This window comes from Klebsiella sp. HMSC09D12, assembly GCF_001808475.1.
Lineage (GTDB): Bacteria > Pseudomonadota > Gammaproteobacteria > Enterobacterales > Enterobacteriaceae > Klebsiella > Klebsiella oxytoca.
Map to the genome: position 1 here is coordinate 1 of NZ_KV793438.1, position 50,206 is coordinate 50,206.

At 53.8% G+C, this 50,206-nt stretch carries 55 protein-coding genes, 1 pseudogene and 1 riboswitch; of the genes and pseudogenes, 6 read left to right on the plus strand and 50 right to left on the minus strand.

The window, feature by feature from the left end; genetic code table 11:
• Window positions 1–265 precede the first annotated feature (265 nt).
• Window positions 266–823 carry a recombinase family protein gene (locus tag HMPREF3178_RS07725; protein WP_004118540.1) on the plus strand — a complete coding sequence of 186 codons (558 nt, stop codon included), beginning with the start codon at window positions 266–268 and terminating at the stop codon, window positions 821–823.
• Between the two features lie 131 nt (window positions 824–954).
• Complete coding sequence (locus tag HMPREF3178_RS07730; protein ID WP_004118538.1) at window positions 955–1,287, plus strand: DMT family transporter; 333 nt, start codon at window positions 955–957, stop codon at window positions 1,285–1,287.
• Window positions 1,288–1,640: 353 nt separating this feature from the next.
• On the opposite strand, the gene nhaA is transcribed toward HMPREF3178_RS07730, so the two are convergent.
• Window positions 1,641–2,789 (minus strand): Na+/H+ antiporter NhaA, encoded by a 1,149-nt coding sequence (gene nhaA / locus HMPREF3178_RS07735; RefSeq protein WP_011977829.1) that lies wholly within the window; start codon window positions 2,787–2,789, stop codon window positions 1,641–1,643.
• 274 nt (window positions 2,790–3,063) lie between these two features.
• Window positions 3,064–3,438: a fluoride efflux transporter CrcB gene (gene crcB / locus HMPREF3178_RS07740; RefSeq protein ID WP_004118534.1), complete on the minus strand. Its 375-nt coding sequence runs from the start codon at window positions 3,436–3,438 to the stop codon at window positions 3,064–3,066.
• A 77-nt stretch (window positions 3,439–3,515) separates the two neighbouring features.
• Window positions 3,516–3,586, minus strand: a riboswitch (Fluoride riboswitch).
• A gap of 380 nt (window positions 3,587–3,966) precedes the next feature.
• Between crcB and HMPREF3178_RS07745 the strand changes: the two genes are divergently transcribed.
• Window positions 3,967–5,163 carry an MFS transporter gene (locus HMPREF3178_RS07745; RefSeq protein WP_001549953.1) on the plus strand — a complete coding sequence of 399 codons (1,197 nt, stop codon included), beginning with the start codon at window positions 3,967–3,969 and terminating at the stop codon, window positions 5,161–5,163.
• 71 nt (window positions 5,164–5,234) lie between these two features.
• Here the strand turns inward: HMPREF3178_RS07745 and HMPREF3178_RS07750 are convergent, their stop codons facing one another.
• Window positions 5,235–6,062, minus strand: coding sequence for a universal stress protein (locus HMPREF3178_RS07750; RefSeq protein WP_070585106.1), 828 nt, complete (start codon window positions 6,060–6,062; stop codon window positions 5,235–5,237).
• 18 nt (window positions 6,063–6,080) lie between these two features.
• Window positions 6,081–7,559, minus strand: coding sequence for a SulP family inorganic anion transporter (locus HMPREF3178_RS07755; protein ID WP_001549885.1), 1,479 nt, complete (start codon window positions 7,557–7,559; stop codon window positions 6,081–6,083).
• 483 nt (window positions 7,560–8,042) lie between these two features.
• Here HMPREF3178_RS07755 and HMPREF3178_RS07760 point away from each other — a divergent pair, with 483 nt between their 5' ends.
• The 3 genes from HMPREF3178_RS07760 (at window position 8,043) to arsC (ending at window position 10,253) form a co-directional block, all read left to right on the plus strand.
• Window positions 8,043–8,396: a metalloregulator ArsR/SmtB family transcription factor gene (locus HMPREF3178_RS07760; RefSeq protein ID WP_001549886.1), complete on the plus strand. Its 354-nt coding sequence runs from the start codon at window positions 8,043–8,045 to the stop codon at window positions 8,394–8,396.
• Between the two features lie 95 nt (window positions 8,397–8,491).
• Window positions 8,492–9,775, plus strand: coding sequence for an arsenic transporter (locus HMPREF3178_RS07765; RefSeq protein ID WP_001549887.1), 1,284 nt, complete (start codon window positions 8,492–8,494; stop codon window positions 9,773–9,775).
• A 49-nt stretch (window positions 9,776–9,824) separates the two neighbouring features.
• Window positions 9,825–10,253, plus strand: a complete 429-nt coding sequence (gene arsC / locus HMPREF3178_RS07770) for a glutaredoxin-dependent arsenate reductase (protein WP_001549888.1) — start codon at window positions 9,825–9,827, stop codon at window positions 10,251–10,253.
• A 57-nt stretch (window positions 10,254–10,310) separates the two neighbouring features.
• Here the strand turns inward: arsC and arsH are convergent, their stop codons facing one another.
• From arsH to traM, 46 genes and pseudogenes are all read right to left on the minus strand, one after another.
• A complete protein-coding gene (arsH, locus tag HMPREF3178_RS07775) occupies window positions 10,311–11,024 on the minus strand; it encodes an arsenical resistance protein ArsH (RefSeq protein WP_025801347.1) in 714 nt (237 codons plus the stop codon).
• Window positions 11,025–11,029: 5 nt separating this feature from the next.
• A complete protein-coding gene (locus tag HMPREF3178_RS07780) occupies window positions 11,030–11,362 on the minus strand; it encodes an ArsR/SmtB family transcription factor (RefSeq protein ID WP_001549890.1) in 333 nt (110 codons plus the stop codon).
• Window positions 11,363–11,612: 250 nt separating this feature from the next.
• Window positions 11,613–11,753: pseudogene (locus HMPREF3178_RS31625) on the minus strand (phospholipase D family protein); the annotation flags it as partial.
• A 105-nt stretch (window positions 11,754–11,858) separates the two neighbouring features.
• Window positions 11,859–12,170 (minus strand): hypothetical protein, encoded by a 312-nt coding sequence (locus HMPREF3178_RS07785; RefSeq protein ID WP_009309887.1) that lies wholly within the window; start codon window positions 12,168–12,170, stop codon window positions 11,859–11,861.
• On the minus strand, window positions 12,167–12,817 hold the full coding sequence (locus tag HMPREF3178_RS07790; protein ID WP_009309886.1) for a DUF2726 domain-containing protein: 651 nt from the start codon (window positions 12,815–12,817) through the stop codon (window positions 12,167–12,169). Before HMPREF3178_RS07790 ends, HMPREF3178_RS07785 begins: the two co-directional genes overlap by 4 nt.
• Before the next feature lie 55 nt (window positions 12,818–12,872).
• The gene (locus HMPREF3178_RS07795; protein WP_009309885.1) at window positions 12,873–13,517 is read right to left on the minus strand and encodes a hypothetical protein; all 645 of its coding nucleotides are present in this window, start codon (window positions 13,515–13,517) and stop codon (window positions 12,873–12,875) included.
• Window positions 13,518–13,987: 470 nt separating this feature from the next.
• The gene (locus tag HMPREF3178_RS07800; protein WP_009309884.1) at window positions 13,988–14,335 is read right to left on the minus strand and encodes a DUF6404 family protein; all 348 of its coding nucleotides are present in this window, start codon (window positions 14,333–14,335) and stop codon (window positions 13,988–13,990) included.
• Window positions 14,336–14,354: 19 nt separating this feature from the next.
• A complete protein-coding gene (locus HMPREF3178_RS07805) occupies window positions 14,355–14,951 on the minus strand; it encodes a fertility inhibition protein FinO (RefSeq protein ID WP_009309883.1) in 597 nt (198 codons plus the stop codon).
• 154 nt (window positions 14,952–15,105) lie between these two features.
• A complete protein-coding gene (gene traX / locus HMPREF3178_RS07810; protein ID WP_009309882.1) occupies window positions 15,106–15,831 on the minus strand; it encodes a type-F conjugative transfer system pilin acetylase TraX in 726 nt (241 codons plus the stop codon).
• Between the two features lie 89 nt (window positions 15,832–15,920).
• A complete protein-coding gene (gene traI / locus HMPREF3178_RS07815) occupies window positions 15,921–21,179 on the minus strand; it encodes a conjugative transfer relaxase/helicase TraI (RefSeq protein WP_023287123.1) in 5,259 nt (1,752 codons plus the stop codon).
• Window positions 21,179–23,488, minus strand: a complete 2,310-nt coding sequence (gene traD / locus HMPREF3178_RS07820) for a type IV conjugative transfer system coupling protein TraD (RefSeq protein ID WP_023313941.1) — start codon at window positions 23,486–23,488, stop codon at window positions 21,179–21,181. The genes traI and traD overlap by 1 nt, the downstream gene beginning before the upstream one ends.
• A gap of 128 nt (window positions 23,489–23,616) precedes the next feature.
• Window positions 23,617–24,306: a hypothetical protein gene (locus HMPREF3178_RS31250; RefSeq protein WP_023316411.1), complete on the minus strand. Its 690-nt coding sequence runs from the start codon at window positions 24,304–24,306 to the stop codon at window positions 23,617–23,619.
• Window positions 24,307–24,498: 192 nt separating this feature from the next.
• Window positions 24,499–25,230 (minus strand): conjugal transfer complement resistance protein TraT, encoded by a 732-nt coding sequence (traT, locus tag HMPREF3178_RS07830; RefSeq protein WP_004152629.1) that lies wholly within the window; start codon window positions 25,228–25,230, stop codon window positions 24,499–24,501.
• A gap of 309 nt (window positions 25,231–25,539) precedes the next feature.
• Window positions 25,540–26,064 carry a hypothetical protein gene (locus HMPREF3178_RS07835; protein WP_023316410.1) on the minus strand — a complete coding sequence of 175 codons (525 nt, stop codon included), beginning with the start codon at window positions 26,062–26,064 and terminating at the stop codon, window positions 25,540–25,542.
• A 10-nt stretch (window positions 26,065–26,074) separates the two neighbouring features.
• Entirely contained in the window at window positions 26,075–28,918 is a 2,844-nt protein-coding gene (traG, locus tag HMPREF3178_RS07840; RefSeq protein ID WP_023316409.1) for a conjugal transfer mating-pair stabilization protein TraG, read from the minus strand.
• Window positions 28,918–30,297 (minus strand): conjugal transfer pilus assembly protein TraH, encoded by a 1,380-nt coding sequence (traH, locus tag HMPREF3178_RS07845; RefSeq protein WP_072198238.1) that lies wholly within the window; start codon window positions 30,295–30,297, stop codon window positions 28,918–28,920. The genes traG and traH overlap by 1 nt, the downstream gene beginning before the upstream one ends.
• Window positions 30,275–30,718, minus strand: coding sequence for an F-type conjugal transfer protein TrbF (gene trbF / locus HMPREF3178_RS07850; RefSeq protein WP_020805759.1), 444 nt, complete (start codon window positions 30,716–30,718; stop codon window positions 30,275–30,277). The genes traH and trbF overlap by 23 nt, the downstream gene beginning before the upstream one ends.
• Window positions 30,719–30,763: 45 nt before the next feature.
• Entirely contained in the window at window positions 30,764–31,321 is a 558-nt protein-coding gene (gene trbB / locus HMPREF3178_RS07855; RefSeq protein ID WP_020804677.1) for a type-F conjugative transfer system pilin assembly thiol-disulfide isomerase TrbB, read from the minus strand.
• Window positions 31,293–31,532, minus strand: coding sequence for a type-F conjugative transfer system pilin chaperone TraQ (gene traQ, locus HMPREF3178_RS07860; RefSeq protein WP_023316407.1), 240 nt, complete (start codon window positions 31,530–31,532; stop codon window positions 31,293–31,295). Before traQ ends, trbB begins: the two co-directional genes overlap by 29 nt.
• 454 nt (window positions 31,533–31,986) lie before the next feature.
• Window positions 31,987–32,739: a type-F conjugative transfer system pilin assembly protein TraF gene (gene traF / locus HMPREF3178_RS07870; protein ID WP_023316406.1), complete on the minus strand. Its 753-nt coding sequence runs from the start codon at window positions 32,737–32,739 to the stop codon at window positions 31,987–31,989.
• A 20-nt stretch (window positions 32,740–32,759) separates the two neighbouring features.
• Complete coding sequence (locus HMPREF3178_RS07875; protein WP_020323521.1) at window positions 32,760–33,086, minus strand: hypothetical protein; 327 nt, start codon at window positions 33,084–33,086, stop codon at window positions 32,760–32,762.
• Window positions 33,087–33,096: 10 nt separating this feature from the next.
• Complete coding sequence (locus tag HMPREF3178_RS07880; RefSeq protein ID WP_012540032.1) at window positions 33,097–33,324, minus strand: conjugal transfer protein TrbE; 228 nt, start codon at window positions 33,322–33,324, stop codon at window positions 33,097–33,099.
• Complete coding sequence (locus HMPREF3178_RS07885) at window positions 33,314–33,595, minus strand: hypothetical protein (RefSeq protein WP_022644736.1); 282 nt, start codon at window positions 33,593–33,595, stop codon at window positions 33,314–33,316. Before HMPREF3178_RS07885 ends, HMPREF3178_RS07880 begins: the two co-directional genes overlap by 11 nt.
• 32 nt (window positions 33,596–33,627) lie before the next feature.
• Window positions 33,628–35,583 (minus strand): type-F conjugative transfer system mating-pair stabilization protein TraN, encoded by a 1,956-nt coding sequence (gene traN / locus HMPREF3178_RS07890; protein WP_020803160.1) that lies wholly within the window; start codon window positions 35,581–35,583, stop codon window positions 33,628–33,630.
• Window positions 35,584–35,641: 58 nt separating this feature from the next.
• Window positions 35,642–36,280, minus strand: a complete 639-nt coding sequence (gene trbC, locus HMPREF3178_RS07895; RefSeq protein WP_020321224.1) for a type-F conjugative transfer system pilin assembly protein TrbC — start codon at window positions 36,278–36,280, stop codon at window positions 35,642–35,644.
• A gap of 12 nt (window positions 36,281–36,292) precedes the next feature.
• On the minus strand, window positions 36,293–37,252 hold the full coding sequence (gene traU / locus HMPREF3178_RS07900) for a conjugal transfer pilus assembly protein TraU (RefSeq protein ID WP_029497356.1): 960 nt from the start codon (window positions 37,250–37,252) through the stop codon (window positions 36,293–36,295).
• 43 nt (window positions 37,253–37,295) lie between these two features.
• The gene (gene traW / locus HMPREF3178_RS07905) at window positions 37,296–37,922 is read right to left on the minus strand and encodes a type-F conjugative transfer system protein TraW (protein WP_020314628.1); all 627 of its coding nucleotides are present in this window, start codon (window positions 37,920–37,922) and stop codon (window positions 37,296–37,298) included.
• Window positions 37,922–38,311: a type-F conjugative transfer system protein TrbI gene (gene trbI / locus HMPREF3178_RS07910; RefSeq protein WP_020314627.1), complete on the minus strand. Its 390-nt coding sequence runs from the start codon at window positions 38,309–38,311 to the stop codon at window positions 37,922–37,924. The genes traW and trbI overlap by 1 nt, the downstream gene beginning before the upstream one ends.
• Window positions 38,311–40,950, minus strand: a complete 2,640-nt coding sequence (gene traC / locus HMPREF3178_RS07915) for a type IV secretion system protein TraC (protein WP_020323518.1) — start codon at window positions 40,948–40,950, stop codon at window positions 38,311–38,313. Before traC ends, trbI begins: the two co-directional genes overlap by 1 nt.
• Before the next feature lie 71 nt (window positions 40,951–41,021).
• Window positions 41,022–41,420: a hypothetical protein gene (locus HMPREF3178_RS07920; RefSeq protein WP_072156904.1), complete on the minus strand. Its 399-nt coding sequence runs from the start codon at window positions 41,418–41,420 to the stop codon at window positions 41,022–41,024.
• 7 nt (window positions 41,421–41,427) lie between these two features.
• A complete protein-coding gene (locus HMPREF3178_RS07925; protein WP_020323516.1) occupies window positions 41,428–41,718 on the minus strand; it encodes a hypothetical protein in 291 nt (96 codons plus the stop codon).
• A complete protein-coding gene (locus tag HMPREF3178_RS07930) occupies window positions 41,715–42,119 on the minus strand; it encodes a hypothetical protein (RefSeq protein ID WP_023316404.1) in 405 nt (134 codons plus the stop codon). The genes HMPREF3178_RS07925 and HMPREF3178_RS07930 overlap by 4 nt, the downstream gene beginning before the upstream one ends.
• 66 nt (window positions 42,120–42,185) lie before the next feature.
• A complete protein-coding gene (locus tag HMPREF3178_RS07935; RefSeq protein WP_070585109.1) occupies window positions 42,186–42,497 on the minus strand; it encodes a hypothetical protein in 312 nt (103 codons plus the stop codon).
• Window positions 42,498–42,716, minus strand: a complete 219-nt coding sequence (locus HMPREF3178_RS07940) for a hypothetical protein (RefSeq protein WP_023316402.1) — start codon at window positions 42,714–42,716, stop codon at window positions 42,498–42,500.
• 23 nt (window positions 42,717–42,739) lie between these two features.
• Window positions 42,740–43,024: a hypothetical protein gene (locus HMPREF3178_RS07945; RefSeq protein WP_023316401.1), complete on the minus strand. Its 285-nt coding sequence runs from the start codon at window positions 43,022–43,024 to the stop codon at window positions 42,740–42,742.
• 4 nt (window positions 43,025–43,028) lie between these two features.
• The gene (locus tag HMPREF3178_RS07950) at window positions 43,029–43,439 is read right to left on the minus strand and encodes a hypothetical protein (RefSeq protein ID WP_023316400.1); all 411 of its coding nucleotides are present in this window, start codon (window positions 43,437–43,439) and stop codon (window positions 43,029–43,031) included.
• A gap of 131 nt (window positions 43,440–43,570) precedes the next feature.
• Entirely contained in the window at window positions 43,571–44,140 is a 570-nt protein-coding gene (traV, locus tag HMPREF3178_RS29705; RefSeq protein WP_023316399.1) for a type IV conjugative transfer system lipoprotein TraV, read from the minus strand.
• A gap of 22 nt (window positions 44,141–44,162) precedes the next feature.
• Window positions 44,163–44,759, minus strand: coding sequence for a conjugal transfer pilus-stabilizing protein TraP (traP, locus tag HMPREF3178_RS07955; protein ID WP_023316398.1), 597 nt, complete (start codon window positions 44,757–44,759; stop codon window positions 44,163–44,165).
• Window positions 44,752–46,176: an F-type conjugal transfer pilus assembly protein TraB gene (gene traB, locus HMPREF3178_RS07960; RefSeq protein WP_023316397.1), complete on the minus strand. Its 1,425-nt coding sequence runs from the start codon at window positions 46,174–46,176 to the stop codon at window positions 44,752–44,754. Before traB ends, traP begins: the two co-directional genes overlap by 8 nt.
• Window positions 46,176–46,916, minus strand: a complete 741-nt coding sequence (gene traK / locus HMPREF3178_RS07965; RefSeq protein WP_020804840.1) for a type-F conjugative transfer system secretin TraK — start codon at window positions 46,914–46,916, stop codon at window positions 46,176–46,178. The genes traB and traK overlap by 1 nt, the downstream gene beginning before the upstream one ends.
• Entirely contained in the window at window positions 46,903–47,469 is a 567-nt protein-coding gene (traE, locus tag HMPREF3178_RS07970; protein ID WP_020316627.1) for a type IV conjugative transfer system protein TraE, read from the minus strand. Before traE ends, traK begins: the two co-directional genes overlap by 14 nt.
• A 19-nt stretch (window positions 47,470–47,488) precedes the next feature.
• Window positions 47,489–47,794, minus strand: a complete 306-nt coding sequence (gene traL / locus HMPREF3178_RS07975) for a type IV conjugative transfer system protein TraL (RefSeq protein WP_070585110.1) — start codon at window positions 47,792–47,794, stop codon at window positions 47,489–47,491.
• A gap of 13 nt (window positions 47,795–47,807) precedes the next feature.
• Window positions 47,808–48,176, minus strand: coding sequence for a type IV conjugative transfer system pilin TraA (gene traA / locus HMPREF3178_RS07980; RefSeq protein ID WP_020316649.1), 369 nt, complete (start codon window positions 48,174–48,176; stop codon window positions 47,808–47,810).
• Between the two features lie 68 nt (window positions 48,177–48,244).
• Window positions 48,245–48,445 (minus strand): TraY domain-containing protein, encoded by a 201-nt coding sequence (locus tag HMPREF3178_RS29710; protein WP_048289787.1) that lies wholly within the window; start codon window positions 48,443–48,445, stop codon window positions 48,245–48,247.
• Between the two features lie 85 nt (window positions 48,446–48,530).
• On the minus strand, window positions 48,531–49,232 hold the full coding sequence (locus HMPREF3178_RS31630; RefSeq protein ID WP_023316396.1) for a hypothetical protein: 702 nt from the start codon (window positions 49,230–49,232) through the stop codon (window positions 48,531–48,533).
• Between the two features lie 237 nt (window positions 49,233–49,469).
• A complete protein-coding gene (traM, locus tag HMPREF3178_RS07990) occupies window positions 49,470–49,862 on the minus strand; it encodes a conjugal transfer relaxosome DNA-binding protein TraM (protein ID WP_020805752.1) in 393 nt (130 codons plus the stop codon).
• Window positions 49,863–50,206: the final 344 nt, after the last annotated feature.

Below are 50,206 nucleotides of genomic sequence, written 5' to 3' on the forward strand. Positions count from 1 at the left end.
CGTGCTTTATTTTCCGTTTTCTGAGACGACCCCAACCTCGTTAGGCTCGGCGGCATACCGTCCGTAGTTTTCGGTCTGTTCACTGGTCAGAAAACCGTCACTCATCCCGCATCCTTTCGTAAGGGTATCGCTCTGCTCAAATTTTGATAGTCTCAGATATTATAAGTTTTGAGACCTTTTAAAGTGCGTGCTTACATGAGTATCAAAAATCGTGTTTTATGCTTTATGATACTACGCAGTATCAGTATCGATTTGTGAGACCAATATGGCATTACTGGGATATGCAAGGGTATCAACGAGCCATCAGAAACTGACGGCGCAGATCATGGAGCTGAAATCTTCAGGCGTCAGAGATGACCGGATTTTTACTGACATGATGTCGGGCGCCACGGACGAACGTGAAGGGTTACAACGGCTGCTTGCCCGTGCCGAAAAAGATGACATTATCATGTGTACCAAAATGGACCGGCTTGGCCGCAACACAGCGGATATGATCCACATTGTTGATGCCTGCTATAAAAAGGGAATAGCCATCCGGTTTCTGGAGAATGGACTGAGTACTGAAGGCACGATGGGTAAAATGGTCATTCAGATCCTTGCTGCCGTTGCTGAAGCTGAGCGGGAGCGGATCCTGGAGCGCACAAACGAAGGCCGGGTCATCGCCATGGCGGCAGGCGTCAGGTTTGGACGGAAACCTCATCACAAATCGGCCGCCGCACTGGAGCTTATCCGGCACGAAACGCCCATTAAACTGGTGATGGAGAAAACCGGCATATCCAGGGCCACCTATTTCAGGTTAAAAAAACTGGGCCCAGGCAGTTAACCCGACGCAGGCAGCGATTTTTTCCTGTGCCGGAAAGGGTTTCGCGGTTGATGCTGATGATCCCCTGCTTAAAAACAGAGTTAACATTGCCCACAATATTGCTGGTTTTGATGAGCCGTTAAAGGAGTTTTATGAATGGATGGATGTATCTGGTGATTGCCGGCATAGCCGAAGTCTTTTATGCCGCGTCAATGCTCCGGACTGAGGGATTTACCCGGATCTACCCCAGTATTTTTTGCCTGACATTTATCGGTGTGAGCATGTACTTTTTGTCCCTGGCAACACGGACTATTCCTGTAGGAACCGCTTATGCGGTCTGGGTCGGGATTGGTGCTTTAGGGACAGCAGCGTACGGAATAATTTACTTAAATGAAGATAAGGGCCTGTTACGCATTGCCTGTTTCGGACTGATTCTGGCGGGTATCATTGGCCTGAAAATTCTGGCAGGACACAAGCAGCTGTAGGTTCTCATCCATAAACAGAACTCCGGGGGCATTCTGATTTTAGACATCAGCATGCCTCTCCCTTTCCCCTTTTTGAAATGGGACATTACCCGCTACATTAATAACAGGCGAGAGAACCGACATAACCGGGGGCGGCCAGGAAAAGTTGCCATGATTGACAAAAAGACTGCTTTTTGTTTGTACCTGCATGATTAACGGTGCGAATTTTTTCGGCAAACTATAAATGCGGGCACCAGTGTGATGATAAGCACCTGAATAAATGCCGACGGTAATGAAGGTGGCCCTGTTGATTAATAAGTTTGCAGGGAAATAAAAATCCCCGTCATCACGGGGATTTTCCGGACCCGAATGCGTTACCGGGAAGGATGCGAAGGAGAAAAGCGCAGTATCAGCATACCCGCCAGTGCTGCCAGTACAGAGCCGGCAAGTACCCCCACCTTGACCTCGTCCACCAACAGGGGGCTTTCTGCAAACGCCAGGTTGCCGATAAACAGGCTCATGGTAAACCCTATTCCGCACAGGACCGATACGCCGTAAACCTGCAGCCAGGTACTTTTTTCAGGCCGTTTTGCCAGGCCCAGGCTGACGGCCAGCAGCGACAGGCCGAAAATGCCCGCCTGCTTGCCAACAAACAGGCCCAGCGCAACGCCGACCGGTACCGGCGACATCAGGTCATCAGCCGTCATACCGGAGAGCGCGACCCCCGCATTTGCGAAGCCAAACAGCGGCAGTATCAGAAACGTCACCCACGGATTGATGCCGTGCTCCAGCCGGGCAAGAGGGGATTGTTTATCCGGATCGGTTACCCGCAGCGGGATAAAGAGCGCCAGCAGGATACCCGCGATGGTGGCGTGCACCCCGGACTGAAGCATGAAAAACCACAGCACGCCCCCCGCCAGCAGATAGGGAAACAGCCGGGTAATCCCGGCACGGTTCATGATAAACAGCAGAGCAACCGTGACCGCCGCACCGGCCAGCATCAGAAACGAAATATTACTGGTATAGAAGAGCGCAATAATAGCCACTGCGCCCATGTCGTCCAGAATAGCCAGCGCCGACAGGAAAATTTTCAGCGAGGCAGGTACGCGACTGCCCAGCAGTGCCAGTACCCCGAGCGCAAAGGCAATGTCCGTGGCGGCAGGAATTGCCCAGCCAGCGAGGGTTTCATCGCTGCCCGCATTAAACCATACGTAAATGGCCGCAGGCACGGCCATCCCGCCCAGCGCGGCAAATCCCGGCAGCGCGCGCTGGCCCCAGGTGGCAAGCTGACCGGTGAGAAGCTCGCGCTTGATTTCCAGGCCGACCATCATGAAGAACACGGCCATCAGGGCGTCGTTTATCCAGTGCTCAACGGAGAGGCCGGCGGCGTTGTATTTCAGGAATACCTCATATCCCTCCCTGAGCGGAGAGTTAGCCACGATGATAGCGGCTGCTGAGGCGATGATGAGCACGATGCCGCCGGCTGCGGGCGAGCTGAAAAATGCAGATGGCACTTCTGACATCCTCTTTTTATTTCTGTCTGGGATTTCTGACACACTCCCTCCCTTTATTCAAAAAAAACAGGCCTTCCCCTGATATACAACCGCTGGTTATCAGAGGATAAGCCGGCTGAGCTACGCTGAAGATATAAAAAATACGATAATTAATTGCTGATAAATTAACGAATTAGCGTGACGTTAATTTTATCATAACGTCCGGCCCGCTTCAGGCGGAAGAGGTAAAGCCCTGTAAAGCTGCCGCAGGCAGGGGCATTTTTATCCGTCATCAGCCACACGCTCACAGCAGCCATGTGACGACAAAAAAACCCAGGGCAGTCATCAGAATGGAGCCGGTTACGTGTACCAGCAGTGAAGTAAACGCCCAGAAATAATTACCGGACTGCAGCTGTGAGAATATTTCCAGGGAAAACGTGGAAAACGTGGTCAGCCCACCGCACAGCCCGGTGATAACAAGTAATCGCCAGGCCGGATCCAGGTCAGGATGGCGCATGAACCAGGCCAGCGACGCACCAATGATAAATCCGCCCGCAAGGTTCACTACCAGCGTGCCCGGTGGCAGGTCAGGAAACAGGCTGTTCAGGCGTGCGCCAAGCAGCCAGCGGATCAGGCAGCCAGCGGATCCACCAATGATAATGGCCAGATAAGATTTCACGGGGTTTACCTCTGTGTCAGAGGGAGTATGCAGGCTGATGATACGGGGCGGCCTGACATACTCCCGGTTAAAGGGGAGTAATATCAGGCGTCATCAGCTTCTCAGGGGAAGCGGTTGGGTAAGGTGGAACGCCATCACCTCGCCGCAATTCTGGCCCGGTCACGGGCGTTAATCAAGCGGCTATCCACTGTTTTTGTGCGACTCCCCCTGCGGCGGGCATGAGGAGCCCGTTTTCAGGCTTGACCTGAAGAGCATTAAAAATTATCGTTTCGGCAGCATTTTATATCTGACTGTGAGTCATGCACATTACGCCACCCTGAGTTTCTCTTCGCCCGTCCTTTATCAGAGAGCCTGCCGCGACAGCCAGTCCGCGCCGGGTACCGTTCTCTCATATCCGTTACGGGACTGCCACCTTTCACGGTGAACCCGCGTGTACCTGCTTCAGGGACGCAGGCGCCGTGTCCGCAGCAGCCGGTACGGACACGTCGTGATTAATCGGCGGGCTGCAGCCCGCCTTCAGGGATATTCATGCGTCAGCTTTTTCGGTTTATGTTTCATCACGCCTCTCACCTTACGTTCGGTGCGATGCTGATGGCCATGTCCAGCTTTGGACAGACCTATTTTGTCTCACTTTACGGGCAGGATTTTCGTGAGGCCTTTGGGCTCACCGACGGCGGACTGGGCGGCCTGTACGCAATCGGAACGGTGATGAGCGCCATCACGCTGACCTGGGCCGGACGGCTGATTGACTACACCACGACCCGCCGCTTCACGCTGGCGGTCACCCTTTTGCTGCTCACGGCCTGCCTGCTGGTTTCCGGCGCACAGGCGGCGTGGATGCTGTGCATCGGGTTTTACTTTCTGCGCCTCGGCGGCCAGGGACTGATGGTGCATACTGCGCTGACCGCAACGGCGCGCCAGTTCCCCCTTGATGCAGGCAAGGCGCTCGGCGCCATCGCGCTGGGGCTCTCGCTGGCGCAGGCCGTTTTTCCTGTGATTGCGGTGCAGATAAGCGCGCTGACGGGATGGCGCGCTGCCTGGGGCATCAATGCCGGAATGCTTGTTGCCGGCGTGGGGGTCGCGCTGATGTTTTTGCCCCGCGGGAAAGAGAAGCCGCTGCGTACGTTCAGAAAGCGGGGTGAGGAGAAAGAAAAAGAGGCGCCGGTATGGCGAAACCGCAACCTGCTGCTGGCGCTGCCTGTCGTGCTGGCCTCCCCCTTTATCACCACCGGCTTCTTCTTCCACCAGGCGAGGCTGGCACAGGAGAAAGGCTGGGAGCTGTCGTGGGTGGCGGTATGGTTTATTGCCTATGCCATTACCCAGGCGGTATCGCTGCTGTCGTTTGGCCCGCTGATTGACCGGCTCTCACCACGCAGGCTGCTGCCGTGGTTTCTGATGCCACAGGCCCTGGCCATGCTGGCGCTATGGCTCAGCAACGGTCAGTGGGTGACGCCTTTTTACCTGATTATGACCGGCGTATCGTCGGCCATTGCCTCAACGCTTGCCACCGCGCTCTGGGTACAGCTGTTTGGTCCGGCGCAGCTGGCCAGGGTGCGCTCGGCGGTTGAGGCAGGGACGGTGATTGCCAGCGGGGCATCCCCGGTAATCATGGGCGTGCTGATAGATAACCATGTCACCCTGCATCTTCAGGCCCTGTTCTGCCTGGTCTACATTCTTGGCGCCAGCCTGCTGGCCACCGGTATCAGGACGGATGCGCCGCAATAACGCGCCTTTACCTTCATACCCGTCATCCTCTTTCCCCTGTGAAGGCGGGCCTGATATCAGGCCCGCCTGTTTCATCGCAGCATCAGCAGGGGCTGACGGCTTTCAGACAGCATTTCCGTGGTGTGGCTGCCAATAAAGAATCGCCGTAACCGGGAGTGCCCGCAGGCCCCCATTACCGTGAGGTCGATATCATGGGCGTCCGCGTAGCGGCACAGCGCCCCGGTTACGGACTCGTCTTCCAGCAGGCGTGTCTCGGTCGTGATACCGGCTTCCTGAAGAACAGCCTGCGCATCCTGCAGGGCTGACATGTCACCGTTGACCATCACGATATGACAGCTCAGGCCGTGCAGCAGCGGGCTGACCGTCAGGCGCGTCAGGTTTTTACGGCTCTCACTGCTGCCGTCGTACGCAAACATCACCCGCGCCGGCGGCGTAAACGTCTCCGGCACAATCAGCACCGGGTTTTTCTGCAGGCGAATGACGCTTTCCAGATGGCTGCCTACCTGATTCTGCGTCCCGCGGCGCCCCAGCACCATCAGCCGGACTTCGCCCAGCTCCGCCAGGATTTCGTCCAGTGCGCCGTGCTTTTGCAGCAGCTGTGCGTCCGGCTGTCCGGTCTGCTTCAGGAGCTCCGCACAGCCGGCCAGCACGGCCTTGCCCTGCGCCATCAGCAGCCGGCTGCGCTCACCCTCGACGCGGACCAGCGCTTCGGTCAGCTGCTCCCGGCTGTCAATACCAATGCTCCCGGTCAGGTCAGACACGGCGGGAGTCTCACTCTTTTCGAGCACGTGCAGCAGCGCCAGCGGCGCGCCAAGTTTACCGGCTGCCCAGGCAGCATACTCACAGACCGGCCGGGTTGACGGCGAGCGGTCAACGCAGGCAATAACGGTGTTATTCATGATGCTTTCTCCAGTAAATTAATGGCCACCCATCAGCTTTTCCACTTCTTCAGGCTTGTCATGCACTCCGAAGCGGTCAACGAGGGTGCGGGTCGCGTCATTCATACCCTTGATCTCCACTTCCGTGCCTTCGCGACGGAACTTGATAACCACCCGGTCCAGCGCGCTCACGGAGGTGATATCCCAGAAGTGGGCGTGCGTTACGTCAATCACCACGCGCTCCACCGCTTCACGGAAGTCGAAGTGGCTCATAAAGCGATCGGATGAGGCAAAGAATACCTGGCCGGCTACGGTATAGGTGCGGGTGTCGTCCTTCAGCTCAGAGGAGACCGCCATAAAGCGGGCGACCTTGGTGGCGAAGTTCAGCGAGGCAATCAGCACGCCGGTGAGCACGCCAAACGCCAGGTTATCGGTCGCCACCACCACCACCACGGTGGCCAGCATCACCACGCTGGTTGACAGCGGATGGCTGCGCAGGTTGCTGATGGAGCGCCAGGAGAAGGTGCCGATGGAGACCATGATCATCACCGCCACCAGAGCCGCCATGGGTATCCGGGACACCCAGTCGCGCAGGAACACCACCATCAGCAGCAGCACCACGCCGGCGGTGAGCGTGGAAAGCCGCCCGCGCCCGCCCGATTTGACGTTGATCACCGACTGGCCAATCATCGCGCAGCCCGCCATGCCGCCGATAAAGGAGGTGCAGATGTTGGCCACGCCCTGCGCCTTGCACTCGCGGTTTTTATCGCTCGGCGTGTCGGTCATGTCGTCCACGATGGTGGCGGTCATCATCGACTCCAGCAGCCCCACCACGGCAAGTCCTGCCGAGTACGGCAGAATAATCATCAGCGTGTCGAGGTTAAGCGGGATATCCGGGATCAGAAACACCGGCAGGCTGTCCGGCAGTTTGCCCATGTCACCCACGGTGCGCACGTCCAGGTGCAGCCACATGGAAATGGCGGTCAGCACGATGATGCAGACCAGCGGCGAGGGAATGGTTTTGTTCAGATACGGGAAGAGATAAATGATGCCCAGGCCCGCAGCGGTCAGGGCATAAACGTGCCAGGTGACGTTGGTCAGCTCCGGCAGCTGCGCCATAAATATCAGGATGGCCAGCGCGTTCACGAAACCGGTGACCACCGAGCGGGAGACGTAGCGCATCAGGCTGCCCAGCTTCAGGTAGCCGGCCGCCAGCTGCAGTACGCCGGTCAGCGCCGAGGCCGCCAGCAGATACTGCAGGCCGTGGTCTTTTACAAGCGTGATCAGCAGCAGCGCCATCGCACCGGTGGCGGACGATATCATTGCCGGACGGCCGCCGAGGAAGGCCATAACCAGGGGAATACAGAACGCAGAGTAGAGCCCGACCTGCGGGTCGACTCCGGCGATGATGGAAAAGGCGATCGCTTCGGGAATAAGCGCGAGCGCGACCACAATACCGGCAAGGACGTCACCACGGACGTTACCCAGCCAGTCCTTACGCGTCGAGGACAGCAGCATAGTCATTTCTCAGTTTTTGATTACGGTCAGCCCGTGAGGGCAAAAATTTTACGTACGAAAAAGCACATCCGCAGACGGGATGTTTTTGAGTGCGCGCCGAAGTTTATTCAGTGCGACAGAGGAGGGGTACGACTCAGGGTGGCGTAAGACGCATGGTGGTGTTTATCACTCCTTCACGGCTGACAGAGCAGCGCGGGTAATCAGAAAGACCGGATGAACAGACGTTCAGTACCGGCCACAAATGCCCGCCGGGCAGATGAACCACGGCAAAAAGCGCTTTTTACTCTACACGAATTGTTAACGGGGTCAACGCGCAGGGCAAAAACGCTGTTCATGGAATGCCGGTCAGGCGCATCCGGACGGAAAGTCCTTCTGCATGCTCAGGCTCGTCCGGCGTTCGCACATACATATGATTAAGTGAATATAAATTTGACGGAGAAAGTTTCACAGGTACACTCAGGTCAGTCACAATAAGGAGTCACCATGCCACCCGTGTCCCCCCTGCAGCTTTTTAAAAGCCTTTCCGACGAAACCCGACTCAGCCTCGTGCTGCTGCTACGCGAAAAAGGGGAGCTCTGCGTCTGTGAACTTACGTCCGTGCTGAAAGAAACTCAGCCCAAAATCTCACGGCATCTGGCTCTGCTGAGAGAAAACGGGCTGCTTACCGACCGGCGGGACGGAAAATGGATCCACTATCGTCTGTCGCCTCATATGCCGGCGTGGGCAGCGGCGGTTATCGAACAGGCTTATCTCTGCCAGCGGGATGATATCCGCCAGCTCAGCCGGCAGGCTGAACGCGATAACGCCACCACCAACGGCAAGCCTGTCTGCATTTAAAAATTTACCGGTATATATCTGGATTATCGAATATATTACGCATCGAAAATTTATCAGTCCGGTTTAACAGGCATTTGTATTCAATAGGAGCGGGTATGTTTCTGGCAGGTGCGATTTTCATCCTGACGCTGGTACTGGTCATCTGGCAGCCGAAGGGGCTGAGCATTGGCTGGAGTGCCGTCATCGGTGCGGCGCTGGCGCTGCTGACCGGCGTGGTGCACATCGGTGATATTCCGGTGGTCTGGCAGATTGTCTGGAACGCCACGGGCACGTTCATTGCGGTCATCATTATCAGCCTGCTGCTCGATGAGTCCGGCTTTTTTGAGTGGGCCGCGCTGCACGTTTCCCGCTGGGGAGGCGGCAGGGGCCGGCTGCTGTTCACGTATATCGTTCTGCTGGGTGCCGCAGTGGCGGCGCTGTTTGCCAATGACGGAGCCGCGCTAATTCTGACGCCGATCGTTATTGCCATGCTGCTGGCGCTGGGATTCACTCCCGGCTCCACGCTGGCGTTTGTGATGGCAGCGGGCTTTATCGCTGACACCTCCAGCCTGCCGCTCATCGTATCGAACCTGGTGAACATCGTAACGGCTGACTTCTTTACGCTGGGCTTCAGCGAGTACGCATCCGTCATGGTGCCGGTGAACATTGCCTCCATTGCGGCCACGCTGGTGATGCTTCATCTCTTTTTCCGCAGGGACATCCCGGTCACCTATGACCTGGCGAAGCTGAAGGCACCGCGGGAAGCCATCCGGGATGCACGAACCTTTAAGGCTGGCTGGGTGGTTTTGGTTCTTCTGCTGGTTGGCTTTTTTGCTCTGGAGCCGCTCGGCGTGCCGGTCAGCCTGGTGGCGGCGGTGGCGGCGTTTATTCTCTGGCTGGTTGCCCGCAAAGGACACGTGATTGACGCCGGCAGGGTGCTGAAAGGCGCGCCCTGGCAGATCGTTATCTTTTCGCTGGGCATGTATCTGGTGGTATACGGACTGCGTAACGCCGGACTGACTGATTACCTTTCCGCCGCCCTGAACCGGTTTGCAGAGCACGGCGTATGGGGCGCAACGCTCGGCACCGGCTTCCTGACGGCGGCACTCTCGTCCGTCATGAACAACATGCCCACCGTGCTGGTTGGCGCGTTGTCGATTGACGGTAGTAGCGCACAGGGCGTGGTGAAGCAGGCGATGATTTACGCCAACGTCATCGGCTGTGACCTCGGCCCGAAAATAACCCCTATCGGCAGCCTCGCAACCCTGCTGTGGCTGCACGTGCTGGCACAGAAAAACATCACCATCAGCTGGGGCTATTACTTCCGCGTGGGCATCGTGATGACCCTGCCGGTGCTTTTTGTCACGCTGGCCGCGCTGGCCCTGCGCCTGTCTGTTTAACTTTAACCCCGGGGCTGCGCCCGTGCAGCCCCTTTACGGAGTACCGCTTATGACTGACATTACCATTTACCACAACCCGGCCTGCGGGACATCCCGCAATACCCTGGCGCTTATCCGTAACAGCGGCGCCGAACCCACGGTTATTCTGTATCTGGAAACGCCGCCGTCACGCGATGAGCTGAAGAAGCTGATTGCGGATATGGGCATCGGCGTGCGCGACCTGCTGCGCAAAAATACCGAACCGTACGAACAGCTCGGCCTGGCAGAAGACCGCTTCAGCAATGACGAACTGCTCGATGCCATGCTGGCTCATCCGATCCTCATTAATCGCCCGGTGGTAGTGACACCGCTCGGCACGAAGCTGTGCCGTCCCTCCGAAGTGGTTCTGGACATACTGCCGGACCCGCAGCAGGGCGCGTTTACCAAAGAGGACGGCGAAGCCGTCATTGATGAGCACGGGAACCGCGTCAGCCACTGATTTTTTACCAGGCTGCGGGCATAACAGTGTGGAAAAAGCCGGCATCTGCCGGCTTTTTTATATGCTGCGCTGGTTGACCCGCTCAGAAAGCTGCGCGGCACTCTCTTTCCTTTCGCTGTAGCGGTCGGTGAGATAATCACTGCGACCGCGCGTCAGCAGGGTGAACTTCATCAGTTCCTCCATGACGTCCACTATGCGGTCATAATACGAAGAAGGCTTCATGCGGCCATCCTCATCAAACTCGGCCCAGGCTTTTGCCACGGATGACTGATTCGGGATGGTGATCATCCGCATCCAGCGTCCAAGAATACGCATCTGATTTACAGCGTTGAACGACTGTGAGCCGCCGCTGACCTGCATGACGGCCAGGGTTTTTCCCTGTGACGGGCGGACCGCGCCTGACGTCAGCGGTATCCAGTCAATCTGGGCCTTCATGATGCCGGTCATGGCCCCGTGACGCTCCGGAGAGCACCAGACCATGCCTTCCGACCAGAGAACCAGCTCCCGCAGCTCAGCCACTTTCGGGTGCGTCTCCGGCGCATCATCGGGCAGTGGCAGGCCGGACGGGTTGAAAATTTTCACCTCCGCGCCCATGGCCGTCAGCAGCCGGGCACCTTCTTCCGTTGTCAGCCGGCTGTAAGAGCGCGCCCGCAGCGAGCCGTAGAGCATCAGGATGCGGGGCGGATGCGTTATCTCTCTGGCCTTCAGCTTATCTTCCGTCAGCGGCGCGTCCAGGAGGGCCGGATCGATATTTTTCAGGGCATCAGTCAGGTTGTTCACAATGGGGTCTCTTCGGGAGTCTTTGCGGGTGACAGACTGCAGCTGCCGCCTGCGCAGCATTCTTCTGTCAGAAAGGCCATCAATTGCTCAAGCTGCGCATAGCAGGGCCTGCAGAACAGGGTACGACTCTGCCGTTCCTGGCTTATGAGTCCAGCGGATATCAGCGCTGAAAGATGATGGCTGAGCGTGGAGGCAGGAATCTCAAGGTGCTTCTGCAGTTCGCCAACCGGCAGGCCTTCATGACCCGCCCTGACCAGCTCCCGGTATATGCTGAGACGTGTCGGGTGGCCCAGTTCTCGAAGTGCGTTTGCAGCAGTGTTTAAATCCATAATACCTCCTTTATCTATATTTCCAGAATAATAGAAATATAGCCTGCGTCAATCGTTTCTGCCGTGAGGGTACCGCTTTCCCAATCATGCTCTGTCCGCCAGGTTATGGGGGGCAGAGCCAGAGCACTACCGAAATCCTTGCGAATACCCGTGCAGGGAATAATTTCCGCCCCCTTTATGGCCGGAAAAAAAACTGATAAACGTCGCCTTTTCAGAAGGTTGCTTTCTTAACGTGGTTTTTCGCATGGTTGGACCTCAGACCCCGCTGCAGAGCCGTTCCTTCCGGTGAATATCCCGTCTCGATGCTGGCGGCATACACGGCCGGAACAGGTGCAAACAAAGTCAGACTAATAAGCCCCGACAGACAACATCTGCGGAGTGTACGGTTAATTTTTTTCACAGTATTTCCTTAACGGGTGTTTTAAGAAACGCCGGGAACGGGGGAAACTGGCTTTTCCCCGTTCCCGGGGTTGGACAACGACGCCATGCGGAGGCGTCAGGATTTTGTGGTATGCCGAAACCAGTAGCAGACGGGTCCGTCGCCGGTATCGTGGACAGAGCCCAGGAACCAGCCATCATCATCATTCGGCGGTTCCGGTATCCAGCCACGGGCATCCGGGGCTTCATCCGTAAATCCGGCAGCAAAGGCTTCAGGCGCTTCATCGCGCATTGTCATCACAAAGCACTGAAGTTTATGAGTTCTGAGCCAGTAGCTTAATTCTGCGGAAGTTTCACAACCACTGCGTGCCAGCACAGGATGTGTCCAGTACCCCTGTTCATCACGTTTCACTTCGGCGGCGATAATCATTTTTCTTTCTCCTTGCGTTCAGTATGCTCTGTCGTTGAATTCATACCGGTTATGGATTTTTCGGCAGCATCGGCTCCGCGGTATTTCAGAAACTCTCTGACCCTTCTTACCAGCCTCTCTGAATCCCGATCGCGTAGTAGTGGAATACCGGCCTGCCTCAGAACCTCTTCCAGCAGAATATCGCGCCGGATACGGTGTTTTTTCTGGTGTGAGGCATCATCCAGTTCAACTGCGCCGATGATAGCGAAGGTATGGATGTCAACGATGACCACATCGCAGTGCCACTGTGATGCCATCCGGAAGAGTTGCCACCAGGTCCGGGATCGTGGCCGGATATGGGGAGAGAGTGTGGCAATATCTGCCACCCGGACCTGAGGACACAACAGCCAGCGCTTTCGGCTGGTATGCCTCAGTAATGCCCGGAAAAAATGTTGTTCCCGTGGCGTCATCAGTGTGTCATTACCCACCCAGACCCGCTGGCGACACAACCGTTGCTCAGCCTCTGAGGGGCGAATACCCAGGGCTTTCAGTGACATCAGAACCGGGGAAGTCTTCGTTACTGCGCGTCCTTTCAGAAGCAGCACCAGAAACCCCAGCAAACTCAGCACAACAACGGTACTGCCCGCCATCATTAATATCTTTGCCATGTATTTTATTCCCTGATGTTCCTTTCTTTCCCGATGCGTTTTCCTGTCGTCGTCCTCATCTTTCTGTCCCTCTTCTGATAAGGCAGAACTCTGCCGGCAGCCTGTCGAGCAACGCGCGGCGAAATACATTCGGCAGTCCTCTCCCGGCTACAACATCAGCGATCAGAACTGATATGACGCTAATCTGCAGGACGAGGCACAGGACAAAACCAATCTGGTGCACCAGTTCCGCAGCAGGCATATTACGAAGAGCATTAATCAGGCGGATGGCATCCTGTGGGGAACCCCAGGCGAGAATACCGATACCGACCAGCATCACCGCCGGCGTATACAACAGCCCCCGGCTGATAACCCGTCCGGTCAGGCCTGTAAGCTCCCACCTTTGCTGGCGAAACACCTCATCATCCCGGAGGATTTCCCATTCCAGCCGGGCCTTTTCATGGCGCGGCACCTCGGCCACCACCTGAATACCGTCGCGAATACTGACCAGCGGTGAGACCTCTGGCTTTCTCATCCGGTCGATGTGACGGGTATATAGGGCAAGGCCTGCCCAGAACGGCGCAACAGACGATAAAAGCAGATAAAACCCATTCCCCCGAAAAACGGAAGGGAACAGGAGCATAAGAACCATCGCTAGCACGATACCGCAGAAATAACAGAACAGCTGCTGCTGTTTGCGCAGAATAAAATATTTAAACATAGTATCATTCCTTTTTATTTGATGATTTACGCACGATATGAAAGCCTGTGCATTTCATATATCGCACGTCGTGATGTAATAAAATATTGAAATCAGTTAAATACTGACAGTGGATGACTTAAATTGAAAATTGAGCACTTATAAGCGTCTCATCACCCCGGGACGTGGCAGTCCCGAAGCAGCCATTCACGGCACCGAATGGCTTGTCATTCTTCGCGTCTGCCCATACCCGGGCAACACACATGCCTCAGCCACAATGCCTTTCACCCTTTACCTCTCTTTCGTTTGAATATATTTGTTCTGACTATATACGACAATAATAAACACAACAGTCCCTTCCGGACAGGAGTAATACCAGAACGGACGTAGTCACGTATAATAACCACACCATACAGGGTAAATATTTTTAAGAAAACGAGGGGTCTGTCAGGCCAGGAATATTCACAACCTGACAGCTTATATTTATTTCATTACAGATCTTTCCAGTCAGGTAATTTATTCACCTTTCGCCGCCACAGATGAAAAAGTGCCATCGTCAGGCCAAATAACACGCCCGCGATAAGACTGACTTCGCAGGCGAACAGGAGAGGCATCCCCTGGGCCCGCCACACCGTCCAGTACATCCACAGCCCATATCCAAGGGAGAAATAGCCTGTCATTACGACAAAAACCTGCCAGAGCGGAGCAAACGGCAGCGGGGGAATGTTTATCCCCAGCCGCCACAACAGTCGTATCAGAAGCGGTGCATAATTGCTTTTCCACATCTTACGGCTGGCCATTATCGCCAGCGCCTTTTGTTTCCGCGCTTCAAAATCCATTTCCTCTCCTCGATTGTATTCAGCCAGCTGACTGGCTCCGCATACGCTCAGTTCGCAGGAGTTCTTTCATCATGCGCTCGCTGGCGTACTGCGCTTCCTCTGCAGCGACGGTCGCGACGGCATTCCCCTGCAGATCATAGCGGGAGGCCCCCACCTTCATCCGGGACAGATAGCCCGCAGACCGGGTCAGACTCTTCAGGCACTTAATCACCTGTTTATGCGACAGCGGCAGGTCACGGTTCACAATGTCGGCAAACAGCTGTTCGCGCATGCCTGTTGCCAGCAGACGGGGGGAGTTCCCGTCGAACAGCTGTGGCCAGAACGCCTTCAGGGTCATGATGGCCTGTTCCGGCGGCAGCAGGCGAAGATAACGCACCTGAGGTGGCGTCTTTACCGCTTTAACCGGCGCCGGCGCCGCGTTACGCGCGGCGGCTTCTGCCGCTTGTTTAACCTTCTCAAGTTTCTCTTTCTTTGCCTTCCAGGCCGGCGGGGACGAAACCACCACGACCTTCTTACGGCGCACCACACCAGGGACAGGTGTCGCCTCCGCGGGTGCCGTACTGTTCTCCGCCGGTTTTCGTTTCAGGCTCAGTACAGGGCGTTTTTCTTCACTCATAAGGGGCCATATCAATAAAAGCTACAGGTCTGAGGTATACGATACGCTAACGGTATCATCGTTTCACCTCACAATGCAGTGGACACAACGATGATATCCCCTTGTCACGTTTACGGGCAATGTGCCCTCCCCCGGACCTGTGTCCGGTTTTTTTTTACATCGAGATGACAATACCCAGTACCGCCAGGTGCACTGCATAGAACATCACAAAGAAATGCCGCGGCCAGAAGCGTTTCACACGTTCTCCGGCAGATGAACACACGATCAGCGTCAGCAGCGCAATCGCCAGCCCGGCCGCCGATTCACTCACGTTATGCATATTCATCAGCAACACCATGAGGGCCCACAGCACCCCGTATCCCAGCCGTTCCGGTGCATGCTGTGCGCGACAAAGTAGCCAGCTGGCGGTGAGCATGCCCACTCCGGCCATGCCGTAGCTGCCGGTTGACAGGGGTATCCAGGCGACCAGCAGTCCGACCGCCGGGAGGGTGTAATACCAGGACGGCTGGCTGACCCACCGCAGGACCTGGCCCGTGACGGCAAAGGCAAACAGAATATTCCCGGTATACCACGGGTACCCGATGAGCATAAACGACACCTGGGCAACCAGCGCCCAGCCCCACAGGCTGTTCAGCTGCGACTGGCGTATTTCCGCGTGCCGGGCCAGATTCATTCCCCATGCCAGACCAAACAGCGGAAAACAGCCCCGTCCCAGAAGCCGCATTATCTCGTTATTGTGTGCCAGCAGTAACCCGGCATGGTCGGTGACCATCAGGACCAGGGCCACCGTTTTAATCATATCCGTCTGACCCGGTGTCCAGGTCAGTAATGCCTGCAGCCAGCGGTCAGCGGCTCTGAAACCGATTGTGTGTGCTGTCATCTCTGTATCCTTCTCTCTTTTTACCGCGCCCCGGCAGGGGGTCCGGTGTTAACCGGAGGCCCTGCCGGGGCAGACAAGCCGCAGGCGCGTCAGTCACCCCCGAGGGTTTTCTCGCGGTTCAGGTCGCGCACCATGTCCCGCTCCACAGCCTGCAGACGCTCACGCTGCAGACTTTCTGAGGCCACCTGCTGAATCGCCGCCTCCTGGCGCCGGAACTGAGGATCATCCGGTAGCGTCGTTTTCTCCGGGCCCGGCCGGTCACGCTCCAGTCCGCGGATGACATCCCCGATAACCTCTTTCACCCGGTCCGCCGGCTCACCGGCTTTACGCGCCTCCCCGGCCACTTCCCGGGCAGTCTGTTCCGCCTGTTTTTCCATTTCCCGGCGCTGCTGCTCTTCTGCCGCCCGCTGCGCCAGTACCTCTGGCGGGAGGATAATGTCAGCCCCGGCCTGCGGTACCGGACCCACCGGCGCCGGATCAGCCCATACCCGCCCGCCGGTGATGGCCCCGGGGTTCCAGGGGCGGTCATCACCGGCCAGCCGCACCACCACCCCGGTATCGGGATTGTCGCGGGCCATTCTGACCCCCTCCCCCATATTCCCGGCCAGCAGGCTTTCACCATTGCGGCTGTTCTGCAGCGCCACGAACCGGGCGGCATCATTGCCCATAATCCGTCCCTCTCCGCCGATGGCCTCCAGCCGTCCGTCCCTGTCGGTCAGCGGGCTGAGCCAGATACCGGCGGCTTTCCCGTTCTTATCGAATGCCGGCAGCGCCACATGCGGCTGAGGGTACTTTTTCCCCGGGGAAATGAATTTTCCCGGTGAATTTCCCTGTGCCAGACCGGACTGCTGCAGGGCTGCCCGGCCAGCGGCGGTTTCATCCAGTGGCCTTGCCCGCCCGAACAGCAGATCGGCGCTTTTCACCGCCCGGTCGTTACGGGGTTCCAGAATATCGTGCGCCGTCGCTTTCTCAGGTGAATGCTTGATGGCCTTTATCCAGCCCTCACGGCTGTCGGTGTAAACCTGCACATGCTGTTTCATGCGGGATAAAGCGACATAGGCAGACTCAAAGCTGGCCATCTGTTCCCGACCACCGGCCACCCCTTCCAGCGCGATGGCATACGGTTCGCTGGCCCCCTGGGCGCCGTGGGCGGTGATGGCGTAGGCGAGGTCGATATGCTGCTGCGCCTGATCCGCCTTCGGGGTCAGCGTGCGGGTGGTTTTGCCATCAGACAGCGTGACACTGTCACCCGAAACAGACTGCACCTCCCAGATACTGTTGGCCACATAGCCGCGCTCCAGGTCACTTTTGCTGAAGCGCATTCGGTCCCCCTGAGACACGGTGATCTTTTCCTGGCGATAAAGCGTCACACCTTCAGCAGAGGCTTCACGGGGAGAGATATATCGCTCCTTTCCTTCACTGTCTGTCAGGGTGATCAGCTGATTATCCTTATCCACTTTGCTGATACGGTGGTATACGTTATCAACCAGCGCCACCGCCTCCTTGTGAGCCGTCCAGGTCGACAGTTTGCGCAGTTCACCGTCACGGATGTTGCTCGTGACCAGCACCGGCAGGGTGATTTCCTCTTTGCCGGTTTCCCCGTTCTCCCGCCGTGCGTCATGGATCAGACTGTTCAGCGCCCGCCGGTCCTTATTCAGATGGGTGATAATCAGCGTCTGCGACTGTGCCTCCGGGGTCCGTCCGGTATAGTCCTTCACCAGCGCCTCGTAGAGCGTCGCGGGCTGACCTGCCGGCAGGGTTTCCCCCTCGCTCAGCGCCTTTTGTATCGCCTTTTCCTGCGCCGGCGTGAATTCCACCACAGAACTGCCCGGCGCCCAGACGCCTTCTTTTCTCGGCACCTGCTCCGGCGTGACCTGCTCGATGGTGGTCAGGGCGCGGTGCACATCCCGCTCAATCAGGCTGTAGACCGCCGGTCGCAGCTCAGGCACCTGGCGCACAATCTCTTTCATGATGGCAACGTCGGCGGCGCTGCGCTGCTGCATGAGCCTGAACGGCTGGCCCGGCGCGATGGGCTGCAGCTGGTCGTTATCCCCACTGGACACCGCCCGTCCACCGCCGGCGACGATGAGGGAGTGGGCTTTTGCCATATCGGCCAGCCCCACCATTGAGCTCTCGTCGAGCAGGAACAGGGTGTTGCTGAAATCGGGTGTCTGGCCATTGCGCTGCAGCAGCTGCGTGTCGTGGAGGAACGACGCCGTCGTGCGCGCATCCACGCCAGCACTCTGCATTTCCCCGACCGCGCGATGCGTCGGCGCCAGACCGATGACGCGCGGACGGGTCTCTTCCGGCAGCAGACTGATGGCACTCATGACTGCCCGGAACTGGGTGGTTTTCCCCACCCCGGCATACCCCTGAACCACCGTGAACCGGTCCGTGCTTTCCAGAATCATCCGGGTCGCCGCCCGCTGTCCGGCGGTCAGGTCCGTCATCAGACTGGCCGGTACGCGATCCATCAGGGGGGCCACCGCGTCTTTACCTTCCAGCACGTGGGTCAGGATGCTTTTTTCGGCGTCCCAGGTCTGACGGGAAATCAGCAGGTCATTGCCGTGGCCGTGCGCCACCGGTACATTCAGCAACTGCCCCGACCTGATTTGTGCCTGAATGGTCGTGTCGATGTCCGCCATCGGAACCTTCCCGCCCCCGGTTTCCAGCGCTGTCGCCAGCAGCTGGGGCCGGGAGAAGGTCAGTTTCTCACTTTCAAGCAGCGGGATGGCCAGGTGAATGGCCTGTTCTGCCGGGGTACGCAGTCCGGCCTTCTGCTGCGCAATGGCCGCATCCAGGTCCGTCTCGCCGGATCGGGTCTTCAGCTGCTCTGAGACCACGCTGAAGGCGGTATGCCGCGACAGCTTCTCCGTCGTGCGAGCCGCATCCTGCGCCGAGTACAGACGGAGATGACTTCCGCTCTGCGCCAGCTGGTTGAGGGTGGCGTTATCCAGCTCACGCTGCGTCACCGACGCAAAGACCGTTGCCGTCTCGCTAACCGACCTGCCGGGACTTTCCACCCAGCCGTGGCCGATTTTAATCCCGTCAAACACGCCCGCGCCCACGGCCAGGGTCTGCGTGGTTTTCTGCCCCGGACGCTGTACCGTCAGTTGCCCGTCCTCCACTTTCATCACCGTGATGCTTTCCCCGCCCTTCAGGCGTGTGTCCGGTATCTTCCCGAGCACCGCCAGACGTTCCCCCTCGGCCACCGGCAGTGTCTCTGCCCGGAACAGCGTCCACTGGCTGTCGACCGCGGAAACCTTCAGATCCAGACGGACCCCGTCCCGGTCTTTCAGGGTCAGCATATTGCTGCTCGCGGTCACCCGGTCAATGACAAAGCGATCGTGCGTCCGGGTCTCCGGATCCCAGCGTTCCATCACCATCCCCTCCCGGTAATAATCCCGCACGCCCCGGCTTTTGCTGTCCAGCCACACCGGCGTCAGGGCTGTAATGGTCGTGTCTTTCTCACCCAGCACCCCCTCATGTCTGAGGGAGTCACGGATAAGGCCGTTGAGTACGCTCTGTTCACGCGCCCCGCTGATTTGGGCCACGCTTTCCTGCCCTTCACGCACGCTGACGGCAAACTCCTGTGCCAGCCGGCTGTAGCGTGCGCCTTTATCCGGTTCACTGATGATGTCGGCGGTGGTCTGATGGCCACCCTGCCAGCGATACGTATTCACGCCGCTGTCCTTCAGCACCGTCAGCGCGCTGCCGGTCCCGCTGCGCTTCCCGCTGTCGGAGAGCAGGACCTGCACGTTATGGCGCATCGCGCCATCGAGCAGGGAAATCGTTTCCTTCAGGCTCAGCTTCTCCGCCTGATCCACGATGAGTGTTCCGCCCGGAATAAACGCCGTTCCGTCCTGCAGGGCGGATTTACCGGTCACCGTCTCCCCGGCCAGACGCACATCCCCGGCGAGAAAATCACGTGAACGGTTATCGGCCGCCAGGATATGGACGTCGCGCCCCTGCTCCCGGGCCATCAGGGTTAACTCGGCCACCCGCTCCCGCTGGCCGGTTGCACCGCCCTGACCGGAAACGATACCCATGACCGGGCGATCCTGCGCCAGCACGCTGACGGCATCGCTGAAAGGGACCTGGCGCACCACAGACGCATCGGGCGTGACGGAGACATGATTCTGGCGCTGCACCTCCTGACTCAGGGCTTTGACGGCGAGTTCATCGAGAACGTGGATATTTGAGGTGAACAGGCCTTTCTCGCGATCGAGAGGGATAAGCTGCTCCCGTTCAATGGCGGCATCGATACCGGCTCTGGCCAGCTCAAACACACCGTCCTTCGCCTCCAGCTGGCCGACCGTGCGTGCCAGCAGGTCGGCATACGTGAACTGCACCTTGCGGTCGCTGAGACCGGCAATCGCTTTCGTCACCACATCCGTGATATCCGGACCGTCAGTGTTCACCGGCGCGGCAGGTGCACGTGCCAGCTCTGCGGCTCGCGCATCGGCGGCCTCACGGTACCCCCGGATGTCAAACCCGGTCTCCTTCAGCGTGTTCATCCACTCCACCATCTTCTCTGCCGGATCGATGGCTTCTTTCGACTTGCGGGTATCGAGCGCGGCCACATCCCGGGACTTCAGGGAGGCATCGGGTCCTGCAGCCTCCCGGAGCTCCTGACTGCGCGTGGAAAACGACTCAACCGGCACGCCCTCCATCTCCCACATGCCATTCTTACCCGCATCCACTGTCTTGTAACCCATAGACTCAACATCGGCCCTGAGAGAGTTCTGGTATATCTTTCCCAAAGCGATGCGGTTGGCCAGTATGTTTTCGGAAAACCCGGTTTTACCGACGGTATCGCTGGCCAGCGTCTGCCATTTATCGCCGTTCTGTGTCGTATTGATAACCACGCTGTGCGTGTGTATCTGTGGGTCCTGAGCGCGCGATGTATCGTGGTTAAAGCGGGCAATAATCAGATTCCCGGTCAGGACCGTTTCAGAAACGCCATCTCTCTTTACCCGTGTGGAGGCAAGGGACTCCACCTGGTTAAGAGCGACTGTCACCGCGCGATTATGAGCATCGATAAGACGCTTATCGCCGCCCAGCATAGCCAGCATCGATACACTTTTCGGTGCCGAGAAGGTCAGGTCGTAACCGGGCCGGTGCTTATTCACGCCATCCTGTATCCGGGTCAGGTCGCTGCCATCAGGTAGTTTTCCCTGCAGAAGCTCCGTGAAGACCTGCTTGTCTACCTTTCCTTCAAGACCAAGCGCTTCCGCGCCTTTACCCTGCCAGCGCTCGTCCATACTCCCGATAACGTAGTAATTATCCTTGTCCGTATAGTAATTACCGGCACTGCCAGCTGATTTAACCTGGCTGAAACTAAGCATCAGAAGTTCCCCCCAATCTCGACATCATCCTGCTCATCGTGGCGGTGGCTGTGGTTGATATTGACTTCCTCACGCCGCTGCATATCCCGCAGTGTCTGCTCATCAGCCCAGGCGTCATACGCCTGCATGTCCTCGATGACGCCGTCCTTGTTCATACCGGCCGGCAGCATGTCCTGCCCCTGCTCTGCGGACTGCTGCGCCAGCTCCTGTTCTGTCCCGCCTGCAGCTGCAGCAGGGGTACCGGCAGAGGATGCTGTTGCGGCAGCAGCGGCCGCTGCGGCTGCTTTTGGTTTGATCAACGGTACGGTCGTGACCCGCAGGACGGGAGGCTCAGCTGTCCTGGCGGAGGGTTCCGCTGCCGGCATCTTCGTTGTCGCCGGCGCTTTTACCGGTGCCGGAGATACTGTCACTTCTGCTGGTGCAGGCTGACTGACCGGCTCAGGCTGTTCACCGGCGTGACTGTTTGTATCAGCGGTCCCGGATGCCGGCGCATCCGGCGTGAAAAGTGCCCTGGCAAGACTGCCTTCAGCTTCCCGCGCTTCAAGCAACGCACTGAGCCGCGCATCCACCCGCGCATCGAGAGTGCGAGGAATAAATCCCTCGGCAATTTTCGGACGCGGCTTGTATTTGAGGGCCAGTTTCACGGCCGGATACGGCCCGGGCAGCGTGACATAGCAGGACAGGTCAGGCAGCGTCTGAATATCGGAGTAACTGACCAGCGTTTCCCGCTCTTTTTCTTTCCCGGTCGATACACCATCACGCACCGGGTCAGCACCGTAGGAGTACTGCTCACTGGCCTTGAGGATTTCCTTCTCGCCAATTTCACCGGCAGCAAACTCCGCAATCTCCTTACTCGGGGAGCGGAAGAAGGCCCGGGTGTTCATCACGTCAAAGAGCGTGGCGGCAGGCTTGACGCCATAGATGTCTTCCAGCTGGGCATAGGACTGAATACCAAACACATAACAACCACCAAATTTACGCGCCTCAGGGAGGATTTCGACCAGGTCCGGCAGCTTGTGCAGCGTGGGGAGCTCGTCGGCGAAAATCCACACGCGCCGGTTACGGTTCTCCCCCATCGCCAGCAGGCCGCGGATAGCAATTGACAGCCACATCGAGATAACCGGCTTCAGGGAAGCATGGGTGTCAGCGTTGGAGGAGATAAACAGCCAGCCATTGGGTCGGTCCTCACGGACACCGCGCATCCAGTCCCTGATAGTGAACGGCTCCCCGTTCTTCTCGATGCCCTGCAGGTAGCGAATAGCCTTGACGTAGTTGGTCAGCACGGCACGAATGGAGATGGCCGTTTTCTCAATTTTCTCTTCAACCAGGTTCGCTGCCGGCGTGTTCTGCAGATAGGCGCGCAGCTTGTCGATTTTAATGGACAGCATGGTATCAACCAGCTTCTCGTAGCTGCGATCCTTGTCTTCACGCATCAGGTACGCGCCTTCGGCAAAGATAGTGCGACCGGAGCCCTGCCAGAACGGGTCTTCTTTGGTGCCCATCGGGATAAGGGTGTTGGAGATGTTGTCGAAGTCCGGCAGCGTCAGGCACTCTTTCCACAAATCCCAGGCCGCGCAGCGCGAGTCCAGCGGGTTGAGGATTTTATCCAGTGACGGGTCGTAATAGCTTTTTACGAACTCACAGGAGCGATCGTAAATGATGGCCATATCGCCCCGGGCACGGACATAATTCAGTAGCCGGCGGATCACTTCTGATTTACCGGAACCCACGGTACCGTGGAGGCAGAAGTTCTGGATTTCGGAGTTTTTAAGAATAGGCAGATCGCCAATTTTAATATCAGAGGCCATACCATCACGCTTCATCTGGCGGGCCACTTCTTTAGGCTTATCGGAAAGCTGGCGCCCGCCGGTATTCTCATCCTCACTCTGCTGTTTCCCCTGGCGGCCCAGCACCCAGCTGGCGATGAAGAACGTCACGATACAGATAACAAGAGAAACCACGGCAGCAAAGACGAAACTGGTCCACAGTTGCTCTCCGCACCAGATAGTATATTTATCGGCCAGGATTTGTTCTGAGGTATATTCCAGCGACTGGCCGTAATACTGAATGGTGTATACCGGCTGGGAGCGAATAATATCGCGCATCGGACCCAGCGTCGTACACCACCAGTATACGCAGCCGTTCACAAAGGTCTGCCAGCTGAGCCGGTACATCAGCATCAGTCCGCACAGCACCCAGAATAAAATAAACAGCACATAAAAAATAATATTGGCAATCTGACCAAACATGCGAAAACGCATATTGGCGATCTGACCGCCCTGCGTCATATCTTTGGCATTGAAACTCATGGCACTAATCCGTCAGTAAAGTATTAGGGTCGGAAGGACAAATTAATCAGAGGAAATACACCGGCACAGAAAACAGGATTACAGTCATGCCCGGATCCATTGATGGCCAGGCCGGATACTGGCTGCTATTAAGAGGTTATACAGAAGGTATAGCCCTCTGAGCCAGGGCAATGCCCGCCTTTAATGTACGACTTCGCCACCTGCCGTCCGGCCTCATCGACCAGGGCATGCAGTGTGGATGGCGATGTTTCAGCCGTGTACTGCAGGCAGACGCAGAAGCATTTCACCGGAGATTTAATTATATCCGGACGTTCAAACCAGCCGGTCGACGGGAATATCCGCGTGACGAAGAGCCTGTCAGAAGGAAACTGAGTCTGCACGGACCAGGCAAACACGTCGTCAGTGCTGTCGCGGCGATTGACGCCGGGGATATACAAATCTTCAGCTTCGCGCACAACACGGGAGGCGAGAGAGGACAGGACTGAATCATCCGTGCTGGCCGGGCCTTCCACACATATGGAAAGATGGAAATATTCCGGTTTGCTCTGCGCTTCTGGCTTTGCATCGGGAATAACTGACACCGTGCCTCGCTTACGTCCCGCGGAAGACGTCATTAATTTTCGAAAAAAGACACCTGCGATGAAAACAAGGACGAGAATAACCAACGCGCTGCAAAAATACATGATGTGGTCACTGAAGAGAGAACAGACCTCGCGGTGTGACAGGGAATAAGTCTCCCCCACAGCAGGATGCGGATAAATATCGCCAGGCACCAGTTCATGTGTATCAACAGACCTGACAGGTTCAGATATTGTCATAAATAACCTCTGATAAAATAAAGTCAAAAAGACTCCGCCGAAGGCGGCAACGCCTCACAGATGCACAAATAAATTGCGCAACTGTTCACCGTTTAGATGTGGAATTAACTGATTCTTTGACGAATGAATTTTGACACGCCAGAAAGGTGATGCCAGTCTGGCCCGGAGTGCCCGGGCCGAGGAGTAGAAAACCTACAGAATATTTGCGATCGATTTTGCCAGCTGGTCTTCAAGAACAGGCTGGGCTTCAGGGAACTTGAGGTTAACTTTATTAGCGTTCGAGACGACGCGAGTCTGGTATTTGTGCTGATTACCTGTTTCCGTACTTGTCTGCACTTTTGCACCGGATGTTCCCTGACGCAATACGGCCACGTTATCAGTCTGAACCTGAGTTTTGGTTCTTTCTGCGATCTGAACATCGGTGATCATGGTGTAGTTCACATCTTCCACCATCGCGTCAGCAGCCATCCCGACCAGACCAGCCGCAAGCCCTACCCCCAGGGTTGCTCCCGCAGAACTGGAGTTGTAAGCGGTAATCCCCGCCCCAAGAGCGGCGCCAGTCACTGCCCCCTCATAACCCCGGCTTAACCAGCCCTGAGACTCACGAAGGTCCATTTTATCGGCCTTGAGCACGTTTGCCTGGATCCAGTAGCCCGCCGTATCCGGGTTACTGACGACCTGATATCCCTTTGAAGTGACGGCGCTGGCAATTTTTGCCTGCAGGCCACTCATATCCTTATCAGAGGTATTTTTGATTTGCAGATAAACCGTCTTGTTATTTGAAGGTTCCAGCCAGATTGTTTCGCTCATCTGGGTTTTTACTTCCAGATTTCTCTTTTTAATAGCGGTTCCCATTGCACTACATCCAGATAACACCAGCGCAGAGCTGACGACCATCACAGCCATGACTTTATTAAGCTTCATCCTGAATCCTTGTGACATAATCAATACGAGTGAATACACATTCTCTTATAATGTCGGAATGCGCACTCACTATATACGAATTTTAAGCGAGATGTAAAAACCAATTAAAACCTAGGCAGCCAATAATAACAAAAAGAAACTTTTAGCCTGTTAATAAACCACCATAATTGATAGGTTGAGTATGGATGACCAACTCCCAACTTTGACAGATTCATAAATTCCCATAATTAACCCTGACTTAATGTAAATCAAAAGACTCCACCGAAGGCGGCAACACCTCACAGGTGCACAAGTAAACTGCGCACCTGTTCACCGTTCATGATTTCTAACCGATTCAATAACAGACGTCAGGGTCGCCAACTGATAACGACTAAGGTCAATATTCATAACCATAAGTGTTAATAAAAGACTGAAACCGGTAACAACAATAAAAACAACCGCATTAATTCCGTTATATGCAGAAAAAAACGCCAGGCATGGGAATATAGTAAAAATAACCGCTCCATAAGCTCTGCATTTCTTTGCTAAAAAACCAAAGAACAACGACTTTTTCCTGAAAGACTCAGGTAAAGAAAGGAAGAGTGAGCGGGTATTCGCGGTTGCAATGATAGAGAAAATGCCCACAACTGCCGCAAAAACCATTGATGAAATTCTATCAAGACCCGTAGAAAAATCACTTATCCCATATGAAAAATATGATGAAAGTAAAAACCAAAACATAAAAGTCAAGCCAGGCCAGATACAATTCCAGAATGAGGGGATCGTTAAATCCTTCTCAGTCAGAACTAGTTTTAACTCGTCAATTTCACCTTGTATTATTTGATGGGTTAACATTCTTTCCTCCCTATCCCTTTGGTTTCTCGTTTTCTAATTTTGTTGCCTTATCCAGTAGTTCTTTGGTTGAATCCGCGCCAGGCAGTCTGGTTTGATGCTCTTTCTTATCATTATAAGAATTTTTGAAATCATTTCCTTTTGTTTTGTGGTCATTTTCCAGTTCAGCATTCTCTTTTTTCACTTCAACGCCTTGCTGTTGTATGTTTTCACGGGTTTCCTGATGCTGTTGTTTATTCTCTGCAATCATCCCATCCACTTTCTGACCCACATTATCCATAATACCAGCGTCTTGCGTCATGGCATCGATACGACCAGAATTTTGTCCATAGTCAGCCATTACCGACCCATTGTCCCCACCACCTGACACCCCAGCCATATTCTGTCCGATGCTTTCACGCCCCTGTTGATACGCGGCATCAACCCTGGGTTCAACCTGCTCTTTGACGAATTCACGCGCCAGTGCTTCACGCTGCGCCGAAATTTCAGGAGAACTGGTATTGGTCAGAATAGCCTCGGCATCCTGTGGAGCGCGACGCTGAACAAAGTTAGCAAACTGCTGAGTGAGATTCTCGCTCATCTGGCCAGTCATGCTCTCTGTGCGTGACGCCATCTCACTGTACTCATGGCTGCGTGTCCGGCTGGTTGTATACTGGTCGTAGCTGTTTTTGGCACTGGAGAGTGACGCGGCAAACTGGTCAACACGCGAGCTGGCATTATTATCGGTAATATTACCCGATGTGGTGGTTTTGCGGCTGGTAAAGTAATCGGATGCTTCCTTAAAGTCTTTCGCCGCCTGGCTGCTGGTATCGTGCCTACTGTCATGAGATTCCCTTCCAGATTCGGTTGTCGAGTCAGTAGAGCCACTTGATGCATTCACTCCAGCACTAATTTTAGCCCCCCCTTCAGCAGTGAGTCCTGTAGCCCATTTACCCAGCTTCCCGACCAATTGGTCGCCACTACTCCATTTAGCATTACCATACATCTCACCTGATACCGTTCCCTTCCTAGACTCATCCATCAACTGCTGGAAAGACTCCTCATTACTGATGTTGTTGGCTTTCGCATTAGCAACAACCGCATTCCACATCTTGCTTCTGGCCATCGAATCCTGCGAAGACTCGGTAGTATCGGCCCCGGTCGTTGTTGAGGCGCTGTTCCCTTTATTGGTACCAAATTGCTGCAGACTATTCCAGGCACTTGTCACGCTGCTGTTATAGCCATGCAGCGCGCTTTCGGCCTGGACATCAGCCTCACGGGCCATCTGTTGCTGCGCACTGGCTATCTGACGACTGACGTTGATATCCACCGGCAGTTTTGACATTGCGCCACTACTGTCCAGGACCGTTGAACCATCCCGGGTCTGGGTACTCATCGCCCCATTCCCCAGCTGCCGCGACATCTGTCCGAAACTCGTTGTGCTGTTGGTACCCCAGCTGTAGCCGCTGACGTTCTCCATCTGCATGTTGGCAAACGAGTAATTCCCGTCCACCACGCCGGATGCCGCCTGCGATGTTGCACCAAGCCCGGAAGAAGAAAAATGGCTGTAGGCACTGGAGAAGGCGGCTCCCATGCTCTTCACGATCCCCCACGACAAAGGCGGTATCATCACGGCAATATAACCCGCGGTGGTTGCAATATCCGAGTTTTTGAGCTGAACCTGCGACAACTCCGAGAGAACGACCGGGACGCCATTTTGCTTCGCATAGTAGGCCATTGCGCTGTTCAGGATGGCGAACAGTAATGGCCACGTCTGCAGCCAGATAAGCGCAAACACATACCCCTTTAACACCTGCAGCGTCATCATATTAAACATGGCGGCCATCACCATGATCGGGAACATCCCAATCATTATCCCCATGATAACGGTTTGCATCAGCGGAAGTGTGCGAAGCGCCTGGTGCCCCATTGTGGCCTGTGCCAGCCGCTGCTTTTCAAGAGATGAGGTGTTAGCGATATTGACCAGACTGGCGGTATCACCGCTGCGGGCTGCATAACTCTGGATCCCGCTGCGCAGGGCGTTCATCGTGACGTTCTGGCGGATAATCTGCCCGGCGCTCTGTCCCGAGCTGTAGAAGTAATTGTAGCTGTCGCCAATCATCTGGCTGAACAGCAGATCGGGATTAGGTTTGCCGCCAAACAGCTGACGAACATAGTAGTTCCAGGTTTTACCGCCTGTCTGGGTATCCAGCGCAAGAGCCGATTTCAGATCCCGTGAGGCCTCCTCGCATGTCTGGAACTGGTTGTTTTTATCAAACACGCCGCGCAGTGGACTCGGGTTTGCAAAAATCAGTGTGTACGGGTCAGGTGAATTCAGTAAGTCCTCAAAAGAGTACTTATGATTGAGGAAAATATCGCCCATCACACAGTTTTGTACGTAATCGGAGAACAGCGTGGTGATCTCCGGATTTTGTGATAAAAAATCCGTACTTTTTGCGACCAGATTACTGCCAAATAACATCCCCGTTTTACTGTACGTGACACTGTCCGGCAGCGCGAAGACCATCTCATAACTCTGGATAAGTGCATTTCCCACCCGCGTTGTCAGCGACGCCGGAATGGCCAGACCAATAGGCACATTATCGACTTCATAGACCTGCGCAACGTTACTGTAATCGATGATCTGCACAGGGGTGCGAATGACAATCAGCATAGAAACCAGGGTGAGCGAAAAGACCCAGCCAATCAGCTCCATCACGTTGTGTTTTTTTACCCAGTTCCCCGCCACAATGAGTACCGAGATGGCGATACACATCTTTTCTATGGTCGACCATGTGCCGGTCCCCATAAACGCCGCAATCGCGTTCAGGTTGCCCCGTAACCAGTCGCCGCCTGCAATGGCATATACCTCAAGCATTACTGATTCCCCCCAAAATGATAGTTATTCTGGTAGCGGGTCATCATGCGGGCAGAGACCTGCTGGCGCATGTAACTCATTTGTCTGTCCACCACGAGCAAGGCGTCCTGCTGGACCTGAACACGGGACTGGAAAGCGGCAATCTGCACACTCGCCTGGTTGAGGTTTTCCATGATCATATCCATTGTCGACTGGGGATAATTACCGGTTGAGATCATCGCCCGGGCCTGCTGGATAAGTTCCTGAATGTACTGCAGCAGGATGTCGTAGCCGATATAGTCTGTCAGCTGGTAAATAAGTGAGTTAGACACCCCGAGCATCTGCGGGTCGACCAGGTATTTGAACACCGGGATGGTGGTGCTGGAGATAAACCCTTTCTCCTGATCCGTCAGTTTTTCATCAGCCACTGCTTTATTCTGGATACTGCTTAACAAAGCGGAAATCTGGCTTTTCAGCGCCTTACTGGAGGTGATGGTCACGGTCGCATCAGCAACGACCTTAAGACACTTATCCGAATCATTGCAGTGGTAGATTTTAGCCGTGCCGCCCTCCATCATGGCTTTAATCAGGTCCTGGTCAGTGGTGCGTGCTGGCAGCGGCGTGATCTCACTGTTCTCACCAAAAATCAGCGTCCCGGTCAGGGTCATCACAAACTCCTTCAGCTCCTTATTGCCGTCAAAGAGCCGGTTTTTGGACAGGGCATCCCACATAATGTTGATGTTCTTCATCACACGCTCCTTGTCCTTATCGCTGGCTTTATCCTGCACTTTGTCCATCTGCCCCCCCACCGAACAGCCCTGACGGGAAGCCGCCCAGTCCGCAAAAATGTTGCTCTCGCCGGCAATGTCCTGGCAGACCTTTTGCTGCGCCACCTGGGTCCGTGGAAACAGACCGCCCACAATGCCCTGAGCGGCCTGGCAGGAGCTGAGGTTCATGCTGTTGATGTCGCTGGCCATCTTCTGCAGGAAGTCTTTGGCAGTTTTGATCTCCGGAACCGTGGTCTGCAGGGCAAGGTCAAAGAAGTAGCCCGCGGCGTTGGACATAATTTGTTTGCCGAAGCGCTGCAGCTGCTCGCTGTTGATAAATGAGAACGACCCCAGGTACGCATCGATGCCGCCGCAGCCGGCGTTAATATCCGGCAGGGTCATGCTGACCAGCTGGATCGTTTTCACCTGCGTTCTGGCATACAGCGAACCGCCGGAGGCGTAACCCGCCGCCTGTCCCTGCCAGACCTGCGGCTGGCTGGTATTGGACGCAAAGCCAAGCTTATTGAAGAATTGGTTCATGTCGCCATTCACGTCGGCGGCGGCACTAAATGACAGGCCAAGCGCGGCACCGCAGAAGAGTGACAGAAGTTTAATTCGCATCCTGTCCTCCATTACGCACAGCATTTTTTTTAACTCTGTCATTTCTCAGAATAAAAAGGGTCTTAAGGTGATAACTGAAAAAATTGCGGATCGCTAATGTCACTCCGGTAACAAAGAACCCCACCCCAACAGCCATCAGCGCATAAGGGATGGCGTACATCATAATATTCCACAGGTCTTTTACTCGCAGGTCACCGCTGGCTATCCAGTCAGCCACGCAGAGATTAAATAAAAATCTCATTATCCAAAACAGCAAAGCACCTGCAGTGAGAAACACAATGAATAATTCCAGATAGATTTCCAGACGCCTTTCCCGGTGGATAAATTCCGGCTTCAGTTTTTCTATTTTTTCTGCTGCTGTCTGTCCGGGTGCTTTTAAACTGGCTGGAAATAAAAACGCATACAGTCCCGTCGAACGTATATATTTGTTCATGGCTATTTTCCTTAATCACTTGCTAAGACCGGATATAACAGAGACTCAGTGCATCATCTGAAATACCGTATCCACTCTGGCCATAAAGCCCTGTGCATCCGTGGCGCCCTGCAGGATCGGGTACGCTGCCAGGGTGTTCACGTTGACCAGAAACGTGGTCGGGGTGGCCACCGGGATATTGGGGAAAAAGGTCTGCATCACGTCAGGAGGCGCCGGCAGCGCCTCAGGAAACGCGTCATCACCCTGTCCGTCAATGGTGTAAGAGAACACGGAGAAGCCATACTGTCCGGCCAGCTGCTTCAGTACCGGGTCAAACTTATGACAGTAGGGACAGTGTCCCTGCATGAACAGCACCACTTTCCAGTCGCGCAGGTCCACCTGCTTTCCGTTGCTGAGTCGTAACCAGCGTGGCTGAGATGCCCCGCTCACCGCCTGGGGAGTGTCGCTCTGCGGGGAAGCCGTTTCAGTACCGGAGATTCCCCGCGGATCCCAGAGCGACTTCACCTCATCGAGCGTGCCCGCCTGTGCCAGTCCGGCCAGAGCAAGGGAAAGAGCCAGCGCCGCCAGCGGCGTCTTAGCGATGTTCTTCAGGCTGCTTTTCACAAGCTTTCTCCTCTTTTTCGGCTTCAGCAATCAGGGCGTTAAGAATGCGGTATCCCCCGAACACCACCATTCCCAGCCCGAAGATTTCCCCGGCCTGGACGGCCAGCTCAGGCTGCTTTCTGACAAGCCGGGCTATCAGGTGGAAAAACACGCCCACGGCCAGCACCCACATCCCGGTGATATCTAAATCCGGAAAACGAATCTTTCGCATATATCCTCATCTACTTTCTTAGTTCATATTCATAATATGGTTTTCGTGTGCATGTGAATTTATTAACAAAAGCCCATGAGACATTCACAAAAATAACTTTCACTGAAGCCTCAACACTATCGACAACCACGCAAGCAATGGCATTCCAGCCATAATACAAACTCTGAATATCACCTTACTAGCCTGTCGGGTATAAATGGCCCGATGAATAAACATGGTCTGTACAGGCGCGCAACACTGAATACTGGCAGCCATAAATGATACTACGTCCCAGGCCACACCCTGCTTTGCCACATAACCAATGAAAATACTTTGTATGAGTATGACAACGAATGTGCACCTGAAATACTCTGAAACGTTAATATTACGAGCAAATATATATCCAGTTAACGTGACAAACAGAATAGCCAGGAACGCAGCAATATATACCGTTGTGACATAATGCATAAGCATCTCAAAAGTTTGGTTTAAAGTCGCTGGAGACATAGAGGAACTGTTTCGCCAGGTCGTCCTGACTGATAAAGCCGTAACTGAGAGGCTTCACCTGGCCACTTTTCGGGTTAACCAGCATCATCGCGGGGAAGAACTTCACGCCAAGCTGCTCTGCCTGGCCCTGGTCCGTCCGGCTGTCGGGCAGCATGGGGTTAATCACTCCGTCAACCGACACCGGTATCACGCTCAGGCCATAGGTTTCGCGAAAATTTTTAATCACCTGGACCAGCTGGCCATCGATCGCTTCCCGGCCCCGGTAGAAGAACATCAGGCCAAAATGCTGTGCGAGGGTCGAGATAGCCCGGCGCTGTTCGGCATAGTCGGCAGCGAGCTGGTTTTTTACCGTGCCGTTGTAGTGGCTGTACTGCAGGTTGTAATCGAGTTCGGGGTTTTCCAGCATCGCTTTCTTCGCACTCATCGAGAACAAACCTGCCTGCTGCGTCCAGTAGTTCTGCAGCCGGAAATACTTCACGAAGTTTTCAGACGATGGATACAGAATGGCTTCGTACAACGACCGTTTGGTGGCCGCCTGGAGTGTGGCGAGTTTCTCCAGAATATCCATTTGCGGCGGTGGTGCCGCTGGTACGGCTTTCCTGTCCTCATCACGGGGCTTCAGTTTCTCGTTGTACCACTGCCAGCCCGCGTCTTTGGCGAAAGCCGGCATCAGGGCGCAGCAAAGGCACCCCGCCAGCATGGCGGCATGTATTGTTCGCATGGCAAATACCCTTTTATGAATTATTGCGACTGGCGTGACAGATGCTGATAGACACTGTATTTATCGAGCTGGCGCTGTATCTTTCCTGCATCATCACGGGCTTCAAAGCGGTAACCGCTGCAGTACAGAGGCAGATGATTTATCTGAAGGTCCACCCGCTCCCCGTCCCTGACCACCCACGCGGCCTGAGAAACAGTGTCGCACTGGATCCCCCAGGCCCGGTTGGTGGTCATAAATGCGTTAACCTGTCTGTCCCGCCACAGGCTGTACGACATAATGCTCACCAGAAAAACAACAAACACGCTGACAAACAGCACCACCATTCCATACGATTTTCTCTCTTCCATCCCTGCTCCTTTATTTTCCCTTCTGTAAAAGTCTGGTCAGCGCCGAAAAAAACAGATAATTCATAAGCCCGACACCGCCCATGCAGAGAATAAAGACCACACTCTCAACATAATCACTCCCCGATGTCCCTTTGACGGCATCCCAGGAGAAATAAATCACCGGAGATATGATAATTACCGTCAGCGTCAGTCTCAGAGAAAAATCGACGGCAGGATGTTTGTGAAAATTAACTTTCATTCTTTTCTCTCCCGTTATGAGTATTCTGTTTTACACCGTCAGCCTTGTGCAGCCCGATAACGTAGAAAATGAGTGATGCCGCCCCCATCCCCATCGACTCAGACCAGCCCCGGGCAGACAGTCCTGCAAACGCAACGGCAACAGCCGCCTGGCACGCCACGGCACCCAGGAATATAAGGAGCAGACTGCGGCCTGACATGAACAGGGCGATACAGGCTGGAATGAAAAGAAAGAGCACAAGCAAAACAACGACCATCAAGGACGCAGCCATTTAGTCACCTTTGATATGTTATTAATGGAGAGTTACTTTGCTGAAGACTGCGTGAGAAGTTCTTTAATACGCGCTTTTGTTTTTTCGGTCAGTTCGCTGTTATCCGGGATTTTCTGGTTATTGATTAAATCCTCCATGAAGTTTGTGAAATCCAGCTCGTTAAAATCAATCCCCTGGAGTTCCGCGACGGTAATGCCCCGACAGTCAGGACTGCTGGCGCCGCCAAAACCGATATGAAGCTGGCCGTTTCTGCCCTGCTGCTGAACGATCTGCGCCAGTTTTGAGTCGAACTGGCAATAGCTCCTTTTTTTCTCCAGGCAAATACCCAGAACCTTTTTAGAGCAGAACTCCCCGATACTGACCGTCAGCTTGTCTTTTTTCGCTTTGGCCAGCGCCTTTTCCTCGCTGCTGCAGCGTGCCAGCCCCACATCCTGGCCCCAGCCGCCGTCTTTGCAGCAGTTACTGAAGCCAGCCGCGAATTTTTTGCAGTATTTCGCTTTTCCCGTGAAGGCCCTGACATCCACCCCGTTCAGTGCCGCGACATCCTTCCCTGCAGCCGCCAGCGCTGCCAGCTCAGACACGGCCTGGCCAAAGTCGTTGCTCTTCCCGGACGTGGCTTTGTCACACTCCCCATCGAGGCAGAACACATCCCCGCCACAAACCATCTGTTTCCCGCTCGTCCTGGTTTCACAGGAATATGTCGCATACTCATGCAGGCAGGTTCCGTCTTCGCCGGAGAAGGCACACTGGCGGGATGACAGGGTGCAGGCCGTATTTTTCATCAGGCTTTCACAGGAGCCATAGTCCGCCGGCTGCGTGAGCCAGGTGTCCTTATATTTCCAGCAGGCTTCCGTGAACGAGTAATCCCTGCCTCCGAGGGTGATGGTTCGCGTTCCTCCCGGGCTGATACATTCCTCGCCCGTTTTTGTCCCTTCATCCTTACTGAACGGACAGCTTTCAACCCAGACGACTTCAGGCGCGTAGACGGTTTCGGTTTCCTCCATCACCAGGGTGACCGTGACCTGTACGGGTTTCTGGCTGGCCGATGATACGGTTCGTGATATTTTGCTTACAGCAAAGTTCTGCCCTGCAGTGACCACTTTGTCCACACCAAACGACTGATGAATCTTCCCCTTCCCGTCATAGGTATATTTCGTACAATGCGTGTTCTGGCCGCCTGAACATATCGATTCTGATCGTGGCCAGCTGATCACATCAATGGGGAACGTTCGCTCAAAGAGGGTCAGGTTTTCACTGACGGCACTCTTGCAGCTATCCCGCACCTTCCCTTCGGCGTCGCATTCTTCAATCCAGGGGATCACCAGAGGCTCACCATCCACCGAGGCATTCAGAAGACGACCACTGGTCGGGATCGTCAGGTTGCCACTCCATTGCCGGGTACTCCGGGCATAATTCAGCGTCACCACCTGCTGATAGGTTCGGTTAACTTTCTGCGTGGTGGCGTTATCCTTCAGGGTCGCTTCCCGTGTGCAAAAATTTTCCACCTGCAGATCACGTTCGCAGGTATGGTTTGTGAACTCGCTTCGGTTCACAACCTGGGCGGTACAGGACTGTCCGGTATCACCGACAATGCTGTCGGCACGGGATTCGGTATCCTTTGCGGCCTGAATAAACGGCGCATCCTGAGATATCTGATCCGGTGGCCGGTTCGTGAACGACTCCGTAATCGTTTTGCCGGTATCCCCCTGGCTGAACTCCAGGGCTGAATCGCTTTTCAGGGAGCTGTCTCCGCTGGCAGTGACGCCGCCGTAGTATTTTGTCTGATCCGGGTTGGCGGTATACCCCGGCAGGTTTTGCTCACCACTGAAATTTTTCAGTGAGTTCAGACCATTGCCCTGCACCTGTTTCGCAAAATCCGAGCCGGCTTTATAGTCGCCTCCACTGTCAGCGCAGGCGGGGGATGCCAGCCAGATGAAGGTGCCCAGGACAAAAAAATGCGCGGTCAGCACGGAAATAACCGTCTTCATTTCCACCCTCCCGCATCCCTCACCATTTCCGGTAACGCCATGAAGTACGGTTTATCTTTCATGGCTGGCTCCCGGCGGCATTTGAGGGCGCATCAAGCATCTGCCGGGCCACCTGTGCGCAGTCACCGGTTTGTGCCACTTTCTCCAGCGCCTGTTTGACGTGAATGTTACCGCGTACCACGTCATATCCGGCCTGACACCGTACCACCAGAGACGGCACACTCCGGATGCCGTACTGCGTATATAGTGTCGGGTCGATCTGCACCCCGTCGGTGACGCCGTCTTTCACCAGCTGCAGCACCGCGTCGGTGGTGGTCCTCATGTCGTTATTGACGAGCCCGCGCAGTGTCGCCGGAATGCCATACTGCCGGGTTTCGTGCAGCATCCGCTTCAGCCCCTCTTCAGGTATCGAGAAGGAGACAAAGTACAGCGCCCCTTCTGCCGGTTTTTCCTGATTCGCCGCTTTCTGCTGGCTGACCAGATTATCGATAAACTGGCGGTCAGATTTGGGCAGAGGATTGCGGCTGATTTGCGCCTCAAGCTCCTGCTGCAGCTGTTTATCCGGATGCTGGCGCAGCTGTTCGCTGAGGTTCTCCTGCTGCTTCAGCCATTCCATGTCTGTAACAGAGGAAGTTTCAGCCAACACTGCTCGTCCGGTCAGCAAAAGCATGACCATAAACAGATTCATTAATTTCATGAGAGACTCCTGTCAGAGAAAGACACAATTGCGTTTACGCCACATCAGATAGCCATAGTTCTTGCGGGAGTTGGGTGGATTTTTGCCGGCCTCCCAGCGCATCACGCTGCGTCCAAGCGGATGGCACTGACCACTGTCCGGATACATGTTCACCATCTGATAGCGCCAGCGTTCTTTCGGGATGATCGGGGAGGGATATTCGTAACAGACCGCCTTGTCCTTCCCGATACTCTCCATAATTTGTCCCTGCCGGTGAAGCTTGAAGGCCATACGTTCACTGACCAGTACCGACGACTGCAGCGGGCTGGATTCATTACTGACCTGGCCGTTAAACGGGTAAAGTGAGCCGTGGCTTCCACCACACCAGAAGAGCACATCCAGCGGCATATGGAATGCACTGGCCAGCGCATCCGCTGCGCAGGCGCCCTGCGCGATGGGGTTGGCAAACAGGATGGCTTCCGGATTCAGGATGGTGGTGAGGCTGCTGTCCACCCAGGTCGGGTCAATCTCGGACAGATAGGCAATATCCATGTCTCCGCCTTCCAGACAGCCTGCCGACGTGATGATGTTCAGCCAGTACGTCAGCGGGTACTTGTACCAGTGAACGTGATAGAAGGCGCCGTTCACCTGCTTATCGTCCTTTCTCGCGGTTCCCATGCCGGTCTTGCCGAGATTGATACTGAAGCCCCCCAGATTGACCATGCAACCTGGCGAACGGCTGACGTCCGTCATGGCCATCGGCTCCCAGTACCCGATGGCCAGACCGGGGCGAACAAAAAGCGGTGGCGGCGCCGGACACAGCTGCAGGGGATTACCGGGATTGCTGGTATCAGGCAGATCGCCTTTACCAACCTGCACGCTGCCGAGCGACAGAGGGAAGATGCAGCGCCAGCACACATCGGTGATCGGGTTAACAAACCGGCCCTCACAGGAGGGGTCAGCAGCCGCACTGAGGCTGTACCCCCACAACATCAGGGCACTCAGGAAAAGCGTCAGGGTTTTCACAGAAACATCCTTATTTTACAGGGAAGGTCTCAATATTCAGCCGTTCACCGGAGGGCGCCGGCGTGATCCGCGCCGGGACCGCCGTCAGGCCAAATCGCTTGCTCAGTACGCCGTTCTGGTCGAAATAGATCCGGCTGTCCAGCGCTGCGGAGGTGTCAGGGATACTGCCGCGCACCAGGATAATTTTGCTCATCAGGGTTTCCGGCACCTGACGCTTCATCCAGGCCAGCTGGTCGGCATCGTCACCATTGATGAAGTACAGGGTCTGGACAAACGGTACGGTTTTAAGCGGGTTCACCACATCGCCCTTGCGGGCAAACACCCGCCCCTCATTGTCCTTCAGGTCTTCGGTCAGGCGGATGCTGGGATCAAACCAGCGCTGCTCGTATTTCTCCGCACGCTTAATGCCTTCCACCGGCGCCGGACGCTGACTGTTCTCGATAACCCGCTGCTTAAACGCGTCCATCGTCTGGTCCCACTGGCCAGAGGATTGCAGCGACTGCAGACGCTGCGTGATGAGCTGCAGCATGTCCTGCTCCCGGACGGGCCATAAATCCCCCCAGGTACCGAGATCAGCCGCCTGAGTCAGCGGCGATAACAGACAGGCGGCGAGCAGACAGCCTTTCAGTCGTATCATTACTGTTCTCCTTTCATCCGGCGGGCAATGTCGTGCTGGATGTTGCGGGTCACATCGGGTGCGCCCTGAACCACGGCAGGTGAAACCAGAATGACCACATGATGCTGCTGCTGATACTCCGCCAGACTCTTCTCCAGCGCGTCGTTAAACCGATCAGAGAGCGCTTTTGACTGCGCCTCTGTCAGCTGCTTCTGGCTGACACTGTCCATAAAACTGTCGAGCGTTTTCTTCATATCAAAAGCCACCACCCGCGGCGTGGAGTACTCCAGAACCATGCGCGAGAGAAACGCGCTGGTTGCCAGGGCGAAAAGCACGAGAGCGACGATGACAGGTATCCGGCGAAAGGTATGAGAGGTCGTACTGACCGGTTGTTCGGTGTTGTTTTTCATCACTGTTTATCCTCCATGTCATTCACCGGTATTCGGGATTCAAGTTCAGCCATTTCTTCTTTAAAGTTGCGACACGCGAGGCCGTACACCGCATCGTGGATATCGACCCCCTCTTCCCGACGCGCTTTCATGTACTCAAAATCCGGGCCTTTTGAGGAGTACATCGCCCGGCTGAGCGGGTCGACGAACAGGCGGTGCCAGGAGCAGTTCGCTTCCACCTGCAGCATAAAAGAGGAGAACCACTGCTCTTTGGCAGAACCGAAGCCGTTAATCATGTCTTTCTCCAGCTTGCTGAACTGATCCGGGTACAGCTGGTTATACTTGGCAAATTCCTTCGCTGACTGTTTCAGAATGGCCTTGTACGAGGAGTTCCCCCAGGCAGCGCGTGCAGCGCTCGATGCGGTCGGGGAGTCGAAATCCACGATATTCTGGGTGATGGTGATATAGGCCCCGGTATGCCGGCGCGCCGTCCGGTAGCCCTTCTCGATAAAGGTCCCCACCTTTTCGTTTTTGAAGTCCAGCAGTCGCCAGCCTTCATCGATAACGTTGAGTTTTTTCAGGCTGCGGGGAGACTGGTACATCCGGTTTTCGATATAGATAATCAGCGAGAACATCACCGCGACCAGCAGGGACTGGCGCGACTCCAGCCCGCCCAGCTCAAGGACCACCATCCGGGCATCGTCGTGCAGGGACGGCTCATCAGAGTTGAAGTACTCCCCGTACAGCCCGTTCACCGTGTACTGGTCGAGCAGGATAATCATGTCATCAAGACGGCTGCGCACCCCCGGTGAGTCGGCGTATTCCTCACTGTCTTTCTCGCTCCGGAGAAAGGCCACCACATCATCGATACGCGCCTTGTTGCGCTTACTCAGCCAGGCCGCCCGGACCGCCTGCAGGAGAAGACCTTCGTGCACTTCATCCAGGTTGCCGTTGGGACTGGCCATCACCGACATCTGGTCGCGGATACGCTCGGCGGACAGGTCAAAGTTAGCGTCGTCGAGAATATTGGCGAACGGATTAAACTTCAGCGAGTCGCCGTCGAGATACACGCCGCCCATGTTTTCACACAGGGACTTGTAGCCGTCGCCCATGTCGAACACCCAGGCAAACCCGCCGGAGTCGAGCACGCTACGAATGAGGGGCTGAATCAGACCGGTTTTGCCCGCCCCGGAGGTGCCGCAGACCGCCATGTTGAAATTGGTATTGTTCATTCCCTCGTAGAACAGGTCGATGAACGCCAGCTGGTTACGGTAGGTGGGCGCCAGGAGTCCTGCCGGCGCCAGCGGACTGTCAGCGACAATCGGCAGAAGGTTGGCCACCTGGAACGTCTCCGCCCGCTTCACCACACCTGCCGCCTGCAGCTCTTTGAACAGGCCTTCGCCGCATTTGAACGGCATCATGGCCAGAAAATTACGCAGGTGATGATAGCGGGCCGGGATAAGCTGGAAGCCACCCTTACGGTAACTGTTGAGCACCTGCTGCTCGGTAGCGAGAGAGGCCTCTGCGTTATCGGCGGTATACGTGGTGATGTTAAAGAAGTAGGACACCAGAGAGGTCTGGTTGGTCGCCAGTCGCTGGCGGATATCGCCCCACTCCTGCATTTCCTTTATCACGTTCGGAAAGTACTTCGCGTAGGAGGTTTTGCTTTTCTTCTCCACGTCCATGAATTTCAGGTTGGCTTCGTTCTGGGTCTTCACCTGGTCCTCCACCATCAGCGTCAGTGTGATGACAAAGGGGCAGGAGATGGAGAGCTCCGGGTTCAGCAGGTTGGCGTAGTTGTCCGCAGCGGTCCAGAGAAAGGCGATTTCCGGGTCACACTCCAGGTGATAGTTCGTCACCCGGGTCACGCACTCTTTCCCGTCCCGCCCCAGGCGGCCAATTTTCAGATGACCGGCAGTGACCTGCATGTCAAAGCTGTCATCCACGCACTGATAGTTCAGGTCCTGATACGGGTCCAGCTTGTACGGCACCCGGTACATCTCATGCGGATCCGGGTTAATCAGCTCCCGCATCAGTTCGACCATCCCGGCCGCATCGAGGATACGCGTCGGGATGTAAGCCCCGCCGAGCGATGCCCGTAACACTTTAATCTGATTCTCCAGCTCCACGATTTGCGTGGTGGAGTTCTTCTTCCGGGGCACGCAGCAGGAGATGTACACGCGGTAGTTTCGCAGCGTCAGGGGCAAATCCAGATTGTCCGGCAGGGGAAATTGTGTTTCCGCCGCCCGGAGATAGTAGGCGCGGGTGATGGCATTAAACTTTTTAGCCTGTTTACCGCTCCAGCGGAATTCACGCAGACCATAGTCGATGTCATTGCCGACCAGTTTGCTGGAGACCAGATGAAAACTGACCGGGACGCCCCGGGGAAGTTTGCTGCGCAGTAAATGCTCCAGTGTGGCGACGATACTTTTATCCGCACCGGGTAAAGGACGCGCCTCAAACATAAAACCGACGGTTTTGTTATTAATAAACAGACCGGTCGCGGAATCATAATCCTTATAGGGCAGAATACGGCTGAACTGGGGGAAATTCATGCTGCCCAGCGTGTCATTGGCTTTCGCGGATTCGTCGGGCAGCTTCAGTGCTGACACCAGTGAATTCACAGCCTGGGTGACGGCATCGATAATGTTATTACTCATGCGGGCGTTCCTTTAAGAGCAATTCGAAACAACAAGGGTAATAAATGGCAAGAAGAATATTCACAGCCGCACTAGAAACTCCTTCTTATAATGGAAAATACAGGAATGAAAAACAATAAACACATGGAAGCAATAATCTGACCCGTAAAGATCGCATCCAACAACATCGCCCCTTGCCACAAACAAATAAGCAGAGTGATAAATAATAAAACCACATGAAAGAAAACAATCAGGAACAGAATGTTCGCTGAGAACTCCACATCACTACCCCCCACCTCTAAGCAGAAAAAATAAAAAACGCACAAACTACAGATGATAAAGACACCATCATGTCGAATACTCTGAAAGAAATCAGGAGAAAACTCCCCGACCAGTCCATTGTACGTCAGCCTGACTCCCAGATAGATGAGCCAGTAGACTGGAGGGATAAACAAAAAACCATATTTTCTAAAAAATAACACCATATCCATCCCCTGATTATTTGCTCATAGCGTTCAGTGCGTTAAGTTGTTTATATTTCTCGTTACATTTAGCGGCAATTTTCTTCGCATCGCGAAGGGTTAATGGTCCCGGGCTATTACGGAGTGCCGTTCGAAAATCCTCACCGGCACAGGGTATTTCATGAGAAATCATTAATAACTGTTCTTCAGTCGCTGTACCGTTATCTCTGTAATCATCGTAAACAAGATACAGCAGACCACCCAAAAAAAAGAGTGGAAAGGCCCAGTTAACAATGTTTTTAACCGCGCTCGCGACGTTTACTTTCATTTTTTATTCGCCTGGTATAATTCCCACTGATGGATATACGCATAATACCGTTCACCTGGCACATTAATGATGATGCCATCACAGTCCAGTTTATTAACAGGGCTGGTAAAAGCGCCTGTCGGCATGTTTACCTCAAGTGTCTTGCAGTCGTCTTTCCAGTGTCTACCTGCTTCAAGTTCATCCATCGAAAATGAGTGAATGGAGATAACGAACATCCCGGAAAACCCAACCACCGCTATAAGCGAACAGTATATGAATGTATCGCCTCTGTTAACTCGAAGATTGAATTTTTCAGGGATGGCAACCATTGCCAGCGCACCGACCACACCAATAACAAAAAGAATCAGGCATATACCGTTAAGCCATGCAACATTATGTCCGAGTATATAGTACGCTTTCACTTTCTTATTCCTTATGCTGCATACTTTCAAATAACGTGAGATTGTTAATACTGACCATCGGTCTTACTATTCACCTGCCCCCATCCGTTCAAAGGAATAAATCAAGACATAAAACATATAAAAGATGACTGTGGCTGTAAAAAATCCCGTTATTACTGACAGCGTCAAATCAGGAGAACCGGCCCACATGTTTTTATCCATGAATACCATGAAAGAAAATAAAGCACTGAGACCTGCAAGCCCAAACAACATTAAAATACAGGCAAGCGTATCTCTTATAAAAACACCAATAATTACATAGCCGCAACCACAGATAATGATTGCCATTGCAAAAAAAAGTCGTACAAACCCATCAAAACTTATCTGGTATTCAGCCATTTACCCACCCTCATTCAATGTTTCCATCACGCTGCTCAAAGGCTCGCGGGTTTTAATTTCAATGCACTCTCCTGTATTACCTCCGTAACCCCTTCCTCCACGTGCTTCGAGTGCCCGTAGCATTTTTATGCAAACATCTGTATTAGGCATGGGAGAAACATTCCAAATCCCACCGCCACTACTCGGCGTCATCAGCACCAGAAAAATAAATGCATGCATACTTTATTGCCTCTGTTTATATACTAACGAATGAATATCTCTTCGATTAACTCCTGTAAGGTAACCGGCTTATTCCCGCTTATCGCCTTTTCATACTCATCTGCACTGACATTTTCAATAACATCACCACACTGAAGCCGGTTTTGCGTGGGAGACAATAAACCTTTATCAATATTCTTCTCCAGCAAGCGGCAGTCATGAGTCCAGTGGTGTGCGAGCGCTTCTGGTACAGGGTCATTACTGAATACAAACAGCAAGAGATATACTGAAAATACAAAAGCAAGCAGCCATTTGAATAATTCATCCATCACGTTACTTACCCTCCGTGCTAAGTTTATTAACCTCTGCCTTATCCCTGTATCTCACATCCATATACCGTGTTACGCCATCCGGACAAGACCAGCCATCTTTCGCTTTAGCCAGAAACCCTGCCTGCTGCGCTTCAAATGCGGAGATTCTGCAGTTTTTCAGCGTATAGATGATATTTTCTTTCCTGTTTATAATTTGTTTATATGTTGATTCAGGATCAAGAACTCCTGTTGCTGTAGTAATCATACTCACCATACACAGTATCACACTGAGGGTTTTACCCCACCAGGATGTGATTGCTCTCTGAAAAAAGGCAGACACGATTACGGCAGAACCAACAATCAGCATCAACATAAAAATATATGACGAATCCTCGCGAAAAAGCAGCCATAGATATTTCATTGAGTCAGTCATTTTTCAAATCCTTTCATTTTTCGTTATCGACGTTCATTTCACACGCTACCGCCCATCCCTTTCAACGCAGAGGGCACTCGTTTTAATTCAGAAATGAAAACTTACTGCAGCGCCAGTAATGGCGCCGTAAATCAATTAAGGCGAGGTTGTCCCCACGCCGATGGTTTTACGACAAAAAGAACCGTTGCCGGCTGATGATATACATCATCTGCATCCACATACGGCGCTATCCACAATGACGTTGTCTCCTCCCCTTTTCTTAATGGCCGGGGATAGTTACCAGGAGCCGTCACCGGTGATGTATAAGTTGATACACTCACCGGCCGAACAGCTGGCGTTACAGCCACGGGCCGATATACCGGCGCACTGACTATTCTGTTATTCGTCAGCAATCCTGACGTTACTGTATTAGTCGGTACCGTTGTCGTTGTTCTTGACTGCATTAAATTTGGCTGTGGCGGCAACGGGTACGAATTAACTGACGTTGTTCTGAAATTACCCTCAGCCAGTTGTGGCAACCCGGCCGCAGCCGGCTTTGCATCACTGCGTTCCTCTTTCAGCTTCGCTTTTTCATTTGCCTGTTCCATCGTCATACAGGTATCCGACGTCGTGGCATTACATTGAAATTCGGTCTCTGTGCCCGCACACCCGGTTAAGAGCAAAGCGCTGCCCAGAGGAATTAACAGCATTAATTCCTTCATGATATTTCTCGCTATTTATCGGTTATTTCTTCAGGTTCATCCTGATTTGGGTATTTTCCTTAATCGCCCGAACAAATTTATCCCCTTCACCCGGACTCATTTCATCGTAAACACGCTTAATCTGGCTGACATCAGATCGGGCTAGAATCAGCCTTGAAGAACCCGAACCAGACTCTCCGACGACAACACCGTTTTTCCGTATGATCCCCCTGCGGACAGGAGTCCGACGGAAAACCACAGCGATCCCGGTAAACACCACCGCCATCAGCAGCCAGAGCCAGAGAATATTATGCGTATAGCTCTGGTCGATATATGCTGCATACCCTGCCGCATCCGTACTGACGGTGGTGCAGTCTTCCTGTAAAACCGGAGGCAGTGGTGTGTTCACCGCATCACCATTAAGTTCTTTCGGCCCCGTGCAGTCCTGAATGACATATCCCTCCTGCTGCACAGACTCTACGGTTTTCACCAGCGTCTGGCCGAACGTGTACGGTCCCGTCCGGAACACCAGAACAACCAGTAACATCATCATGGCCAGCGGATACACCACCGCACACTTAACCAGCCAGTGAGCCCAGCGCAGTGCTGACAGAACAGCAGTAATGAGAGACTTAGCCATTATTTTCCCCCTGCGGCGCTGCGCCCGGAGAGAACTCACGCGGATCAAGTTTGCCCAGCTTCTTCAGCATCTCGTCAGTATTGAATCCGTTCATACCGCCGCCTGACTGACGATGTGCATCAGCCTGCGGTGCCGGCTCCGCCTCCTGATTCTGAGCCTGCTGTTGCCCGTTCTTTTCCGCTTCCAGTTCATCAATGGTTTTCAGCTGAAAACCATCCTGGAACACGACGGTCACTTCGTTACCGGCACCAATCGGAATGACCGGGTGATACTGCTCGGCCCTTTTGATGTAGTACTCGCTCAGCGTCTGCGCAGCTTTAGATGCACCACCGCCTACGCCCATTTTCAGAACATCACCGGCGCCAACAGATGCGGTTGCCCCCAGGCCAACTGCCGGCTGTGAAGCCCGTTCCATGCCCTGACCAATCCCGTCAACAAAACCGGCCCCCCATGCCCAGCCGAGGATTTTTCCGTTACGCATCACCACCTCTCCCTTAACCCCGTTTTTCCCCATAAATGACACGTGGCCGTTAATGGGCTGATCGATGGTTTTATCACCTTTGATACAGCTGATATTGCGGGTCCGGACAATGGCGCGCTCACTCGATACGTCGCCCCAGGCTTCAAGCCCCACAAAACACCCTGTCAGGTCGTAGGTTTTGCTGTTTGGCATTTCCACGCGACCGGTGATACGCAGCTGCATCGGTACAGTGGATTCATTCCCGGTAACAGACGCGTTGGCATCTGCCCCCTCGATAAGCATGCTTTTTGCAAAGCTCCCCGACGGAATGTACGGCAATGACTTCGCGTTCTTTCCTTTGTCGTAACTGAACGTTTTACGCTGTATCTGGTTTGGTACCGGCACAGACTGGTAGCTGACCTGCGGCGGCGGTGTCATACCAGTCCCCGGATAGAATGCCGTCGGAGGCGGTACCGCGGCGCCGGTCTGCGGCGGATAACTGGCTGGCTGCGGCTCACCTTCCGGACCGGGTGGCGGTGACGGAGGGGTCGGCGCGGGCTCGCCACCAGAGACAGCCGGTTTTACGCCCAGCGCCTTCAGCTGATTCTGCATGGATTCATTATCACTGCTGAGCTTGTCGATACGTATCTGATCAGCGGTTCGCGCCTTACTCAGTAGATCCACTTCCCCCTGCAGGGACTCAAAACGCTTGTTGAGATCTGCGGCAGTCGCCTGCATTTCGGTGGTCGCGTGCTGCTCCACCTTACTGTTGAAGCTGCTGTCGACCACCCCGGTCATATCCGGCGCGGGTTCGCCCTGAGCCGGGGCTTCCTCATCAGAGCTCATGTTCAGATCAGAAAGATACAGCCCGCCCCCAACGGCTGCCGCGCCGCCCGCCAGAATGAGTCCCAGCCAGATATATTGCTTACGTTTGATCAGCGTGTTGAAGTTGGCCATCAGCGCTTCACTCCTTCATCTGACGTCGTGACCCAGATCTGCATGCGACCACCGGCAGTCAGCAGGCCCGCCGGGGTACTGAACATGACGGCACGTGTTCCGGGCTGCCAGAAATCGCTTTCACGCACCATGCGGGGCGACAGGGAGACGTTATCCAGACTGTAACGGACGACTTTCAGGTGGTGCCCGACCCAGACCCTGTCGGCAGTGGCGCGCAGACCAGCCGGCGCCTGCAGCACTTCAGAGGTGACGGGGACAGACTGATACTCATCGGGTACGCTGCCCTGGCGCACGGCGCGATTCAGCGAAACCAGTAACGATTCATAGGGGTTCGACTCTTCCCAGGCTTTTGCCGGACCGGGTGTCCCCGCCAGCTCGCTGACCAGCTGAATTGTCCGGCCTGAGCCCGCACGGGGCACGGCACGAATGGAGAAGTTCAGCCCGCGTTCGGTTTCCACAATGAAGGTGAACGGTTTTTTACTGACGGTCGCCAGAATGGCGCCGCCGCTGTCGGTCTGCTCCTGGTTTGTCAGGCCACCGTCCAGGCTGTTTATCGCCGTGATGCGATCGCCTGGTACTGTGAACAGATTCGGGTCGGTGTTACTCACGGCAATATTTGCCTGACCGCCATTGGTCAGGGGGACCACTGTCGGCGCCAGCGTACCGCTGAGGGTCGCGGACATCGCGGGGGCGACCAACAGCAGACAGCCTGAAATAAATAACGGGTTAATTTTTTTCATTATTTATTTCTCCAAAACGCGCCAGCCAGCTGACACCATCGACACGACTGAACTGAATGACATAACTTTTAATTTCACTGTAGGGTTTGGAATCCCCAATCCACGTTTTCAGTTCACCCCGGATATCCACGCGGTTCTCTGCCGGCCAGGCACGGATCGACGTCATATAAAAGGTGGCATTAACGTTATTGTCTTTAATGCGTTTCGCATCTTCAGCCAGCTGGACCTTGAGGCTGTTCTGCGAGGCGGGTAATACATACCGGAGTAGCTGCTGATGCTGGGCATCAACCGTTTCCGGCGTGACATTCAGACGCAGGGCAATAAAGGACAGGCCCAGCTGCTCAATATAAGAGGCGTCAGCCTGGTTCTGAGACACCGCAAAGGGAGCACTGAATAACATCGGTGTCACAGCTACTTTCTGTTCTGTCTGAAGACGGTAATTATTTATGCCCTGGATAATATTGGTCGCAAGACTGAGGGTCAGGAGTGTCCCCAGACTGATAAATCCCACAGCGATAACGCGGGTGGTATTTTGTCTGGCACCATGTTCCATATGTTATTTCCCCGTTGATTTATTTAATCCACTGCCGGAAACAGGAGTCCGGAACATCATGAAAGAAACCTTTAAGAAGGGAGGTTGGCAGATACCAGTAAATCCGGTCGCGTAGCCAGGAACTGCCCCGCCCTTTTTTCAGTTTCTTGATACCCCAGAAAACCAGTGCCGCTGCAGCCATACCAAAAATGAACTTGCTGGTCCAGAAACCCCAGCCGAGACAAATCACGGCCGGGATAAGTTCATCGAGATATAAGCCAAACCAGCGGGACTGGTTAGTCAGTGTTTCCGGGAAACGGTACCGCTTTAATTCGTCTCCCGTCATCACGCGTTTCCTGTCAGTAACCGGCGACCGACATACCGATGGTGATAAAGGTGGAAATAATCGCGAAGCCGAACAGGAACTTCACGTTTTTGGTCATCATGTACATGATGCCGCCGGCGACAACTTCTGCCAGAACCACCCATTTGACGACGCTGGAAGACTTACCAAACGTGCCTTTAACGGTCGCATCCCCGGACTTCATCAGGTCGGTTGCCGTGGTGGTGGCCATCGCAGCATCCGGGAAGAACGCCGCCACAGCAGCAACCGGCAGCGCAACTTTAGCGACTTTCAGGGCTTTCTTTTTATTGAAAACGCGAGACAGAAAAGACGGTTTGGTTTCTTCAGAGACAGCAGTACCCTGAACACTTAATACAGCATTCATATTTATTTCCTTTAAAGAGAATGTATACGTTAGTAGAAAATCACATCTAAACCTGATTTTTTATATCTTTACCTTCCTTCCTCCTCGCTCTGTTCAGAAAAAATATAATTGGGGAAGCGTCTTAGATGATCTTTAAGTCGCATCGCCACTTCCGTTGACTTCGTTCTGCCACTACGGTTCTTTGCGCTAACTAAAAGTGCATGAGTGTCGTCATCAAGGTAAACGGAAACAATATTCTTATTTCCAGTGTTGGTATAACGCTTTGACACACAACTTCTCCGATTCGAGACCTTATAGACAAATCATTACACAGAAAGGCACAGGAAATAAAGGGGCTAAATAGCCCCAATTCATTTAACACTTCATTAACATTATATATTCGTAAACATTCTCAATGAAAAAATATATTTTCCTGGTCTTGTAACAATCCGATATAAATGAGCTAAAAGAAGGATAGATCTCCAGTACTTTCTCTTTCGAACGATCGATTCTTTTTTTCACAATTTTTTCAGACACACAGATATAACTTGATATATCCAAATAGCTAAAGCCAAGAACATAAAATGAAAGAGGAATTATATTCAAATCACTTATCTTTGAAATAGCCTCATCAAAATCTGAATTACCTTTTGATTTGATAACCTCCATTTTCCGGCTGGGTAATGGAACCGTTATCAGAAGATTTATTTGCCAAAAAAAATAAAAATCATCATCCAAAAGACTGATACACTCAATCCGAATTTGAAAATTCGATTTTCCACACGAAAAAATTTTACTTAAAACACAGCCTTTACCTAGCACCATGCAATCAAGTTCTAATTGGGAAAACATCAACTCTAATTCATAAAACGTTCCAGAAAAACTACCTGCTACACATTCTGTTTTAAAAAAGTCATACATTTGTTCAAATGATGTGTTGGAATATAGTACATCACGTTGTTGGTTTCTTACGCAAACAGAGACAGGCGAGATGTTATACAACCCCTTTATGTGAAGAAGAGCATCCCTAACCGATTGACTTAAGCTGTCATCACTACTACGATCCATCGCACACATAGGTTCCTCCTTAGAAGGTTTCTATGGATAGTTGGTGTAGGGAGGGTTCGACTCCCTACACCAATGATTCTCAAATTTTCAATTACACCTAAATTATAAATCCCATTGAAAAGGATGTCATCTGATTAGCTTAGATCATTCTTCCAAATATTCACCAATAAGAAGAACAATAATTCATTCTACAATAAATAAGCCAGCCCAACCAATGATTACATTTATATTACGTAAAATCTTACGCTATTCATCCTCAATCTCACTTTCATTCGGAAAGAACTTCTCCATCACCGCACTAACATCGTCCCGTATGTTCTCTATTAACCCTGACCATTCCCACTTTGGATTGCCATTAACATGAGGACTTAGACACTCGATCCCCAGCACCTTATTTACAGTAAACTGAGTTTTAACCATGCTTTCTAGCAGTGCTCTATTGAATGCCATCTGATTAAATCCGGATTCTTTACGTTCCATCTGGGCTTCATAGACACGCAAACCAAGCTCAAGCAACATAGATGCAATACTTGAATAGCTTATATCTTTCTCTTTCGCACCTTCAGCACGACGCTGAACTGCTATCGCATTAATTTTTTCAGCAACATTGTCATTTACATAAACCTGGATCTTAGCCATAGTCCCTCACAATTATAATCTCGTATAATCCATAAAACCCTAAGAGCTAAAACTACGCATGTTGCGCGATTCACAATTAGAGTCACTATGATAGAAATGAAGATTCACTTCACGAATCACTATCCTTTTAGCCACGAATCTAATATAGATTCATGGCACTTGTAAATAAATGTTTTACAAAAAAATAGTCTCTACTGAATCTCATGCAATTCGTTAGTGAATCTATATAGATTCATAGCCGATTCGCATTAACACATTAAATAAATGTACTGCACATTATTTATTTCATAACTCACTGTTTCCAAATAGCAATCTGCAAAATTTTAATTTTGCGTAGTGTGTGG

Bases quoted from the DNA above. Each gene is read 5' to 3' on its own strand.
- traU (WP_029497356.1), bottom strand. From the start codon at position 37,252: ATGTTGTGGGGGTACAGCCTCAGTGCGGCTGCTGACCCCTCCTGTGAG.
- HMPREF3178_RS07785 (WP_009309887.1), bottom strand. From the start codon at position 12,170: ATGATTATCGCCGCCGAAGTGAAACGTGATGAACAGGGGTACTGGACA.
- HMPREF3178_RS07940 (WP_023316402.1), bottom strand. From the start codon at position 42,716: ATGCATGCATTTATTTTTCTGGTGCTGATGACGCCGAGTAGTGGCGGT.
- HMPREF3178_RS07750 (WP_070585106.1), bottom strand. From the start codon at position 6,062: ATGAATAACACCGTTATTGCCTGCGTTGACCGCTCGCCGTCAACCCGG.
- traB (WP_023316397.1), bottom strand. From the start codon at position 46,176: ATGGCCAACTTCAACACGCTGATCAAACGTAAGCAATATATCTGGCTG.
- traL (WP_070585110.1), bottom strand. From the start codon at position 47,794: ATGACGGGAGACGAATTAAAGCGGTACCGTTTCCCGGAAACACTGACT.
- HMPREF3178_RS07875 (WP_020323521.1), bottom strand. From the start codon at position 33,086: ATGGAAGAGAGAAAATCGTATGGAATGGTGGTGCTGTTTGTCAGCGTG.
- HMPREF3178_RS31630 (WP_023316396.1), bottom strand. From the start codon at position 49,232: ATGTGTGCGATGGATCGTAGTAGTGATGACAGCTTAAGTCAATCGGTT.
- traX (WP_009309882.1), bottom strand. From the start codon at position 15,831: ATGACAGCACACACAATCGGTTTCAGAGCCGCTGACCGCTGGCTGCAG.
- HMPREF3178_RS07880 (WP_012540032.1), bottom strand. From the start codon at position 33,324: ATGAAAGTTAATTTTCACAAACATCCTGCCGTCGATTTTTCTCTGAGA.
- HMPREF3178_RS07925 (WP_020323516.1), bottom strand. From the start codon at position 41,718: ATGAAAGTAAACGTCGCGAGCGCGGTTAAAAACATTGTTAACTGGGCC.
- traE (WP_020316627.1), bottom strand. From the start codon at position 47,469: ATGGAACATGGTGCCAGACAAAATACCACCCGCGTTATCGCTGTGGGA.
- traT (WP_004152629.1), bottom strand. From the start codon at position 25,230: ATGAAGCTTAATAAAGTCATGGCTGTGATGGTCGTCAGCTCTGCGCTG.
- HMPREF3178_RS07935 (WP_070585109.1), bottom strand. From the start codon at position 42,497: ATGGCTGAATACCAGATAAGTTTTGATGGGTTTGTACGACTTTTTTTT.
- traK (WP_020804840.1), bottom strand. From the start codon at position 46,916: ATGAAAAAAATTAACCCGTTATTTATTTCAGGCTGTCTGCTGTTGGTC.
- HMPREF3178_RS07790 (WP_009309886.1), bottom strand. From the start codon at position 12,817: ATGGCAAAGATATTAATGATGGCGGGCAGTACCGTTGTTGTGCTGAGT.
- trbF (WP_020805759.1), bottom strand. From the start codon at position 30,718: ATGAACAAATATATACGTTCGACGGGACTGTATGCGTTTTTATTTCCA.
- HMPREF3178_RS07805 (WP_009309883.1), bottom strand. From the start codon at position 14,951: ATGAGTGAAGAAAAACGCCCTGTACTGAGCCTGAAACGAAAACCGGCG.
- traV (WP_023316399.1), bottom strand. From the start codon at position 44,140: ATGAAGGAATTAATGCTGTTAATTCCTCTGGGCAGCGCTTTGCTCTTA.
- traQ (WP_023316407.1), bottom strand. From the start codon at position 31,532: ATGCGAAAGATTCGTTTTCCGGATTTAGATATCACCGGGATGTGGGTG.
- traA (WP_020316649.1), bottom strand. From the start codon at position 48,176: ATGAATGCTGTATTAAGTGTTCAGGGTACTGCTGTCTCTGAAGAAACC.
- traM (WP_020805752.1), bottom strand. From the start codon at position 49,862: ATGGCTAAGATCCAGGTTTATGTAAATGACAATGTTGCTGAAAAAATT.
- HMPREF3178_RS31250 (WP_023316411.1), bottom strand. From the start codon at position 24,306: ATGACAATATCTGAACCTGTCAGGTCTGTTGATACACATGAACTGGTG.
- HMPREF3178_RS07795 (WP_009309885.1), bottom strand. From the start codon at position 13,517: ATGTTTAAATATTTTATTCTGCGCAAACAGCAGCAGCTGTTCTGTTAT.
- HMPREF3178_RS07765 (WP_001549887.1), top strand. From the start codon at position 8,492: ATGTTTCTGGCAGGTGCGATTTTCATCCTGACGCTGGTACTGGTCATC.
- traW (WP_020314628.1), bottom strand. From the start codon at position 37,922: ATGATACGACTGAAAGGCTGTCTGCTCGCCGCCTGTCTGTTATCGCCG.
- trbI (WP_020314627.1), bottom strand. From the start codon at position 38,311: ATGAAAAACAACACCGAACAACCGGTCAGTACGACCTCTCATACCTTT.
- traP (WP_023316398.1), bottom strand. From the start codon at position 44,759: ATGGCTAAGTCTCTCATTACTGCTGTTCTGTCAGCACTGCGCTGGGCT.
- HMPREF3178_RS07885 (WP_022644736.1), bottom strand. From the start codon at position 33,595: ATGGCTGCGTCCTTGATGGTCGTTGTTTTGCTTGTGCTCTTTCTTTTC.
- traH (WP_072198238.1), bottom strand. From the start codon at position 30,297: ATGGAGGACAGGATGCGAATTAAACTTCTGTCACTCTTCTGCGGTGCC.
- HMPREF3178_RS07800 (WP_009309884.1), bottom strand. From the start codon at position 14,335: ATGGATTTTGAAGCGCGGAAACAAAAGGCGCTGGCGATAATGGCCAGC.
- HMPREF3178_RS07760 (WP_001549886.1), top strand. From the start codon at position 8,043: ATGCCACCCGTGTCCCCCCTGCAGCTTTTTAAAAGCCTTTCCGACGAA.
- trbC (WP_020321224.1), bottom strand. From the start codon at position 36,280: ATGAAATTAATGAATCTGTTTATGGTCATGCTTTTGCTGACCGGACGA.
- traF (WP_023316406.1), bottom strand. From the start codon at position 32,739: ATGCGAACAATACATGCCGCCATGCTGGCGGGGTGCCTTTGCTGCGCC.
- traC (WP_020323518.1), bottom strand. From the start codon at position 40,950: ATGAGTAATAACATTATCGATGCCGTCACCCAGGCTGTGAATTCACTG.
- traN (WP_020803160.1), bottom strand. From the start codon at position 35,583: ATGAAGACGGTTATTTCCGTGCTGACCGCGCATTTTTTTGTCCTGGGC.
- HMPREF3178_RS07725 (WP_004118540.1), top strand. From the start codon at position 266: ATGGCATTACTGGGATATGCAAGGGTATCAACGAGCCATCAGAAACTG.
- traG (WP_023316409.1), bottom strand. From the start codon at position 28,918: ATGCTTGAGGTATATGCCATTGCAGGCGGCGACTGGTTACGGGGCAAC.
- HMPREF3178_RS07755 (WP_001549885.1), bottom strand. From the start codon at position 7,559: ATGCTGCTGTCCTCGACGCGTAAGGACTGGCTGGGTAACGTCCGTGGT.
- HMPREF3178_RS07835 (WP_023316410.1), bottom strand. From the start codon at position 26,064: ATGTTAACCCATCAAATAATACAAGGTGAAATTGACGAGTTAAAACTA.
- HMPREF3178_RS07780 (WP_001549890.1), bottom strand. From the start codon at position 11,362: ATGGATTTAAACACTGCTGCAAACGCACTTCGAGAACTGGGCCACCCG.
- HMPREF3178_RS07950 (WP_023316400.1), bottom strand. From the start codon at position 43,439: ATGACTGACTCAATGAAATATCTATGGCTGCTTTTTCGCGAGGATTCG.
- HMPREF3178_RS07945 (WP_023316401.1), bottom strand. From the start codon at position 43,024: ATGGATGAATTATTCAAATGGCTGCTTGCTTTTGTATTTTCAGTATAT.
- traI (WP_023287123.1), bottom strand. From the start codon at position 21,179: ATGCTTAGTTTCAGCCAGGTTAAATCAGCTGGCAGTGCCGGTAATTAC.
- HMPREF3178_RS07730 (WP_004118538.1), top strand. From the start codon at position 955: ATGAATGGATGGATGTATCTGGTGATTGCCGGCATAGCCGAAGTCTTT.
- arsC (WP_001549888.1), top strand. From the start codon at position 9,825: ATGACTGACATTACCATTTACCACAACCCGGCCTGCGGGACATCCCGC.
- HMPREF3178_RS07745 (WP_001549953.1), top strand. From the start codon at position 3,967: ATGCGTCAGCTTTTTCGGTTTATGTTTCATCACGCCTCTCACCTTACG.
- HMPREF3178_RS07920 (WP_072156904.1), bottom strand. From the start codon at position 41,420: ATGGATATGGTGTTATTTTTTAGAAAATATGGTTTTTTGTTTATCCCT.
- traD (WP_023313941.1), bottom strand. From the start codon at position 23,488: ATGAGTTTCAATGCCAAAGATATGACGCAGGGCGGTCAGATCGCCAAT.
- nhaA (WP_011977829.1), bottom strand. From the start codon at position 2,789: ATGTCAGAAGTGCCATCTGCATTTTTCAGCTCGCCCGCAGCCGGCGGC.